Below are 57,671 nucleotides of genomic sequence, written 5' to 3'. Positions count from 1 at the left end.
GTGGAAATGAAACCTATGGCACGATTCTAGCTCGGATGACGGGGGTGGCTTATCGGCAAATGGTGAAGGAGCTAGAAGAAACAGGTGTCATAAGCAAAAATAAAATCGGCGAAACTTCTTTTCGTTTCCATGCAGTCACCGCCGTTCCAGTCAGCAGCGAACGCATGCAGGAACGGGGATTCAATCAAGCCGCCCGTCTGGCCTATGGTGCTGCGACTGCTGGCCGAATTCCTCTACTGCATTTGCTGGAACGTTCCCGCCATACTGAGAAACAAAGCTTCAAAACCCGCTGGGAGCGTCTCCATGATCTGCATGATGTTTTCCGCCCGTCTGCGCTTGCCGCAGACAAACTATTAACAGCGATAAACGAAGTGAAGTTGAATCGCACCAAATCCCCCTATTGGGCGGCGCCTCAGGGTTGGGTGATTGGAGGGGACGTGTGTGCCAACCCGCAGGTCTCCATGAGGAAACCCCATTTTTATGATGATACAAAGCCAGATCCTTTTTTCCAAATCCTTTCGGATCGGTCGCCCGAGCCGGTACGTATATTATTGGTCGATGACGTCTATACAACAGGAAGCACGCTTGAGGCTTGCTCCCGCGTACTTCATGAGCTTTGTGGACGCATAGGTCGCCGCGCCGAAGTTTATTGTTTGACTTGGGCTCGATCCTAGAAAATGTAAACTTCCTAATTCTTCTCATCAAATGTATAGACGAACCCCCCATAAATGAGGTAATCTAGCATCAAACGAAGCGATTCTTGAAAGGACGTCGAAGCATATGGGGATCAATCTAGAGAATTGTCCGCGCTGCGGGAGATTGTTTGCCAATAATTTCAGAGATATTTGTCCTTCTTGTATCAAGGAAATTGAAGAAGAGTACGAAAAATGCCTGAAATATTTGCGTGAAGAGAAAATGGCCACAATCCAGGAAGTTCATGAAGCAACTGGTGTTTCTATTCGTCAAATCACTAAATTCATAAAAGAAGGTCGTATTTCCGTTGCAAATAACCCGAACATGATGTATCCCTGCGAAGTATGTGGGGTATTAATTCGGGATGGAAATATGTGTGATTCTTGCCGCACCCGTCTTGTACGTGGTTTTGCTGCAGCAGCTAGAGAGGACTCTCAGAATGGCCAGGAATTTGGCGATAAGCGCGGTAATGGTGCTTACAATGCAATCGACAAATTCCGTAGTCCTTAATGACTAAAACCCTGTTTCTTTGGCATAATATTCTTTAAGCTCCAATCGTTCGCTATTAAAAAAGCCTAAACCAACGCCGATAAACTTAGTAAAGATTATCGGCTTTTTTATTTGAAGCGAGGTGAATGTAAGTTGAAAATCAATGAAACGGGAAGAATCGGCGGAATTAATCCATATCTACGAAATATTGAAAATCGTGACAACCATTTACCAAAAAAGAAACAAGTAGACCAAGTTTCCATCTCATTGGAGGCTAAGGGGATGCTTGAGGAATATAAAAAGGTTCAGGACCCTCAGCGTATTGAACGGATTGCCAAATTGAAGGAAGAGGTGTCGTCGGGGACATACCATGTGGAAGCCGGGAAAATCGCAGAGAAGCTAGCTCCATACTTTAAGTCGTTTATCGAATCAGGTGAAAAAGAATGAGTGTACAACAAGTTGTCGACGCATTGCGACATTTGGACGAGTTGTACCGCACCTTGATTGAACTTGGGGCTGAGAAGCAAAAAGCGATTATGGCTAATGATGTGGCTGGTTTGACTCAAGTCATGACCAAGGAAACCCGATTGCTGAAACAAGCAGCTGAGTTAGACGAACTGCGTGAGGAGTCCGTATTCCGGTTTTTGAAGGAGAAGGGAATTCGCTCACAATTAAACCTTACGATCACGGAAATGAGTCGCTTGGTATTTGATACCGAGGAGAAGCAGATGCTTTTGGACGCACAGAGGCAATTATCAATAACATTACAAGAATTGAAACGTCTTAACGCTATTAATAAAGAGCTAATTGAGCAGTCGCTTACGTTTATTGATTATAGCTTGAATCTGTTAACAAGCCTGCCTGAGGACGAATTGATGTACACTGATCCAACGAAACAACAGGCTACGAAGAAAAATAGAAGTTATTTCGATACTAGAGCATAAGGGACGACAGGAAGCGAGGTAAATTATGAGATCGACTTTTCATACGCTCGAAGTGGGCAAGCGAGGAATTCTGGCACAGCAAACAGCACTTGCCACAACTGGTCATAATATTACGAATGCCAATGCACCTGGCTACTCTCGTCAAGTTGCGAAAATGGCAGCGGCAAGACCCATTGAGTTCCCAGGATTAACCAAATCAACAAACCCCAACCAACTCGGCATGGGTGTAGAAGTTACCAGTATCAGAAGAATCCGCGACTTTCTGCTCGATATTGAGTATCGGAATCAAAATTCAGATCTATCCACTTGGAATGTTAAACAAGAGGCACTGTCCAATATTGAGGGGATCTTCAACGAACCTTCTGAAAACAGCATCGCCACAAGTATCTCGGAGTTTTGGAACGCTTGGCAACAATTGAGCAAAAACCCCAGTAGTTCGGACTTGTCCTCACGTACAGTCGTTCAGCAGAAAGCAATTGCTTTGACCGAAACTTTCAATCATATTGCATCACAATTAAATACGCTTAGTAGCAATATTACTCAGCGAATTGATGTGAAAGTGGCTGAAGCTAACAATACGATTCAACAAATCTCCGACTTGACGATAATGATCAATCGAGTGGAAGGTTTGGGGGATAACGCAAACGATCTGCGAGATCAGCGGGACTTACTCGTGGATCAATTATCTTCTTTAGGCAATGTCCAGGTTACAGAAACTGATGATAACTATCAGGTTATGTTTGGTGATGTACTAGTTGTGAATGGTACGCAGGCACCAGTAGAGTTTACTTTGGCTAATACAGCGTCTCTCACCAAGGGTGAGATTGCAGGATATATTGAATCTCGTGATGTATTTGTTCAAGGCTACATTAACCAAATGAATGTGATGGCAAACACTTTGGCAACAGGTAAAATTGAAGTCACATTACCTGCCGGATCTATTTTGCCGGATGGCGTTACAATTCCTGGAGCCCAAATGGATCCAGCCAACCCGCGGAAATTGATGCAGGATATTAAATATACCGTTGATGGGTTAAATGGTCTGCATAAGTTGGGGTACACTCTCCAGGAGCCAGCGACCGTGGGGAAAGATTTCTTTGTATCTAGCGATGGCGGAGCTATTACAGCGGCTAATATTCGTGTTAACCCGGAAATTCAAGCTAATCTTGCTAATATAGCGGCATCGATGCGCACAGAGCAGGTAACAGTGAACGGTGTTGTAACGGAGAAAGTGCTTCAAGGGAACGGAGACCTTGCTTTGCTCATCGCTTCACTATCCGAAGGGAAGTTTGATTACAGTACTCAGAACGGTGCGCTTACTAATGAAGGTACCTTTGGGAGCTATCTTCAATCGGTTATAGCTCAATTAGGTACGGATTCGGACGACGCTTACCGTATGGTTCAGAACGGCACGTTGTTGTCCGATCATGCTGATAGTATGCGACAGGCCGTAAGTAGTGTATCGCTTGATGAAGAAATGGCGGACATGATCAAATTCCAGCATGCCTACAGTGCATCCTCTCGTGTGATTACAACCATTGACGAGATGTTGGATAAACTAATTAATGGTACCGGTGTAGTCGGGCGGTAGATAGGAGATGAATGACAAATGCGTATTACTCAATCGATGATGAGCAGATCCATGATGAGCAATCTGCAAAATAACTACCGACGTTTGGACAAGTATCAGGAGCAAATGATGACGAACCGTCGCCTCAACCGTCCTTCCGACGATCCAGTTGGCGTCGCAAGCGCCTTGCAATATCGGGCAGAGATTAGCTCGACTACGAAGTTTGAAGAGAATGTGGAAGATGCGGATTCTTGGATGGCTTTTACGGATAGCGTATTAACGGAAACAACGCAAATTATACAGCGTTTGTCTGAACTCGCGGTGCAAGGTGGAACGGATACCGTCCCGGCTGATGCGAGAAATAATATAGCTCAAGAAGTGGATCAGCTTTACAAGCAACTGGTTTCCCTCGGCAATTCTCAATTCAAGGGGAAATACATCTTTAACGGGGAACGCGTGAATGAACAGCCATATCCAAGCGATCCAGCTAATACAGCATATAGTTTGGATCAAGGAGAGATGCGGTATCAGATCGGTGCGGGAATATATATTCCCGTGAATTTACAGGGGGATAAGGTGTTTGGAGTATCGGGAGATCCGGAAGGGCTCTTTGCAGTTATTGACAACTTCAAACAGGCATTAGCGGATACAAGCCCAACAGGAACAACGGCCATTCAAAACATTATTCCAGCTCTTCAGAAGAATCTCGAGAATGTGATTACCGCCCAAGCTGAAGTCGGTGGTAAGCAAAACCGATTGACATTTACCTTAAACCGTCTCAGCGACTTGAATCTCAATTATACTTCATTGCAGTCAAAAACAGAGGATGCCGATATGGCTTCTGTAATTACAGAGCTTAAAACCGCTGAAAGTATATATCAGGCATCGTTGGATACAATGGCTAGAATTATTCGGCCTAGCTTGGTTGATTTTTTGAATTAGGGGTGAGATTTTGAATATTCCTCAAATACAAATTCACCAGGGTTTCAGCCGTATCGCCATTAAGACGACTAAGGGACAGTGGAGTATTAAGCAACCTAAACCTTCGATGAATCTTCATCAAGAACTCGGGGAATTGACAATTGAACGCACAAAAAGTTCGTTGGATATTGACCAGCGAAAAGCTTGGTCAGCCCTTGGGAGAGCAAAGATTGACGAGTTTTGTGATCGGATCTCACAGAGTGCCTTGGAATCTTCAATGCAGAATATTGCAGAGATTGCCCAGGCTGGTGATCGAATGATGGCTATTCATCTTCCGGGAAATGCATTCGCAGAAATTGCTCGACAGAATGCGTTTAAGGATCGGCCTATTGAATTCAGGGGAGAAGCGAGATATGACAATGTCGACATTACATATACTCCTGGTACATTATCGATTAGTTATTTTCCGAAGAAGGTAACTGCAGAACCGGAGACACATAAGCCGATTATCGATTATTATCCTGGCAAGGTAAATCCTTATCTAATTCAAAAAAACTTTATATTTATCACAGCAACCGGAAGGAACTTAGATGAGGTTGTCTAAGTGTTTTGCAAATAGCTATAATGAACGCTAGAAAGTGCTTCATGTATAGCTTTTTTATTTTCAAGCAGGGGGTATTCCGTTGAAAATTCAATCATCCAGATTTGGTGAGTTTAGTGTGAAGCAAGAGGACATATGGCACTTCAAATCCCCTATTTTAGGGTTCGAAAATTATGAGAAGTTTGTTCTTTTGCCTGGGGTAGCAGAAACATTCGAATATATCCAATCAACAGAAGATGAACATTTGGTTTTTATCACAACAGATCCGTTTCTGTTTTGTCCCGAGTATGATTTTACCATCGATAAGCGATGGTTAGAGTTGCTTCAAATCCAGAAGGAGGAGCAAGTTGTTGTACGCTCAATTGTAACGGCTAGATCAATCTCTGATATCACTATAAATTTACAGGCACCTCTAATTATGAACATAGATACCTTATTTGCTGCTCAAATTGTGCTCGAACGTTCGGCTTATGGGCCTCGTTATTCAATCATGGACCTTCGAAAACAGGAGGGGCAGCATGCTGATATTATCGAGAAATAAAGGGCAGAAGATCATAATCAATCAAGATATTGCCATTTCGGTTATCGATATTTTGGGAGATCAAGTTAAAATTGGTATAGAGGCACCGGATCAGGTGACAATCTATCGGGAGGAAATTTACGAATTGATTCAAAAGCAAAATAAAGAAGCTGCTGTTGAGTCAATTGGAAATCAGACTGAATTACTTAAGCGAATGGTGCCTCCAACGAAGAAATAATTTTTGAAAAAACAAAAAAGCTATAAACAATATTGAGTCTTGTCCGATATATATATCATGGGACGAAAGGCATGGTGTTGACGGCCGTACACCATGTATCGACCAAAAAAGGGTGTAAGCAAGGATGCTAAACACCAGTACATTCCAAGGAGGATTTTTATTATGCGTATTAACCACAATATTTCTTCTTACAATGCACAACGTCAATTGACCATTAACAACAATGCTCAAAGCAAATCTTTGGAGAAATTGTCTTCTGGTTTCAGAATCAATCGTGCTGCTGACGATGCAGCTGGTCTGGCGATTTCCGAGAAAATGCGCAACCAAATCCGTGGTTTGGAACAAGCTAACAAGAACTCTTTGGATGGCATTTCCTTGATCCAAACAGCTGAAGGTGCTTTGAACGAAACTCATGCTATGCTGCAACGTATGGCTGAGCTGTACGTACAAGGCGCAAACGAAGTGCTGACAACAACTGATGCTAAGAAAATCGATGACGAAATTGCACAACTGTCCGCTCAAATTGGTTCTATCGCTTCTCAAACTCAATTCAATACGAAGAAACTTCTTGACGGAACAACAACATCGATCTCTTTCCAAGTTGGCGCAAACAGCGGCGAAGTTATTGGCCTTTCGCTTTCTTCCGCTACTGCGACTGCACTGGGAGTTAACATGGATGCTACAGCGGGCTTGTTGACTCTTACTTCCGGTAATTCGGCGACAGTTCTGAACTCCATTGCCAGCGCAAACCTGGATAAAGTTCAATCCGCTATTAACAAAGTATCCGAGCTTCGTTCTAATCTCGGTGCTGTTCAAAACCGTCTGGAACATACGATCAACAACTTGGGAACAACTGCTGAAAACCTTCAAGCGGCTGAATCGCGTATCCGTGACGTTGATATGGCGAAAGAAATGTCGGAATTCACGAAGAACGGTATCCTGCAACAAGCAGCTCAAGCAATGTTGGCTCAAGCGAATCAGCAACCTCAAGGTGTTCTGCAACTTCTTCGTTAATCTGCAACAGAGCCGGCCGGGAAACCGGCCGGTTTTTTTAGTATAGACCAATAATCGAATTAGGGGGATACAAAGGTGAGAGTTGATCCAAATTCATCATCGACATCCTTAATGCCATGGTTCAAGAGTCTCTCAAATGAGGAGATTGTGGAAAAAATGGCTGATTCGGTTCCTCTTTCAAATGAACAGCATTCTATACCGAAACTTGTCGATAAAGTGAACAAAAAGCTTGAAGAAACCGGTACTTATATTCGAGTTAAGGTTCACGAAAAAACCAACACGATTATGGTTGTAGTGTTGAAAGATGAAACGAACGAGGTCGTCCGGGAAATCCCGAGCGAGAAAATGCTCGATGTTATGTATAACCTTAGTCAAAAGGTTGGTATTTTTGTTGACGAAAAGATGTAAAGGAGGTATGCAGGGATGGCAAGTATAAGCTCCCCAAGTCGTCTGACCGGTTTTAGTGGAATGCTCGACACGGAAAGTATCATACAGAAATTGATGGCCGCAGAAAGAGTACCCCTTGATAATATCCTTAAAAAGAAGCAGTTCACTTTGTGGAAAAGACAAGATTATATGTCGATGAATACAAAACTGCTATCGTTTAAAAATACTATCAATGAACTTCGATTTGAGAGTAACTATGAAAAAACAACATCGACATCATCGAACACCTCAGTGCTGGAGATCACTTCGTCAGGTAAAAATGTTGGAACAAGCAATGTAACGGTTACTGAATTGGCCGAATCAGCAATGATTGTCGGTAAGGTAACGGGTTCTTCCACTACACCTGTAGCCACTAGTGGGACTTTTAATGTAAAGGGCTCCAAAGGGAACGTGGATATCAGTTTTACTGCCGGTAATTCTACAATTGATTCCATTGTAAAGAGTATCAACAACAATTCAAGTGTAACCGGAGTGACTGCCAGCTACGACCCTAATAGCGGTGCTTTATATTTATCAAGTACAGATGTAGGGGGAGCAGCTGAAGTAAATGTCTCCGGTGATATAGCATTGTTTGGTTTTGCTTCAACGAGTGATAAAGGAAGCGATGCTGTATACACTGTTAACGGAGTGTCACTAACTTCTTCATCAAACTCTGTATTTATTAACGGAACTCAGGTTGTTTTAAAAGGTAAAGGACAAGCCTCTATCGGATCAGTTACTGATCGTAGCGGAGTGGTTGATAAGATTAAGAACTTTGTTGAGCAATATAACGCTTTGATCGATGCATTCTCTACTGCAACAACAACGAGGAAAAATAGAGACTATGCTCCGCTTACTGATGAGGAAAAGGAAGCAATGAGCGAAAGTCAAATCGAAAAATGGGAGGCTAAAGCAAAGGAAGGTACATTGTACAATGACTCAATATTAAAAGATACCTTGTCTTCCATGCGTAATAGCTTAAATACACCTCTTAATGCAGCAGCTGGTGAGATTTCTTTGCTTTCGCAAATTGGCATTAAAGTAAAGTCTGCATATACGGAGAATGGGAAGCTTGAGATTGATGAGGCTAAATTAATGGACGCCGTGAATAATCACTTTGATGAGGTCAAACGGTTGTTTGCTTCGGGTTCAACACTTACCGAAGTACAAGGAAAAACTAACCTATCTATTTCAGACAGACTATATAATATTGCTAATGACCAATTGGCAGCAATTAAGAAAAAAATCGGAAGTACCGGTTTGGCTGAAACAGTTGATGATAGTATTATGGGCAAAGAACTCAAAGAACTGAATGCCCAAGAGGCAAAGTGGAAATCAAAACTACTTGATATTGAAGATCGATACTACAAGCAATTCTCTGCCATGGAACTAGCATTGCAAAAATTAAATAGCCAGAGTTCAATATTTGCTTCGATGAGTTAAGTCAAAATTTACTGACGCAATTATTCTACCAATAAAATGATTGATGGAGCGAGGTAACGATGCAAAACGCAATTCAACAGCAGTACTTGAAGGTTCAAGTTGAGACAGCCAGTCCTGGTGAATTGACTTTAATGCTATATCAGGGAATGGTTAAATCATTACTTTTAGCAAAATCCCAATATGCTCAAAAACAGTACGAAGCAATGAATGAATCCCTGCATAAAGTTCGGTCCATTATTAGCGAACTGATGATTACGTTGAATATGGATTATCCCATTGCTAAAGATCTGTATCGACTGTACGAGTTCTATAACGGACATATTGCTAGATTTATGATTAAAAGAGAAGAGCCTATGTTGGATGATGTATTGGAATTTGCACGGGGACTTGCTGAAACTTGGAAAAAGGCAATGCACTCTTTAAAGGTAGGCCAAGAAAATGTCTAGTCAGAGGTTCAACCCGCTTGTTGAACTCATGCAAATTTATGAACAAATACTAGAAAAGCATAGTTTTGAAGAATATGAGAAATATGCTAGTATTCTAGATCAATTGTATAACGAGATTAATGGGATGAAAAGAACAGAGGGAGATTTGGAATTTCTAGATAAGGTTCGAGAACTGCATGAGCAAATCATTCATTTTATTACGTTAGAGAAGGAAAAATTGGGTCAGGAGATTATTATGTTTAATAGAAAAAAGCGAGTGACACAGGATTATGGGAAATATAATGCCAATGATGTCGGCGCTTTTTTTGTAGATTTTAAAAAATAAAAGAGGAGGAGTGAATATGAAATTTGGCTATTCCAGGCTGTTATGCCTTGTCCTAACTACTGTGTTGCTTATATCACAATTACCGCTTGTTTCTTCTGTTGAAGCGGCAAGTGGAAGTGTGACAGTAACAAAAGTAGTTAATCCGACTCAAATAACTGAGGGGGAAGAGGCTGAGATTCAACTAGATGTCATAGGTTCTCCGGATGTAACCGTAATAAAACCGAATGATATCATTTTAATTATCGACCGTTCGGGAAGTATGGCGGCAGATTATGGGCCGAATAACGGCGAAGATAAGATGAAAAATGCCAAGAATGCGGCCAAAGGATTTATTGACCTTGTGGACTTTACGAAGCATCGGGTTGGCATTGTGGATTTCGCAAGTGATGAAAAGTCCTTCGATCTCTCTGATAATCCTACAGAATTGAAAAATTATATAGATAAAATAACCGCTGGTGGAGGCACTGGTACAAGGGACGCAATAGCCTTGGCGCAAGAACTTCTAAGAAATCATAGAGCGGAAGCCCAACCAGTTATTGTGCTCATGACCGACGGACAAGCTACCGAACCTTCACCAGATTCGTATGCTCGCCAAGTAGCTCTGGAACAGGCGAATTCAGCAAAGGGAGAAGGCGTCGTATTCTATACGATAGCACTTTTGCTTCCAAATGAAAACCCAGATACAAGTGCTCCTAACTTGCTGTTGAAAGATATGGCAACAACAGCTCACCACCACCATTTTGTACTGGGGTCTGTAGGCTTAGCCGAAATTTATGCAGCCATCGTAGACGAGATTGGATTGGCTAGTGCCTATAATGTCAAGGTTACGGACACGGTAGCCCCAGAGTTTGAGATTGTTCCTAATTCTTACCAAGATAATATACCACAACCGATTGTTAATGGAAATACACTAACATGGACCTTCAATGAACTCAAGAAAGATGCTTTGAGTTTCAAGTATAAAATACGTCATAAGTTAGGCTCCAATACAGGTTTGATTTCAGTTGGGGCAGAAGACATTCACGTTAAGTATGACGATTATTTAGGTGTACCTCACGAATATGATGTTAGGAATCCTAAAATTGAAGTAAAATATAAGGCTCCAATCATAACCTCAATTGTTAAGGATAGCGGTCCATTCGAAGGTGGAGAATCTGTAGTAATCACTGGGGAGAATTTCCGTCCGAATGTAAAAGTTAAATTCGGGAAAAATTTTGCACCTTCGGTACAATTTAATAGTTCGACAGAATTGATTGTCACAACTCCGGCGGGAGTTCCAGGGACAGTTGAAGTAACTGTGATCAATGATGACGGTCAAACTGCAACAGGAGCATATAACTATTATGCTGTTCCAGTAATATCAAAAGTTACTCCTAATGAAGGCCCGTTAGCGGGTAATAATGAAGTAACCATCCAAGGCAACTATTTCTTGACAGGTGCACAAGTTAAAATGGGTGAAAAAACTGCAGATGTTATTTCAATCACACCGACTAAAATAGTTGTAAAGGCACCTGCTACTTCAATTCCGGAAACAGTTGCCGTTGAGGTAACAAATTCAGATGGCTTAAGCGCTAAATTAGATGCTGCGTATAGCTATATTCTTGGCCCTGAATTAGTATCGGTATCTCCCAATGAAGGATTAACCACGGGGGGAGAGTCGGTAACACTAACTGGGAGCCGGTTTAAAACAGGTACCAAAGTTTATTTCAATAATAAGGTCGTACCATCGACCTATGTTAATGACACAACAATTACCATATTAACTCCGAGTTGGAGTAAGGCAGAGGCCGTTACCGTCAAAATTGTAAATCCAGACGGTCAATTTATTGAACAGGCCGAAGGTTATACATACAAGTGGCCGAAACCTGAAATCACCTCCATCCAGCCTAATGAAGGCTTTACAACAGGAGATACTTTAGTAACATTGAATGGTTCCAATTTCCTTAGTGGAGCCAAAGTTTATTTTAACGATACACTGGTGACACAAACTACTTTTTATAGTGGTTCTGTGATTAAGATCCGGACCCCTAAATGGTCAAATGCAGAATCTGTCAATATAAAAATTGAAAACCCTGATGGACAAACAGCACTAGTAGAAAAAGGGTATAACTATATATTGCCTCCTCCACCTCCCGCACCGATAATCAGCTCTGTGAGCCCTGATCATGGGTTGATTACGGGGGGCACCGAAGTATTGGTGAATGGTTCTAATTTCATCAACGGGGCAAAGGTTAAATTAAAAGATCAAGAGATTGCCACGACATTCGTTTCATCAACACAATTAAAAATAACTACACCAGTTTGGGCATCTGCAGAAATTGTAGATGTAACAGTGACGAATCCTGATGGACAAGCCGTAACAAAAGCACAAGCGTTCTCGTTCGAGACACCGCCTCCTCCACCAGCTCCGGAGATCACAAGCATAACTCCGAATGAAGGGAAGTTAGATGGAGGCCTAGTCATCACAATTACAGGCGCGAATTTTGATACTACGGCTAAAGTTTACTTTAATGACACTTTAATTCAATACACTGTGTACAGCAAAACCCAAATTAAAGCTGTAACCCCAAAATGGGTATTACCTGGCGCAGTAGATGTAAAAGTAATCAACGATGATGGACAAGTTGCTTTGTTAGAAAAGGGGTTCAATTACTTGACACCGCCAGCTCCGGTATTAAGTTCTATTTCTCCCACAACCGGTTTGGTTACGGGGGGAACCCTAGTAACAGTAAATGGATCGAACTTTGTGAACGGTGTGAAACTAACGCTAGGCAATCAAGAGATTCCGGTTATATTCGTTTCTGCAACGCAATTGAAGTTTACAACACCAGAATGGCAGACAGCAGAAACCGTAGATATACGTGTGACGAATCCGGATGGCCAAACAGATGATTTACCACAAGCGTTCACTTTTGAAACACCACCACCGCCGCCGCCGATGGAGTTAACCAATGTCAGCCCGAATGAAGGAGAAATGGCTGGGGGATTGTTAGTTACCTTATCTGGAAAGAATTTTGATTCTGGGGCAAAGGTGTATTTTAACGATACACTGGTACAATCTACCTTCTACAGTTCTTCAACAATTAAGCTTAAGACTCCTAAGTGGTCGATAAGTGGAACTGTAGATGTCAAAGTAGTAAATAGTGATGGGCAAAGTTCAGTTATTAGCAATGGATTCAACTATCTTGCACCACCGCCACCACCTGCACCAATACTTACTTCTGTAACCCCTAATACAGGGTTAATAACAGGTGGAAAAGTCGTTGTAGTCACTGGCAATAACTTCGTTAACGGCGCCAAAATAAACGTTGGCGGTCTAGAGGTCGCAACGACATTTGTTTCTGCAACGCAATTGAAATTTACTACACCTGCATGGCAATCGGCTGAAACTGTAGATATTCGTGTGACAAATCCAGATGGGCAAACGGCAGTATTGCCCCAAGCATTCACATTTGAAACACCACCGCCACCACCTCCCGTCAAATTAACAAGCATTAGTCCAAATGAAGGTGAAATGGCCGGAGGGTTGCTTATCACATTAGTAGGAGAAAATTTTGACACTGCAGCAAAAGTATACTTTAACGATACGCAGGTTCAAGCGACTGTATATAGCTCTGGACAAATTAAGGCAAGAACACCTGTCTGGACGACAAGCGGTCCGGTAGATGTTAAAGTAGTGAACGGAGATGGACAATCTTCTACTTTAAGTGGCGGTTTTAATTACCTTGCACCACCACCACCACCTCCATTGGAACTTACCAGCGTAAGCCCAAGTGAAGGTGAACTCACTGGTGGTTTGCTAATTACACTAACAGGGAAAAATTTCGTTTCAGGTGCGAAAGTATACTTTAACGATGTACTTCTTCAATCGACCACTTACAGTTCGACCCAGATTAAAGCTAACACTCCTTCATGGACTCAACCGGGTACAGTAACAATTAAAGTTGTAAATCCTAATAATGAGTCGGTTGAATTGGTAAACGGGTTCACATATAAAGAACCTCCAACACCTGAGGTCCAAAGTGTTACTCCAAACCAGGGAGAGTTAACTGGGGGATTAGTTATTACTCTGTCGGGGAATAACTTTGATACTGGAGTTAAAGTTTACTTTAATGACAGTTTGGTTCAAGCTACAAGATATAGTTCGACTCAAATTAAGGTTTCCACACCAAAATGGACTGTGGCTGGACCGGTAGATATTAAAGTGGTTAATTCAACTGGGAAATCGGTTACGGTTCCATCTGGATTTACCTATCTAGCACCTCCGCCTTTACCTAGTCCGGTGATAACAAGTCTTTCACCAACTGAAGGTCCGTTAACAGGAGGAACGCTAATTACAATAACAGGTCAGAACTTTGTAACAGGTGCTCAGGTGTATTTCAACGATACCCTTATCCAATCGACGGTGTATTCCAAGTCTCAAATCAAGGCACGTACCCCTCGTTGGACAGTTGCGGAGCCTGTTAATATCAGAGTCGTTAATCCTGATGGACAATCATCCGAAGTAATAATTAATGGTTATACGTATAAGTAATGTATAGCTATAGAGCAACAGGTATCCTTTGAAGGATACCTGTTGCTCTATAGTATTGGGGGAATGATGCTTTGAATGACATATCTGTATGCATAATTACACGGAATGAAGAACACTCAATTGAAAAGGCCATTTGTTCAATAAATCCTTTTGTCCGTGAGATTATTTTGGTTGATCACTATTCAGATGATAAAACGGCACAAATTGCTAGAGAATTGGGGGCGAAAGTATTTCTGCGAAAGTGGGATAATCATTTTGCGGAGGCCAGGAATTTTAGCATTATGCAAGCCACAGCCCCAGTTATTCTCATAATGGATGCTGATGAGGAATTTGTTGGAGACAATCAAGCTTTAGAGGAAGCGGCCAAGAAAGTTATTGTTAGCCAAGAAGTAGCTGCGCGGATCGAAATACAAAGCTTAACAGCGAATGGACAATTGTCGGTATCTTGGATTACTAGAATGTTTCCTAATAACGTTGATTTTATTTTTAAGGGCAGAATACATGAGCAACTTTACTATAGAGGAGGATCTCCAAAAGTAGTTAATAGTTCCATTAGGTTTTATCATAAAGGATATACTCAGGAAGAGATAAATAAAAAGAATAAGTACCAGAGAAATATTAGTTTACTTTTACTGGAACATAAAGAAGATCCTAACAATCCATACTTGTTATTTCAATTGGGACGAACCTATGGGCATATGAATGAATGGATAAAGTCCAAAAAGTGGTTTGAAAGAGCTTTGGATTTAATCAAAGCCCCTTACCCTAACTATCATAGCACTTTGCTTCTCGACTATGCCAATATATTAATGAAATTGAAGGAATGGGACAAATTATCGAATGTTATTAATACCGCTATTGAATTTTATCCGGATTACACCGATTTATATTATATATATGGTTGTGCCGTAATCGAAGCAAGAAATCCTGAATGGTTTCCGCAAATTCCAGATGTCTTCGCCACTTGTATCGAAATTGGGGAAGTCTCTAAAGGCAAATATGAATCGGTTCAAGGGGTAGGATCGTACCGATCTCATTATAATCTGGGACTATACTTCGAATTAAGCGGAGACATCCAATTGGCTGAATATCATTACAGGATTAGTTTTGAACAAGGGTTTGGCCTGGCATTGGAAAGACTCAATCTTTTAAATCAAGTGAAATGAGGACACATCTATGAAAAAATCATCAATTTCGCTTTGCATGATTGTGAAAAATGAGGAAAGATGCTTAGAAAGATGTCTTAACAGCGTTCAGAATATCGTGAGTGAAATCATTATTGTGGATACGGGCTCTACAGATCGGACTATCGAGATTGCGAAGCAATATACCGATAAAGTCTACTCATTCGAATGGACGAATGATTTTTCTGAAGCTCGAAATTATGCTTTGGATCAAGCCACTGGTGAGTATATTTTGCATTTGGATGCGGACGAATATTTATATGAGGGTGTAGAAAATTTACAATGCGAACTGGATAAAGCCTATTACTTCCTCCGTATTCGAAATGAGTTGGGAATGGGACGAACTCAGACTCACCAGTTTGTTCGACTATTTCGGAACCAGCCGTCGATGAGATACGAAGGTAAGCTTCATGAGCAGATAAACCTAGAGAAAAATGCACATTTACCTAGTGGGTACATGAACTGTGTAATATACCACGATGGGTATTTGGACAGCATCGTAAAGGGTAAAAATAAAAGCAAAAGAAATATGGAGATTATCAAAAATGCAATTTTAACAAGCCCTACATCTTTTAACTATTATAATTTAGGCCTCCAGTATTATCATGAAGGACAGTATGCTAATGCTGTGAATGCATTTAAAAAATCGTATTCTATTGCAAAAAATCAAACGTTTACTTCCAGAATGCTGATCCTTCTGATAAATTCTCTTCTTAAATTGGAGCAGTATCCGCAAGCGTTGGAAATTGCTTCGGATAGTATTTTACTTTACCCTGAAAACCCAACTATGTGGTATGAGGTCGGAAGTGTGTATCAACAAATAGGATATGTTGAAGACGCTATGATATGCTTTAATAAATGCCTTGAGCTAGGAGAAGATTCTGGAATTAAAGAGTATGATCATCATGATGGTTCTGGTTCCTACCTTGCTCATAGTAGGCTAAGTGAACTTTATTTATTACAGGGAGAATATGAACAAGCACAAGAACATTTTTTTCTTGCCGTTAAAGAGGCACCTGATTTGCTTTATCTTGTAAAGCTGTTCACGGACTTGTATCCAAATTTATCTGGACAAGATTTACTAGCAGCTATGATAAAAATTTGGCCATTTAATGACGTCAAGCGTATCCAGCAGTTCTTGTCCTTATTATATGAATTAAGACATCCCGTAACTTATGAGTTGATCAAGTGCTATAGAGTTGAAATAGACGATGAGATTCGAGCTTGGATCGATATGATTGATGGCGATTATGATCAGGCGTTAATGAAGTGGAGTCACATTAGTAAACTTCAGCCTTATTCTAAAAGGGACTTATTCCTATTAAGTTTCATCACTAATTCTTTTGATGTCATGGCGAGGTTTAAAAGTGAGCTTGGGCTTAGAGATAAAGAATGGAAGTGGTGGAGAGAACTAATTGAGCAGCATCAAGACAATGGTTTGGAATTATCGCAGGAATCAGAGGAGTTTTGGAGTCACCTATGTTCTGATTTGATTAAGTTACAGAAATATGATTGTTTGGAAACATTAATCGGGACTACCGTCAATCCGAGACTTCGTTATCTGATCGCCAAAGAATTAAATAAAAATGGTTTTGCGGAATTGGCACTTGAGGTAATCATTGAATCTGAAAATAAAAAAGAGAATATCAATATTTATGAATTGGTAAGCGATATATTAATGAAATTAGGACAAGTGGAAGACGCTATCTATTATGCTGAAAAGTTATATCAACTCGATAAGAATTATCAGACTTCTTATAGGCTATTGAGGTTGCTCAAAATGGAAAATAAAATTGCGGGAGCAGCATTAGTACAAGAATTAAAAAGGAATAGCCTAAAATCTCCGTGGATTGAATCAATAATTGTAAATGATTAGCTTGAGTATTCGTTGGCTCCTGTATTTTCGGGAGCCAATTTTCATGTCCATTGTTCTTGCTGTTTACGGATATTATTTCCTGTAATATTAATCAAATCGAATGCCGATATAAGTATTTATAAAGAATTGGTTTTTGTATCCGTACTTTTTTTGAAAACACAGACAGGAGCGTTTGATAAATGTCCTTATCAGAAAACGTCATACGTTTAATTGAAGAGAACAACCTTAGTGAAGCTTATGAGCATTGCTTCTCTGAATTAACCGCAGGCTCTGAAAGCAAAGAAGCGGAAGCATGCTTAGCTCTATTGTCCATGATCGTTGGTAACGAAGAACTTGCAGAATGGTATCTTTCGAAGTCCGGTCAGTATATTGAGGAAGTTATCGGAAATCAAATCTATAGAGTTTTACTGAACATTAATGATATTAACCTCTCTAAGAAGTGGGATAACTATCGAAGAGTCCGTAACCAGCAAGAATTAAAGAGAATGGCTGTTACTGCGCCGTTATGTACCGGTAATGTGTTAGAAATAGGTTGTGCAAATGGTGACTTGTCGGTTTTCATTGCAGCACACGGAGCAACGCTTTATGGAATTGACATTGACCCTGTTGCTGTTGATCTTGCAAGGTATAAAGTGGCAAAACTCGGGATTGACACTTGCAGATTTCAAGTGGGCAATGGTTATCAACTAAATCTACCTGATCAATATTTCGATACGGTAGTTGTTGCGGAAGTATTGGAGCATGTTAACGATCCAAAACGAATTATTAAAGAGGCCTATAGAGTATGTAAACCGGGAGGCAAAGTGATTATAAGCGTTCCCAATAGGTACTCCATTCCGGATCCCGACCATCTCAATATATTTAGTAAACAACTATTAAACGGTCTTGTTGAATACGCGGTAGACTGTTCATTAGAGTGGATTGATGATGTTCCAAGTGAATGGATCTTAGGAGTTTTAACGAAACCGGTCAGTGATAACTTGCCTGGGGTTGAAGATCATATAGATATTTGCTCATTATTCTTGCCGCCGTTGTATAGTTTGCCATCAAGCGATAAGTTGGTTTCCGTCATTATTACAACCTATAATAGACCCGATTATTTATTTGAGTCGATAGAATCTGTCTTTGCCCAGACGCATAAGAATCTTGAAGTTATATTGGTTGATGACGGTTCAGAAATTCCTGTTAAAGAATTGCTCACCCCTTATATGGATAGAATAAAATACATTTATAAGGAAAACGGGGGCAAAGCATCTGCCTTAAATGAAGCTATTAAACATGTTAATGGGGAATTCATTTGGGTATTTGACGATGATGATATCGCACTACCATTAAAATTGGAGCTCCAATTAAAAAGATTCCAGGTTTCCCCCGAACTGGGAATGGTTCATACGCGCTCTATTAACTTTAACGATACAAACGGACAGGTTGTAAGTATACATGACTTATCTCCAGTAAGAGTTGACTTAGATTTTAAATTATTAATGCGTGGGTGTTTTGTACACGGGCCAACAGTTTTGTTTAGAAGAAGTTGTCTTGATCAATTAATCGGTTGGGATACTCAGCTAACTAGAGCTCAAGATTATGACTTTTGGTTAAGATTGGCTAATTTATATAAAATTGACTACTTGCCAGTTCCGACTGTGTTGTATCGGATGCACGCCGCTAGCAGAGGTTCAGCCAATGATCCTGTGGAGTATTCAAAATTGGATTCGGCAACAGCAAAGTATGAACAAATTATCTTTAGAAAGTTATACCAGACGATTCCGATCAATGAAATGTATAGAGAGGTTTTTGAAGCCGATAATATCACCCTGATGCTTGAGGCACTTCTTGAGAGAGCATTCGTTTATGCTGCAAGAGGGCTGCTAGGAGAGGCTAAGCAAGATCTGATGATTGTTCAAGCTAATGCAGCAAGTTTTGGTTACCCTTGCTTTAGTGGTGAGGCGATTCAGAATATCCATAAATTAGCAGGTGCAGCTGTTCAAAATAACTGGGGGGACCATGATTTAGTCTCGAGTATTTACTCTTTGCTTGATATGATTACTCAAAAAGATGTTTAACTCTCTAGAAGCTATTAAGGATGACCGATAGTAATAAATATATGTTTCTACAGACTTGGAGTGATCATAATGAATATTGCGGTCATAGGAACAGGGTATGTAGGTTTAGTAACAGGTGTTTGTTTAGCCGAAGTTGGGCATAAGGTTACCTGCATTGATGTCGATTTGGCAAAGGTTCGAATGCTAAAAAGTGGAATTTCCCCGATTTATGAACCTGGACTTCAAGAGATGATCCAAAAAAATATAGCAGAAAATCGCCTTAGTTTTACTAGTGAATTTCAAGAAGGAATAGATGAAGCGCAAGTTATTTATATCGCTGTCGGTACCCCGTCCAATGATGACGGTACTGCTGATTTAAGTGCTGTTGAAAATGCCTCACTTGCCATTGCAAAGTATATTAAAAACGATGTCGTTATTGTAACAAAAAGCACTGTGCCCATTGGAACAAATGATCGAATAAAGGCTATCATCGAGTATAACAAGTTCTCTGATAACATTACTGTCGATATTGTGTCAAATCCGGAATTTCTTAGAGAGGGATCCGCTATCCATGATACATTCCATGGAGATCGTATTATTATAGGCTCCGATAGCAAACTTGCTGCAGATATTGTCGAAGAAATAAACCGACCTTTCCAGGTGCCTGTTTTTAGAACGTCAATTCGAAGTGCTGAAATGATTAAATATGCTTCCAACGCCTTTCTTGCAACCAAGATAAGTTTTATTAATGAAATATCGAATTTATGCGAAAAATTAGACGCAGATGTTACTGAAGTGGCTTTAGGGATGGGGATGGATAAACGGATAGGGAAGCACTTTTTGAATGCTGGCATTGGTTATGGAGGTTCGTGTTTTCCTAAGGACACCAAAGCTTTGATGCAAATAGCCGGAAATGCTAATTATCAGTTTGAATTATTAAAGTCGGTTATTGAAGTAAATAAAAAACAACAAAGCATTCTGACAGAAAAAGCAAAGAAACGGTTTGGTTCTCTTGAGGGGCTGACCGTTGCTATATTGGGACTTGCATTCAAACCCAACACTGATGATATGAGGGAAGCAGCATCCATTACGGTAGTCAATGAACTACTTTCGACGGGGGCAAAAGTGATAGCATACGATCCAATCGCCACCGAAAAAGCAAAAAAGGTCCTTCCACTAGGGGTATCTTACGTGGATTCAATCGAAGAGGCGATACAGGATGTCGATTGTGCTATGATTTTGACCGAATGGCCTGAAATTTGTGAATATGAATTGGGGAAATTTGTAGAAAAAATGAAGACACCGATTATTTTCGATGGTCGGAACTGTTTTAGCAAAACAGATATTCAAAAGTATCAAATTGAGTATCATTCAATTGGTAGAGCAAGTATTCTGTTGGATGATGCCAAAACTTGTTTCACGGTTAATAAGGATTAGTGAGATTTCTATCTCTATATTGAAATGACTAAAATCCGACAAATATTTACAAATTCCTTACAATAAAACCTTTTCCTTGGTAATTGACACTGGATAAGCTTGGGTGGTATAGTCAGACATGTGGGGCTTGGTTACAAGGATCACACTCTTATTTGATAATGAAGGGAATGTTAGTGCATGCAAGGTAAAGTAAAATGGTTCAACGCAGAAAAAGGCTACGGTTTCATCGAAACTGAAGAAGGCGGCGACGTATTCGTACACTTCTCCGCGATCCAAGCTGAAGGCTTCAAAACGCTGGAAGAAGGCCAATCCGTCGAGTTCGAAATCGTTGAAGGCGCACGTGGTCCACAAGCCGCTAACGTAATCAAACTGTAATCATCCCGGCACAGCCGACCTACATATGAACGGTACGATGGTTAACAATTAAAGATTCGCTAGCAACTCCCCGGGGGAACCCGGGGTTTTCTTATTTTTATTATGCTATAATTTTCTAAAGTGAATGAGTTCGTAATCGAATGAGGTGACCTCCTTTGCACAACCTTCGACCTTGGCTGCGCTGGCTGCCGGCGATCGCGATGATGGCGATTCTTTTTGGGTTTTCTTCGCAGTCTTATGAGGAGCAGTCGCTGGTGCCGGAAATTGAGAAGAGCACCTCGGACCAGTGGATTGAGAATCGATTCGGCGGGATCCGGTTCAGCTATGGTGACTATGAAATCAGTGTGGACAGTGTGGGCGGGGCGAGCTTCATCGAGTTTTTTATTCGCAAAGCGGCGCATTTCGGCAGTTATGCTTTACTGGCAGCGTTCCTGGTTTACGCTTTAGGCGGTCGGGGACGATCCAATCGGCGATGTCTGCTCTTTGCGATTTTGATCGCATTCCTCTATGCCTGTACGGATGAGCTGCATCAGAGCTTTACGCCGGGGCGGACGGCGATGGTGCAGGACGTGCTGCTGGATACGATCGGGGCCGCGTGTGGGGCGGCGTTCACGATTTTGTTGAAATCCTGGTGGGGAAACCGGAAGGATCGCCGGGCTTGAAAGCGCGGGGGATTTGCCGATCTGCCCGTCTTTTTTTACGGATATCGCGGTGGTTTACAGACCTTTAACACTTTTTACTTTGCCTTAACGTCATGGTATAATAAAGGTGCAAAGCAAAGGAGGAGTGCCCTATGAATTTTAGTATTCGAGGACAGCAGATTGAAGTGACTGAGGCCTTGCGTGACTACGTAGACAAGAAGCTCAGCCGGCTAGACAAGTACTTTGATGCACCCCCTACCTCAGACGGTACTGTCACGTTAAGTGTGGTACGAGGCTTGCACGCGGTCGAGGTAACGATTCCTTTGACCGGCGTTGTGCTCCGTGCGGAAGATCGCAGCGATGACATGTACGCATCCATTGATGCGGTTGTGGACAAGCTTGAACGTCAAATCCGCAAGCACAAAACGAAAATCAACCGTAAACTGCGCCAGAAAGGCGTGAAGAACAGCCTCTTTGTAGAGGGCACGACCGCAGGCTCCGTTGCGCTGGATGAAGGCGAGGAAGAGCTGGAAGTGGTTCGTACGAAACGCTTTACCTTGAAGCCGATGGACGTAGAGGAAGCGATTTTGCAAATGAATATGGTAGGACACAACTTCTTCGTTTTCTCGAACATCGACACTAAAGAAGTGAACGTCGTCTACAAGCGCAATGACGGCAAATACGGTTTGATTGAACAGGATTAACCCCTTGCACTCCGTGCAATCATGGCAACTTGCTTCAAACTAGGTGGTAATTCCTGTGATACTTACGCAAAGGAAACGAGCCTTATCCGCCCGCGGATAGGGCTCTTTATTCGTATACAAAGGCGCTTTACCGCAATGCAGACGTGACGGGGCGTGTTGCGGCGTGCCTTACAAACTGTTACAATTTAGGCAAATCATCTGTTTATGCGTGAAAGGGGTAAATCATGCTGGGATTAGTAAAAAAGATATTTGGCGACACGAATGAACGTGATGTCAAACGTCTGATGAAGACGGTAGATTATATTAATTCATTAGAACCGCAATTTGAGGCGCTTTCGGACGAGCAATTGAAAGGGAAAACCGCTGAATTCCGGGAACGGATCGAGAAAGGCGAGACGCTGGATGATTTGTTGCCGGAGGCTTTTGCCACAGTACGGGAAGCTTCGAAACGCACGCTCGGGATGCGTCATTTTGATGTGCAGCTGATCGGCGGTATGGCGCTTCACGAAGGCAAGATTGCGGAGATGAAAACCGGTGAAGGGAAGACGCTGGTCGGAACCCTGCCGGTTTATTTGAATGCGCTCCTGGGGAAAGGTGTGCATGTCGTTACCGTCAACGACTATTTGGCACAACGCGATAGCCAGCAGATGGGGCAGATTTACAACTTCCTCGGCATGACGGTTGGGGTGAACCTCAACGGCATGGAGCATGAGCAGAAACAAGAAGCTTACGCTTGCGACATCACGTACGGCACGAACAACGAGTTTGGATTTGACTACCTGCGCGACAACATGGTGCTCTACAAAGAACAGATGGTTCAGCGGCCGCTGTATTATTGCATTATTGACGAAGTGGACTCCATCTTGATCGATGAAGCGCGGACGCCGCTGATTATTTCCGGCCAAGCTCAGAAATCCACCGAGCTGTATTATGCAGCCGATCGTTTCGTGAAGACGCTGACGCCGGAGGAAGATTATACGGTAGATATTAAAGTAAAGGCTGTTTCGCTGACCGAAAAAGGGGTTGCTAAAGCGGAACGCGTTTTTGGCATTGATAACTTGTACGATCATAAACATGTTACGCTGAACCACCACGTGGTGCAGGCGCTCAAAGCGAACGTCATCATGCGCCGCGACGTCGATTACGTCGTGACCGATGACGAGGTGCTGATCGTCGATGAATTTACCGGTCGGATCATGCAGGGCCGCCGCTACAGCGACGGGCTGCACCAGGCAATCGAAGCCAAAGAAGGCATCGAGGTACAGAACGAAAGCATGACGCTGGCGACGATTACGTTCCAGAACTACTTCCGGATGTACCGCAAGCTGGCCGGGATGACCGGTACGGCGAAGACCGAGGAAGAAGAATTCAAGAAAATTTACGGCCTTGAAGTGCTCCAGGTGCCGACCAACCGGCCGAACCGTCGGATTGACTTGCCGGACGTTGTTTATAAGAGCGTTGACGGCAAGTTTAAAGCCGTTGTCGAAGAAATCGTGGAGCGTCATAAGAAAAAACAACCGGTGCTCGTTGGTACGGTCTCGATCGAGAACTCCGAACGCGTATCCGAGATGCTGAAGCGCAAAGGAATCCCGCACAAGGTGCTGAACGCGAAATACCATGCGGAGGAAGCGGAAATTATTTCCCACGCAGGGGAACCGGGTTCCGTGACGATCGCTACCAACATGGCGGGTCGCGGTACCGACATCTTGCTGGGTGAAGGCGTGGCCGAATTGGGTGGCCTGCATATCATAGGTACCGAACGCCACGAATCGCGCCGGATCGATAACCAGTTGCGCGGTCGTGCCGGTCGTCAAGGCGACCCCGGCTCCACGCAGTTCTACCTGTCGCTGGGCGACGAGCTGATGAAGCGGTTTGGTGCGGATAACGTGCTGAACATGATGGAACGCCTTGGCTTCGAGGAAGACCAACCGATCGAGAGCAAGATGATTACCCGCGCGATTGAGTCAGCGCAAAAACGCGTAGAAGGCAACAACTTCGACGTGCGCAAAGTCGTCCTGCAATATGACGATGTCATGAACCAACAGCGCGAAATTATCTATAAACAACGCCGGGAGCTGCTGGAATCGGAGAACATTAAGCAAATCGTTCTCGATATGATTAAGCCGGTCATCGAACGGGTGGTTGAAGCCCATACCGCTGACGAGATACCGGAGAACTGGGAACTGCAAGAAGTTGCCGATTACGTCAACAGCAAGCTGCTGGACGAAGGCGCGATTACGAAAGACGATCTGTGGGGCAAAGAGCCAAATGAGATGGTCGAGTATATTTTTGAACGCGTCCTGACGAAGTACAACGCTCGCGAAGAAGCAATTGGTCCGGAAATGGTACGGGAGTTCGAGAAGGTTATCGCTCTCCGCGCGGTCGACAGCAAATGGATGGACCACATCGACGCGATGGATCAGCTGCGTCAAGGTATTCATCTTCGTGCATACGGCGGTACTGACCCGCTGCGCGAGTATCAATTTGAAGGCTACGAGATGTTCAACGCGATGATCGCCAACATTCAGGAAGAAGTCGCGACATACATCATGAAGGCGCAGATCGAAACGAACCAGGAGCGTCAAGCGGTTGTGGATGAGAACAAAATCACTACAAGCGGCGAACCGGCTGAGAAACGCCCGGTCAAACGCGGCGAGACGATCGGCCGCAACGACTTGTGCCCATGCGGAAGCGGCAAGAAGTATAAACACTGCCACGGCCAAAACGCATAAACCACGGATACGCGGACCGTTACGGTTCGCACCAAGCATTAGCGGGTGACCTGGGAATCCCCGGGTACGCCCGTTTTTGCCCGTTGGGCCCATGATGAAGACAGAGCCGAATACGATAAAAGAAAGGTGATTCAACGTATGATCGACGCGAACGTGAAACAAGACATGCGCGAAATCGCAAAGAAATTAACTAACCTTAGGGGGTCTCTTTGACTTAGATCTGAAGCAAGAGATGATCGCCAACTATGAGGAGAAAATGGCGGCACCGGATTTCTGGGACGACAATGAGAAAGCTCAGGGGCTTATCGCCGAGATGAATGCGGTCAAATCCTCAGTCGACCAATATACGGCGCTGCAAAACGAATACGATGAGCTGGAAATGATGGCGGAGCTCGCCGAGGAAGAAGGCGATGAATCGCTGGCTGCGGAGGTAGCGGACTCCGTAGAGAAGCTCGTCAAGAAGCTGGAGGAATTCGAGCTCCAGCTGCTGTTGAACCAGCCATACGACAAAATGAACGCGATTCTCGAGCTGCATCCCGGCGCCGGCGGCACCGAGTCCCAGGACTGGGGCCAAATGCTGCTGCGGATGTATACCCGCTGGGCGGAGAAACGCGGCTTCAAGGTCGAGACGCTGGATTACCTGCCGGGCGACGAAGCTGGGATCAAGAGCGTTACACTGTTGATCAAGGGCTACAATGCCTACGGCTACCTGAAGGCGGAGAAGGGCGTGCACCGGCTGGTGCGGATCTCGCCGTTTGACGCTTCTGGACGCCGGCATACGTCCTTCGTCTCCTGTGACGTCGTGCCGGAGATCAGCGATGACGTGGAGATTGAAATCCGTAACGAGGATCTGAAAATCGATACGTACCGCGCCAGCGGCGCCGGCGGTCAGCACATCAACACGACCGACTCGGCCGTGCGGATTACCCACATCCCGACTGGGATCGTGGTAACCTGCCAGAATGAGCGCTCGCAGATCAAGAACCGTGAACGGGCGATGACGATGCTTCGCTCCAAGCTGTACGAACGCAAGATCGAGGAGCAACAACGCGAGTTGGATGAGATCCGCGGCGAGCAGTCCGATATCGCCTGGGGCAGCCAAATCCGCTCGTACGTGTTCCATCCGTACAGCATGGTGAAGGATCACCGGACGAACGTGGAGACAGGGAATGTCGGCGCGGTGATGGACGGGGATTTGGACGCGTTTATCGACGGTTATCTGCGCAGTCAGATTAAAACGAACACGGAGAATTAATCGGCAGGGCGGAGCGCCTTGGTGTGACCATTCCGCCCGAGCCGCTGCTAAAGCTGCTAAATATGACCCACCTTGGCCACGCTTGGTACGGGTGGGTTTTTCGTTGTACCAATTTCATGAAATGCCAGTAAGGAGGGGCAGCAATGCCACCGAAAGTTCGCAAACGCCATCTTCAAGACTATATCCCGGTCGCCGGTCCGGTACGCCATACGATAGATACGCTGATGATTATCGTAGGCTCTCTGATCACGGCCTTGGCGTTTAATTTGTTTCTGGTCCCCAGTCATATCGCCTCAGGCGGTGTCTCGGGATTATCGATCATCATTCAATCGCAATTTGGGATCGAACCCGCCTACACGCAATGGGCCCTGAATATCCCGCTATTCATTGCCGGCTACGTGTTGCTTGGGCGGGACTACTCCATCCGTTCTTTGTTGGGCACGGTGGTGCTGCCGTTCTTCGTCTTCTTGACGCGGGACATTCCAGTGCCGACGACAGATCCGTTGCTGGCTTCGTTATATGGAGGTATCGGGGTCGGGATCGGGCTTGGCATCGTGTTCCGAGGCCGGGGATCGACAGGGGGACTATCCACCTTAGCGCAAATCATTCAGAAATACAGCGGCCTGAGCCTTTCCGTTTGTGTTGTGATGATGGATGGGATAGTGATTGTGTTGGCGTTATTTTTGCTGACCCCGGAAAAAGCGCTCTATGCCCTGATCGGCTTGTACATCACCGGTAAAATTATCGATGCCATCGAGCTGGGCTTCAACTATACGAAGGTTGCTTATATCATCGCCGACCGAACGGAAGAGATCGCGCAAGCGGTCCTTACTCATCTGGATCGAGGGCTGACCAAGCTGGACGGCCAAGGCGGGTACACCGGCGATGCGCGGACCGTGCTGATGGTCGTCGTCGGGCAGAGCGAAGTCACGCGACTCAAGACCTTAGTGCAGACGCTGGATCCCAATGCGTTTGTGATTATCACCAATGCGCATGAGGTGTTGGGGGAAGGGTTTAAAAGAGCCTAGAGAAATGTGACGTAATCCATAAGTGTGGGGCAAGTAGATTGATCTACCTGGCCATACTTATGGATTTTTTATTTATCATAACGACATTTTACATAAACAATACTTATAAGGAAAATATTAGATTTTTCATCCTGATCTAGGAATTTATGTTTGGACAAACAGTATCGTGAGTGGTAGCCTTTAAATCATCAGGCCTGATAGTCATTATTTCTCATAGGAGGCATTATTTTGAAGCGATTGATTGGCATCATCTTACTTGCTGTTGGAATTATAACTGGTTCAATTACATATCCTGCTTCCACCCACGCGGCATCTCAATTTACGGGTGGATTATTGGACGGGATTTCGATAGAGATTGGAGCTTCGGTTGGGCAATCGACGACTACGGTTGCAGAAATGACAGATGGCGATGTGTCGACAAGAGGAATACTTAGTACATCAAATGTAGCATGGCATTCCTTTTCTTCCCCAGTAGAAATTTCTTCTGTCGTGCTGAAGAGTAGTGGGGCAGGAATCATTGAATTTTATGATAATCAAAATAGCTTGCTGCAAAGATATAATGTTTTAAGCAATGATGGGATTCAAACCCTTCCAACTCCAGTACAGAATGTTACTACTGTTGTTTTAAAAGGTGCATCAAGCAATATCAATGTGTACGAGTGGAATGTATTTACGGTCCCTTCCGTGCCACCAACAGCGACGACCATCAATTGGATCCAGGCCGGGGATCAAATTGTAAAATTGGATTGGGATCATACAGGAGCTGCCTCTTATAATGTAAAACGTTCAACATCCGCTGGCGGCCCTTACACCTTACTGGCGAACGTTAAAGGAACAACGTATGTAGATCAAGCCGTCACCAATGGAACGACCTATTATTATGTAGTTAGTGCGGTCAATGAGGCGGGGGAAAGCAGCGATTCGTCTGAAAAAAGTGCTAAACCGAATACAACCAAATATACGGGCGGATTGTTAGATGGGTTATTAATCGAAGCGGGTAATACAGTTGGGACACCAACGAGAACAACACGTGAAATAACGGACAACAATACGGGTACCAGATTTGTCATGACAACCGGAAGTTTTGCATGGTACACATTTTCTTCCCCAGTAGAAATCAACTCTGTGATTGTGAATAGCAGTAACGTTTTGGCTGTTGAGTTCTACGATGCCAATAATAACTTGCTGCAGAAATATGATCTTATCAAAAATGACGGAATTCAAACGCTCCCGACCCCAGTACAAGATGTGACAACGGTTGTATTAAAAAACGGGTCAATTAGCAGTATCAGTGTATACGAATGGAATGTATTTTCAAACCCTTCAGCACCACCACTAGATACAACCATTAACTGGATCCAGGGCGGTGATCAGTTTGTAAAGTTGGAATGGGATAACACAGGAGCTGCCTCATATAACGTAAAACGTTCGACATCAGCAGGCGGTCCTTACAGCTTACTGGCGAACGTGAAAGGCACAGCATATGTAGATCGAGCCGTAACGAATGGAACGACCTACTATTATGTAGTCAGCGCAGTGAATGAGGCTGGGGAAAGCGGAAATTCAGCGGAAAAAAGCATTACACCAAATGCAACCAAATATACGGGTGGATTGTTGGATGGGCTATTAATCCAAGCTGGTAACACGGTAGGAAACCCAACGCGTACCGCACGTGAATTGACAGACAACAATACACGTACAAAATTTGTCTTGGTTACTGGTGGCGTAGCATGGTACACATTTTCTTCACCGGTGGAAATCAATTCCGTGATCGCCAGTGGCACTAACCTGGCTGTTGAGTTCTATGATGCAAGCAATAACTTGTTACAACAATACAACATCGTGAATAAAGATCAGGTTGAAATCCTTCCTACCCCTGTCCAAAACGTTATGACAGTTGTGCTAAAAAATGTGGGTACAAGTGTTAGTGATGTCTACGAATGGAACGTCTTTGGCAAAGGCGGAGAACCTGCAGATGCACCGATGAATTTGACAGCATCCGCGGGGAATAAAAAAGTTGTTTTGAATTGGACAAGCCCGAGCAGTAATGTGACGAGTTACATCGTGAAACGCTCCCTGGTGCCTGGCGGGCCGTATACGGCGATTGCTACAGTACCGGGGAACACAACAACTTACACGGACACCAATGTTGTAAACGGTACGACTTATTATTATGTCGTCTCTGCGATTGGATCGACAGGTGAAAGCGCCAATTCTAACGAGGCATCTGCCACACCAAAAGCCGATGTAGTTACTCCTCCTGGTCAGACCGGAGAGAGAGCGCTGCTTCGGATTACGCTAAACAATGGGATTGAGAAAGAATACGACTTATCTATGGCAGAAGTATACGACTTCATTAATTGGTATGAAGGACGGGCGAACGGAGTAGGAACGGTGATGTATGCCTTTGATAAACATGATAATAACAAGGGGCCGTTCAAAAGTCGCAAAGACTACGTATTCTTCGATAAAATTATTACTTTTGAAGTGAATGGATACGATGTCGGTACGAGTGGGCCGGAGGAGGATGGGGGATACCCTGTTCCGTATCCGGAAGAATATTAATAACGTTAAAAGCACGGGTTGAAGTCAACACTTCAGCCCGTGCTTTTTTCCATGGATCAACAAGTTCCTCAAACCAAGCCATCATAGATAGACTGCTCATTTTTTTGCGGGAACCGTTCGCCGCGCTCCCAAACCAGCTCAAACGATTCGAATTGGTGACGGGGCGGTACTTGCGGCCCCAATACGCCAAATACCCGCTCCACGCTCCAAATTTGCGATTCATGGGCGGCGAGGGCTTGGCGTTTGGCTTCCCAACGGTTGCCGGCTGCTACGCGCAGCACGCTGGAATGATCGGAAGTGTACGATCCCAGTTGGTTGTAATACAACTTCTGCACGGTTGGCGCTTGGCCCCCAAAGACGACATCGTTTACGGCGTGATGGATGACGATATGATCCGGGTGTCCGGACAGGCCGTCTTCCGGGAACGTGACGACCACCTGTGCCTGATGGCGCCGCAAGAAGTCGGCGATCTTCTCCCGCAGCATTACAGGATTCGCCTCCTTCAGCTTGCCGTCCGGCAGCCCCAGTTGCTCAACGACGGAGATGCCGAGGATCTCAGCGGCTTTGGCCAGCTCCTGATCCCTGCGGGCCGCTAACTGTTCGCGGGTCATCTCCCCTAAGCGGCCGGTTTTGCCCGCGTCTCCCCGGGTAGCCGTAAGCAGCACCGCCTTGCCTCCTTCATCCGCGATTTGTCGGATTAAATAAGAACATCCAAATGTTTCATCATCGGGATGAGCGTATACGAATGCGATTGTTTTTTCGTTCGACATGGTGCTTCTCCTCCTTCTATACGGTTCATGAGCACCTTTTAAATATACCTGATTCAGCCCCTACATAAAAGTTTGGCGGCCAAAAGAGGGGCCTGACATGCGAGGGGAAATTTTTTGTGAGAGTTGTTGTATTTATATAAGTTCAGCCGTATAATAATACATATTTACAACGGAATGATGCATATTGTTGATTTCATAGGGTTGATCCAATGGGAGAGGAAGCGAGGTTAGCATTGTGAACGGGGAGAAAATAAAAGTAGCCATTGTCGGTTCCACGGGATATGGGGGCGTGGAGCTGATTCGTTTTTTATGGGGACATCCGCATGTCGAGATTGCTTCGGTGATTTCCGTTACTAGCGCAGGAGAGCCTATAACGAACGGGTTCCCGCATTTATCCGAGATCATCGTTCAGCCGCTGGACGGCTTGAATCCAGAGGAGCTTGCCACGAAGGTGGATGTGGTATTTACTGCGACGCCATCCGGGGTCAGCACGAAGCTAGTGCCGCAGCTGCTGGAGGTTGGACTGAAGGTTATTGATTTGTCCGGTGATTTTCGGCTTAAAGACGGCCGGGAATACGAGGCTTGGTATAAACATGAGGCTCCGGAAGCCGCGTTGCTTGAGCAGGCGGTATACGGCTTGGCGGAGATTTACGGCGATGAAGTAAAAGGCAAGGAGTTCGTCTCCAACCCGGGCTGCTATCCGACCGCTACGCTGCTTGGCCTAATCCCAGCGTTAAGTGCAGGTTGGATTGATCCGGGCAGCATCATCATCGATGCGAAATCGGGGGTATCCGGCGCAGGCCGCGGGATGAACCTGACGAACCATTACGCGGAAATCAATGAAAATATGAAAGTATATAAGGTCAACAAACATCAGCATATCCCTGAGATCGAACAAACCTTGGGGCAAATCACCGGCGAACCGGTTACGGTAACGTTCACAACGCACCTAACCCCGATGACGCGGGGGATTATGTGCACGATGTATGCCACATTGAAGGGGGCTTACACGGAGGAAGATTTGATTCAGCTGTACCGTCAATATTACGAAGGACGTCCGTTCGTCCGCATTCGGGATAAAGGCAAGTGGCCAGCGACCAAGGAAGTATTTGGCTCGAACTTTTGCGACATCGGCTTTGCGGCGGATGCGCGTACAGGTCGGCTGACGATCGTGTCCGTCATTGATAATTTGGTTAAAGGCGCGGCGGGGCAAGCGATTCAGAATTTGAACCTGATGATGGGTTGGGAAGAAACGACCGGCTTGAAGTTCACACCCGTTTATCCGTAGGTAGATATGAACTTATTTGGGCTTATGAAAGGAGTCAGTCATGGGAGTGGTTAGTTTATTTCGTGAAGCGCCGGAGGGGAGCATCACCACGCCAAAAGGCTTTCAGGCCGGCGGTCTGCATTGCGGTCTGAAGAAGACAACCCGCAACGACCTCGGCGCGATCCTCTGCGAAGTGCCGGCGGTCGCCGCGGCAGTTTATACGACGAACGTATTCCAGGCGGCGCCGCTGAAAGTGACGCGTGAGAGCGTCGCGTCCAGCGGGCAGCGCCTGCGGGCCGTCGTCGTCAACAGCGGCAACGCCAACGCGTGCACCGGCGCGCAAGGCGAAGCTGACGCCTACGCGATGCGCGCAGCGGCGGCGAAGGCGTTTGGGCTCGGCGAACACGAAGTCGCCGTAGCCTCCACCGGCGTCATCGGCGAATTGTTGCCGATGGACCGCGTCCATGCCGGCATCGAAGGATTGCCGGCGGCGCTGGCAGCGAACGGCGAGGGGGCCGAGCAGTTCTGCCAGGCGATTTTGACCACGGACCTCGTGAAGAAAGAGGTGTGCGTGAAGCTGGACGTGGACGGCCGCGAGGTAACGATCGCGGGGGCTGCCAAGGGTTCGGGCATGATTCACCCGAACATGGCCACGATGCTGGCGTTCGTCACGACGGACGCCGCTATTGAACCACAGGCGCTGCAAAGCCTGCTCGGGCAAACGACCGACGTGACGTTTAACATGATCACCGTCGACGGCGACACGAGCACGAACGACATGCTGTTAGCGATGGCGAGCGGGTTGGCCGGCAATCGGGAGCTGTCCCCCGGACACGCCGATTGGGACGCCTTCGCTGCGGCGTTCCGCCACGTGTGCGAGACGTTGGCCAAGGCGATTGCCCGCGACGGGGAAGGCGCAACCCGTCTCGTTGAGGTGACGGTCCAAGGCGCCGTAAGCGATAACTCGGCTCAGGCGATCGCAAAGACAATCGTCGGCTCGAGCCTTGTGAAGTCGGCGGTGTTTGGGGCCGATGCCAACTGGGGCCGCATCATTGCTGCGGTCGGCCGTGCAGGAGAGCCGGTCAATCCGGAGACGGTGGACATCAAGCTTGGCGACATCGTCGTGTTGGAGGGCTCACGTCCGGTTCCTTTCGATGAGGATGTGGCGCTTGCTTACCTGAAAGGCGACACGATCAACATCTCCGTTGACCTGCATAACGGCCAAGGCGAAGCCACCGCCTGGGGCTGCGATTTGACCTATGACTACGTCCGGATTAACGCGGCTTATCGCACTTAATTTGAATTCATATCCTAAATCATTTATCAGATGAGATGAACTCCGGAAAGGAGCAGGCAGACTAATGTTTGTGATGAAATGTGGCGGCAGCACGCTCGCGGAGCTGCCGAATTCTTTTTTTGCTGACTTGGTGAAGTTGCAAAAAGAAGGGGCCAACCCGGTGATCGTACACGGCGGCGGGCCAGCCATTTCGGAAAACCTTGGCAAGCTCGGAATTGAGAGCAAGTTCGTGGACGGGCTGCGTTACACGACGAATGAAGTCCTGGACGTCGTAGAAATGGTGCTGGCCGGCAGTATTAATAAGTTGATCGTGCGCCGCATCGCTCAGAACGGCGGGAAAGCGCTGGGCTTATCCGGTGTGGACGGCAGTTTGCTGCAGGCGAAGCCGGTTGCGAACAGCAAGGAAGTCGGATTCGTTGGGGATGTGACGGGTGTTAACGCGGATTTGATCCGCGGCGTACTGGACCTCGGTTACATTCCAGTCATTGCTCCCGTAGGTATTGGTGCAGACGGAGCGCAACGTTATAACATCAACGCGGACACGGCTGCAGGAGCGGTTGCATCGGCACTTGGGGTTTCGCGCATGATTGTTGTTACCGATGTGCCTGGGATTTTGAAAATGACGGGTACCGAAAGAAAAGTGCTCGATTCCATTACCGTACAGCAAATCGAGGATATGATCTCCACCGGGGAAATTTACGGCGGAATGATCCCGAAGGTGCGCGCCGCCGTGGCTTGCATCAGCGGCAGTGTCAAGGAAGCAGTGATTGTAGGCGGCAACGAGCCGGGTGTGCTTGGCAAAGTGCTGGCCGGGGGACGCATCGGTACCCGAATCGTGCGGATGGCGTAGCGAAGCGGCTGTCGGAAGGTTATATTAGTAATTAAGTAGATGGGAGTGGAAAAAACGATGGCGCAAAGTGATCTGAAAGAAGCAACAACGGCTCCGGGCACCGGAGCAAACGCCGTAGCAGCTGCGGCGGAAGGGAGCAGCCCCAGCGCGTTGTTCCCAAGTTATGCCCGGTACCCGATTCATTTGGTTAAAGGGAAAGGCAGCTGGCTGTGGGACGACAAAGGCAACCGCTACCTTGATTTCATGAGCGGTCTTGCGGTCGCCAACCTGGGGCATGCCCCGGAGAAGGTGGCGGCCAAGGTGAAGGCTCAGCTGGATGAGCTTTGGCATGTGAGCAACCTGTTCCATATTCCGCAGCAGGAAGCTGCAGCGCGGAAGCTGACCGAGATTAGCTGCGCGGACGTCGTTTTCTTCTGCAACAGCGGCGCCGAGGCGAATGAAGCGGCGATCAAGCTGGCGCGGCGCTACCATCAAAAGGTGAAGGGAACCAACCGCTTCGAGATTATTACGTTCAATCAATCCTTCCATGGGCGGACGTTGGCTACGCTGACCGCGACCGGTCAACAGAAGGTGAAGGACGGCTTCCTGCCGCTTCCAGAAGGCTTCAAGTCTGTACCTTTGCATGACCTGCCTGCCCTGAAAGCAGCGATTGGCCTACAAACGGCGGCAGTGATGCTGGAAATGGTGCAAGCCGAAGGCGGCGTGCACCCGGTGGATCCGGTGTTCGTGCAAGAGCTGTCCGAGCTGTGCAAGGAAGAGGGGCTGCTGCTCATCATCGACGAGGTCCAAACCGGCATGGGACGTACGGGCAAATGGTTTGCGCATCAGCATTACGGCATCGAGCCAGATATTTTTACATCGGCCAAAGGGATTGCCAGCGGCTTGCCCGCCGGGGCGATGCTGGCGAAAGCGTATTTGCGCGAAGCGTTCCCTCCGGGCAGCCATGCGTCTACATTTGGCGGCAATCCGATCGTGACGACAGCGATCATTGCCACACTGGAGACGATGCAGGAGGAGCGCATTCCGGAGCATGTGGCAGAGATGGGTGAATATTTGACGGGGCTCCTGAAGGAGACGTTTAAAGATGAGCCGTTTGTCCAAGAAGTGCGCGGCAAAGGCTTGCTGATCGGAATCCAATGCGCCGGACCGGTAGGCGACATCGTACTGCTGGGACAACAACATGGACTGCTGTTCGTCACCGCTGGCCCGGAGGTCATTCGTTTACTGCCGAACCTCAAGGTGTCGAAGGAAGAGATTGATCAGGCCGTAGCGATTTTGGCAGACGTCATCGCCGCTTATACTTCCAAGGAGGGGAACTAATCAATGACTTTGCTGGAACCATCCAAACGCAGCAGTATGAATTTGAACGGCCGCGATTTTATCGAGCTGACGGATTATTCGACTGACGAGATCCACTATTTGATCGATTTGGCGATTGAGCTCAAGCGCAAGCAGAAGAACGGCGAGGTGTACCAGCCGCTGCGGGGGAAAACCGTCGGATTGATTTTTGAAAAATCGTCAACGCGGACGCGGGTGTCCTTTGAAGTGGGGACGTATCAGTTGGGGGGCCATGCGCTTTTTCTCAGCAAAAATGATATCCAACTCGGACGCGGCGAAACAATCGCTGATACGGCGGGAGTCATGTCGCGCTACCTGGACGGGATCATGATCCGGACCTTCGGTCATGATAAGGTGGTCGATCTGGCCCGCTATGCTACCGTGCCGGTCATTAACGGACTGAGCGACTTGGCTCATCCGTGCCAGGTGCTGGCCGACTATCAGACGCTTTACGAGCATAAGGGCAAGCTGCAAGGCCTTAAACTGGCCTACGTGGGCGATGGCAACAACATGGCGCACTCGCTGATGATCGGCGGGGCGAAGCTGGGCGTTCACGTGTCCGTGGCCAGCCCGGAAGGGTATGAACCGGACCCGCAAATCGTTGCGGATGCGCAAGAAATCGCCAAAGCGACGGGCGCGGTTATTGAAGTGGTGCGCGATCCGAAGGCAGCGGTACAAGAAGCGGACGCCATTTACACCGACGTGTGGGCAAGCATGGGCTTTGAAGAAGAGCAGAAGATCCGCGAAGAGGCCTTCCGCAATTACCAGGTCGACGAGCAGCTGGCGCGGTATGCGAAGCCGGATTACGTCTTTATGCATTGCCTGCCGGCTCACCGGGGCGAGGAAGTCAGCGAAGGCGTGATCGACGGACCGCATTCGATTATTTTTGATCAGGCAGAGAACCGGTTGCATGCGCAGAAAGCGCTGATGGCCGCATTGATAGGATAAATTTTTCTTCGGGAGGACTAGGAATCATGGCAAAGGAAAAAATCGTACTGGCATACTCCGGGGGCCTGGATACGTCGGTCATTCTCAAGTGGTTAAAAGAAACATACGATGCCGAAATTATCGCGTTTACGGCTGATATCGGCCAGAAGGAAGAATTGGACGGGCTGGAAGCGAAGGCTTTGGCTACAGGCGCTTCGAAAGTATACATCGACGATCTGCGCGACGAGTTCGCCAAAGACTTCATCTATCCGATGTTCCAGGCGGGCGCTTTGTATGAAGGGCAATACCTGCTGGGTACCAGCATCGCCCGTCCGCTGATCGCCAAGCGCATGGTGGAAATCGCCCGCGCGGAAGGCGCAACGGCGATCGCCCACGGCGCTACCGGCAAAGGCAACGACCAAGTGCGCTTCGAGCTGGCGGCCGCGGCGTTGGCTCCGGAAATTCGCGTGATCGCCCCTTGGCGGTTGAGCGAGTTCCGCGATCGCTTCCCGGGACGCGCTGAAATGATCGCCTATGCAGAAGCGAATGGCATTCCAGTAACAGCCTCGGCAGCGAAGCCTTACTCGATGGACCGCAACCTGCTGCATATCAGCTATGAAAGCGGCGTGTTGGAAGATCCGTGGTTTGACGCATCCGCCCCGGAAAACAAAGACATGTACCTGCTCAGCGTGTCGCCGGAGGATGCCCCGAATCAACCGGAGTATCTGGAGCTGGAGTTCGAGCAAGGGAACTGCGTGGCCCTCAATGGCGAACGGTTGAGCCCGCTTGGGGTCATGGAGAAGCTGAATGAGCTGGGCGGCAAACATGGCATCGGCCGCGTCGACATGGTGGAGAACCGGTTTGTCGGCATGAAGAGCCGCGGGGTATATGAGACGCCGGGCGGAACGATTCTGTTCACGGCTCATCGCAAAATGGAATCGCTGACGATGGACCGCGAGGTCATGAACCTGCGCGACAGCCTGATCACCCGTTACAGCACGCTCGTCTACAACGGCTTCTGGTTTGCGCCGGAACGCTTGGCGCTGCAAGCGCTGGTGACGGAGAGCCAGAAGAATGTAACAGGTACGGTGCGCGTGAAGCTGTACAAAGGCAACATCATCGCCGCCGGCGTGAAGAGTCCAGTCAGCTTGTACAACCCGGATATCGCTACGATGGAGGCCGATCCTACGCAAGCGTACGACCAAGGCGACGCCACCGGCTTCATCCATCTGAACGCGCTGCGTCTGAAAGTTGGCGCGGGTGTGGCGCAAAACAGCGGCAAGTAAAGGGTGTACCCAAAATCTATTCGAAAAATCGAATACAATTCGCCGATTTTTAGCGATTAGACCCCAATGTGTATGAAATTTCGTATATAATTGAGCTTTTTGCGGGGATGAGGCGGGAATGTGTATGATTTTTCGAATAGAATCTACAATTTCGATGGTTCGCGAGGAAATGTAGTCGAAATTTCGAATACATTTCCTTCTGTTTCTGTTCTGAATTGATTGGAAATAGCAATCAAGTTTCGAGTTAAGGAGTGGGTCAGGTGAGCAAGCTGTGGGGTGGCCGCTTTACGAAGCAGACCAACCGTTTAGTTGAGGAGTATACCGCCTCCATCGGGTTTGATAAAGCGTTGGCGGAGGAGGATGTGCAAGGAAGTCTCGCGCATGTTACCATGCTGGGCAAATGCGGGATCTTGCCGGAAGAGGATGTCGAGAAGATCAAGGAAGGCCTGCATCAGGTTCTGCTGAAGATCCGCCGCGGCGAGATGGAATATTCCGTATCGGACGAAGACATCCATATGAACATAGAGAAGCAGTTGATCGACGAGGTGGGGCCGGTTGGCGGGAAGCTGCACACTGGGCGCAGCCGCAACGACCAGGTAGCGACGGACATGCACCTTTACCTGCGCAAGCGAGTGGTCGAGTTCGTGGGCCTGCTGCAGGAACTGCAGGAGGCGCTGCTGGGACAAGCCAAGGCGAACCTCGACACGATTGTGCCGGGCTATACCCATCTGCAGCGGGCGCAGCCGATCCTGTTTGCCCATCATTTGCTGGCATACGTGTCCATGTTCCAACGCGACATCGAGCGTCTGCAGGACAGCTATAAGCGGATAAATGTGCTGCCGCTGGGTGCAGGGGCGCTGGCTGGCACGACGTTCCCGATCGACCGTCATTTTGTAGCCGAGCAGCTGCATTTTGACGGGGTATATGAAAATAGTCTGGATGCCGTGAGCGACCGCGACTTTATCGTCGAGTTCCTTGCCAACGCCTCCATTCTGATGATGCATCTCTCGCGTCTCAGCGAGGAGCTCGTGCTGTGGAGCAGCACCGAATTCCGCTTCATCGAGCTGGATGATGCGTTCTGTACAGGCAGCAGCATTATGCCGCAGAAGAAAAATCCGGACGTTCCGGAACTGGTCCGCGGCAAAACCGGCCGAGTCTACGGCAACCTGATGGGCCTGTTAACCGTACTGAAGTCGCTGCCGCTGGCATACAACAAGGACATGCAGGAGGACAAGGAAGGCATGTTCGACACTGTTGCCACGCTGCAAGGAGCGCTGCAGCTATTCGCACCGATGATCGCCACGATGAAAGTGAACAAGGAGCGGATGCGCGAGGCGGTCAACCAGGACTTCTCCAACGCCACCGACATTGCCGACTTCCTGGCAAACAAAGGTCTGCCGTTCCGTCAGGCGCATGAGGTCATCGGCAAAACCGTCCTTTACTGCATTCAAAACGGCAAATACCTGCTGGATCTGACATTAGACGAGTTCAAGCAGTTTTCGCCATTGTTTGACGATACCATTTATGACGTGCTCCAGCCGGAGACGGTCGTGAATGCCCGTAACGTATACGGCGGGACAGCGACCGCTCAAGTGACGGCCGCCATTGAACGTGCAGAGAGCAAGCTGGAAGCGGGCCGCCAATGGACGCAAGAGTATCTGGAAAAAAGTAAATAAGCGATTAGCCAATTCGCAGGCAGAGCTCGGAGACAGCCTTCGTCGATAGACGAACGGCTGTTTTTTTTATTTACCTTGCTTCGACGCCCTCGAGAGGGCGCCTTCTGTACATTTTGAATTTTATGGAAATTACATAAAAATTTCAGAAAACTATAAAGAATTCGTCGTTTTTTGTCGAAAGATAGTAATAACTTATCTTGCCAAGCCTTTTATTTTGGTGCATTGACTCAGACTGAAGCAACATTGGCGCGGTTTTGTAGTTGATCAACCCTTGGCAGACAACAAGAAGCACAGGATGCCCATTACAAAATAAAAGGAGAAGAACGACGATGAAAAAAAGATGGATGCAGATTCGACAATTGTTGGAGGTCCGTACACTACGCAACCGGATGCTCATCATTTTTGCCGTACTGCTGGCGGTCCCTAATCTGGCGACCTCTTACTCCAGCTATACCCGCGCCAGCGAACAGTTACATGAACAAATGGATGACAACACCCGATCGAGCGTAAATCTGTTGAATGATACGATTAACCATATCGTGGAGGCAGAGGTTCGCAACGTGGAGCAGCTGGTGCAGCAAATCGATTCCGCCCAGGTGGATGCCAAATCTCCGGAGCTGCGGAAACTCATTGACCTCTTCGTAGAAAAACATCCAGAGCTAGAGAATCTGGTAGTTGGCAATCAGAACGGAGCGTGGATGAAAGCCCCCGATCCTGGCAAACAGGACTATGACCCGCGCAAACGGGATTGGTATATCACCTCCATGGAAAACCCGGAGGAAACCGTAATCATTGATCCGTTCGTATCGGCGACGACCGGCAATTTTAATCTTTATATCAGCCGCGCGTTAAAAGACCATCAAGGAGCGATCACGGTCGCCCTGGACCTGGCAAAACTGAATGCGGACGTCAGCAGCATTCACTTGGGGGAACGCGGGTATATTTATATCTTGGACCGTTCGAACAAGTTCGTCTCGCATCCGACCAAAACGGTTGGTGAAGAGGCTTCAGGTGAACATCTGGCGAAAATCCATGAGGCGGAGTCGGGCTATTTGACGTATACCGATCCAGAAACCGGGAAGGAAGAAAGCGCGTTTTTTACGACCAACCCACTGACCGGGTTTAAAATCGTTGGGGTTCTGGATGTGCAGGAATTCCGCGACGCCTCGAAGCCGATCATGTGGACCTCCCTTATGGTTCTAGGTGTCTCCATGATCATTGCGGGCGTCCTGCTCATCCTAACGATCTTGAGCATCACGCGTCCGATCGAGCAGCTCAATCGCTCGGCTAAACGGGTGAGTGAAGGTTACCTGAACGAGGATGTCATCACGAAGCGCAAGGATGAGATTGGGGAGTTGGCTGCGAACTACAACGGCATGTTGGCTTCCCTGCGGGGAATGGTACGAGAGATGTCAGGAACGGCGGGCCAGTTGACCGCTTCCAGCGAAGAATTAAATGCGAGTACCGAGCAGAACGCCAAGGCGGTTGAACATGTTGCCCAGCTGGTGTCGGATGCCTCGGATCATGCGGAGAAACAAGCCGCTGCTTCGTTAGAAAGTGCCAAAACGATGGATGAAATGTCTCAAGGCATCCGAAAAATCGCGGACGCGTCCGGCCTGATCGTCGAGTCTTCATTGCAAACGGTGGAGGAGGTTCGAGAAGGCAGTGGGAAGGTGAATCTGGTCGGTTTGCAAATGGATGAGATTCGCCGGTCGACGCTGGAATCGGCGGATATCCTGCAACAGATGAATGAGCTCAGCGGACAGGTTGCCGGAATGAGCAGTGCGATTACGGAGATTGCCAACCAAACCAATCTGTTGGCGCTTAACGCAGCGATCGAAGCGGCTCGGGCTGGCGAGGAAGGACGCGGCTTCGCGGTGGTAGCGGGCGAAGTGCGTAAACTGGCGGAACAGTCTGGAGCGACAGCGGAAATGATTCAACGGACTATCGGACAGATGACCGAACTTACGAGCAAGGCCTACGAAGTCATGAATCATAAGGTGAATACGAATGTCGAGCGGGGAAGAGCCGTAACCGAGGAAGCGCAAACGGCCTTCCAAGCGATCGAGCGGTCTACGCAGCGGATATCGGCGCAAATTCATGAAGTGTCGGCCATCACGCAGCAAATGTCGGCGAGTGCCGATCAAATCGCTCACGCAGTTGAACAAATCGCAGCAACCTCGGCCAGCAGCATGGAGGGCCTGCAAGAGGTGACGGCGGCAACCCAGGAACAGCTGGCGTCCATGGAGGAGATCTCCTCCGCCTCAGAAGGCTTGGCTCGGATGGCCGCAGATATGCATGCGCAGATCGATCGGTTTAAGCTATAAGAGGTCAAAATAGAATCTATGCCGTTCATGCCCCTAGTCACAGTTCGTGGCGAGGGGCTTTTTTTCGTTTGAGATTTCCACCCTGAGCCGGGCGCATAAATCCGCCCCGAGACGGATGGAGAAGATCCGAGGGTCGATTAAGATGAATAGCAGCAACGACTTGGATCGATCTCCATTCACGCCTGCTTTACAACGTAACAATGTTATGTTACGCTGTTTGTGCAATGAAAGGAGCATGACAATGAGTGAGGATTTGATTTCCAAAAAGGAATTGCTGGATCTGACAGGCATTTCGTATGGACAGTTGTATCGCTGGAAGCGCAAGAACCTGATCCCGGAACAGTGGTTTATCCGTAAATCGTCTTTTACCGGGCAAGAAACGTATTTTCCAAGGGAAAAAATCCTGCAGCGCATTGACCGCATTCTGGGCATGAAGGACGATTTATCGCTGGATGCGCTGGCGGATGTCTTCTCAGGGAGTCCGAAGGATATCCGTTTAAGCGCGGATGAACTACTGGAACGAAACATTGTTACATCTACATCGTTGAACTTATATATGGAGACTACAGAGAAGAAAGAGGCGCAGCCGAACTTTGGCTTCGATCAGATGTTAATCGTCTACGTGCTCGATAAGCTGCTGCAAAGCGGGGATATTTCCCTCGAGGAAGGGCGTTTATTGGTTCAGGCGCTTGAGGACCATTTACCAGGCTTGGCTGGGAAGGAATGCGGCGTACATCTCATCCGTAAAATGGGGGTGGCTGCCTTTATCCTGGTGCCGGAGGATGGGGAGATTTTTGTTGACCGCAGTGTCCGGACGATCGTTCGGTTATCGCTGGCGCGCTGCACAGAGGAATTAAAACTATTGGTGAGCGGGAGTGAAGGATGATGGCGGAACGAAGCGTTAAGGATTTGAAAATTAACGGTGTAGGTCAGGCATCCGGCGGCGTGTACCGTGAAATCCAGACGGAGGGCATTGCCACATTAAACGGGGACATTATCTGCGAAGTCTTGGAAGCCAACGGGACGCTGAAAATCAAAGGAACGATCCAAGCTGGCCAAATGAGCTTCAACGGCACTGGTTCCTCGGAGGGGTTGCTGCAGGGCGGCAAAATCGAGCTGGACGGAATGTTGAAGGTCCGCCAAGATGTGCGATTCACCTCGCTGCATGTCCAAGGAATGCTCCAATCCAAAGGCTCTGTGATTGGTGAGACGGCGAAGGTGGACGGCGCTTTGAAGCTGGACGGCAATGCTGAATTTGAAACCGCGGAGGTGGACGGCCAGCTTCAGGTTGGCGGGATGCTGAATGCGGGAAATCTGAAGCTGGATTTGGAGGGTCCTTGCCATGCGAAGGAAATCGGCGGGGAAGTGATTGTGGTTCGCCAGCGCAAAGGCAAACGTCTGTTGGATTACATCTCTCCCATGTGGGCTTCGCGGTTGACGGTCGATGTAATCGAGGGAGATGACATTCGGCTGGAGGGGACGAAGGCGGAAGTGGTGCGCGGTAACTCGGTTGTGATTGGACCGGGCTGCGAAATTGGCCGCGTGGAGTATAAGGAACACTATGAGGTTTCACCGCAGGCTTCGGTTGGGCGCGCGGAACAGAAATAACGACTCATCACTCAGGAGGGATTGAGGATGGCTGAACAAGTTATGCAAGACCGCAGCGCCGATTTGAAGATCGTTGGCAACGGGACATCAAACGGCGGGGTTTTTAATAAAGTGAAAATTGTCGGCGAAGGCGAAATCAATGGAGATGTGAATTGCCGCAGCTTGAATTGTACCGGAACGCTGGAGGTGGACGGAGGCTTGCGTGCCGAGACCGTCAAGGCGACTGGCACGATTGAGGTTACCGGGCCGATGCGCGGAGAAGAGCTGCATCTTACCGGCACCCTTAACGTCCGAGGCGGGCTTCAAGCAGGCCGAGCCAAGCTGAATGGGGAGCTTCGCATTGATGGCGGCATCGCAGGAGAGGAGATTGGGCTGTTTGGAAGCTGCGAGTTGAATGGTGACTGTCAGGCCGAACGGTTGCGCCTCAAGGGGGCGATTCAAACCCAAGGCACGATCAATGCCGAGCGGGTGGAGATTGGGATGTTCGGCCGCAGCGAAGCGGGGGAAATTGTCGGCGGGCACATCCGCATCGCTCCGCACCCGACCTGGAAGTGGGTATCGCTGTTTAAGCAATGGGGCACACCGGCGTTGCAGGCAAGGGTGATTGAAGGGGATGTCATTCGCCTGGAAAATACCGTAGCCGATGTCGTGCGCGGCGGGGATGTCCATATTGGTCCGGGCTGTCGGATCCGACTCGTGGAATATACAAAGCACTATCATCAAGACCCGCACAGCGAGGTGGGGGAGCACTTGAACGTTTGGAGGAATGAATAAGATGAACACGCAAAAAAGCAGCCGTCTCGGCTTCGTGGTTGCCGGTCTGCTGCTCGGCATCTTAATGTCCGCCATGGACAATACGATCGTGTCTACGGCAATGGCCACGATCGTGTCCGAGCTCGGTGGACTGGATAAATACGTATGGGTGACCTCCGCATACATGGTCGCGGAAATGGCGGCGATGCCGATCTTCGGTAAGCTGTCCGATATGTATGGGCGGAAACGTTTCTTTGTTTTTGGCATAGCATTGTTCTTGTTAGGGTCTATTCTCTGTGGTACGGCTGACACCATTGTACAGCTCAGCATCTACCGTGCGATCCAAGGGATCGGGGGCGGGGCATTGATGCCCATCGCTTTTGCCATCGTGTTTGATGTGTTCCCGGTGGAGAAACGCGGTGCCATGGGCGGTTTGTTTGGCGTCGTCTTCGGGATCTCCAGCCTGGCCGGCCCGTTGCTTGGGGCATTTATTACCGACCATCTGAACTGGCGCTGGAATTTCTACATCAATATCCCGCTGGGGATCGTCGCTTTGTTCCTGATCTTGGCTTTTTACCGGGAATCGGCCGTTCACTCCAAACAACGCATCGATTGGTGGGGGGCAGTAACCTTGATTGGTGCAGTGGTTGCCCTGATGTTTGCCTTGGAACTGGGCGGGCAGTTGTACGCCTGGGATTCCGGACAGATCCTTGGCCTGTTTGCGGCGTTTGCCGTGCTGTTTACGATTTTTCTGCTGGTAGAACGTAAGGCGGAGGAGCCGATCATCTCCTTCGCGATGTTCCGGAAGCGGCTGTTTGCCAGCAGCAATCTCGCCGGGTTGTTCTACGGTGCGGCCTTTATCGCAGCTTCGGTGTACATTCCCTTGTTCGTACAAGGGGTCACGGGCGGTACAGCCACCAATTCCGGCTTGATCCTGCTGCCGATGACGCTGAGCTCCGTAGTTGCTTCTCAAGTCGGGGGCTTTCTCGTGCAGCGCACCAGTTTCCGTAACGTGATGATCTTATCGGCTGTTATTTTTATCGTGGGGATTGCATTGCTGGCGACAATTACGCCGGACACGACCAAGACGTTGCTGTCGATTTATATGGCCACCGCAGGTTTTGGCGTCGGGTTCTCCTTCTCTGTACTGGGGATGTCGGCCATTCAGGACTTTGGACCTTCGCAGCGGGGAGCCGCCAGCTCGACGATGTCGTTCATTCGCTCGCTGGGGATGACGGTGGGGATTACGATTTTTGGGATCGTGCAACGCAACTTGTTCGCCAATCGGTTAAGTGAATCGTTATCCGGCATGGGCGGCGGAGCCGAAGGGCTTCCATCCCTGGATGATCCTCGGACGCTCCTGGCTTCGGAAGCACGTAAAGCCATTCCGGCACCGGTCCTGGAGCAGATTGTAACGGATCTGTCGAAGTCGATTACCACGATGTTTTGGTGGACGCTGGTGCCAGCTGTTCTGGCTTTGATCACGGTATGTTTTATGGGCCATGCCAAAATGAGCGGGTTTGGGCCTAATGCGGCGAGTCGTACTGAAAAGAAGCCGGTGGTTTCGGAGTGAGATATATCCAGATTCAAGGGAATCAAAGAAACAATTGACATCCCTACAGTTCATATGGATAATCTATAGTTTATCCTGAGCAATAATGAGGTGTTTACGTGAAAAGTAATGAGTCACAGGCTTTGCCTTCCGGGAGCTTGTTCCGGAACAGGTTCTACCAGACGATCCTGATCTCTAACCTGTTCTTGCAGATTGGGATCTGGGTCCGTAACTTTGCGATTCTGATGTTTGTCACTGACCAGACCAATAACGATCCGCTGGCGATTTCGCTCATTTCCGTCGTGGAGTTTGCGCCGATCTTCGTGTTCTCATTCATCGGAGGGGCATTTGCGGATCGCTGGAAGCCGAAGCGGACGATGATCTGGTGCGACTTCCTGTCCGCGGTGTCGGTCTTCGCCGTACTGCTGACGTTGCTGTACGGTTCGTGGGAAGCGGTTTATTTTGCCACCTTTATCTCGGCCATTTTGTCGCAGTTCTCGCAGCCGTCAGTTATGAAGCTGTTTAAGCAGCATGTCCATCCGGATAAAGTGCAGCAAGGGATGGCGTTGTTCCAGTCGTTGGTCGCTATTTTCATGGTGATTGGGCCGTCGCTGGGGATTTACTCCTATCATCAATTTGGGATTTACATCTCGATTGGCGTGATGGGCGTGGCTTTCCTGCTCTCCGCTTTGGTGCTGTTCCGGCTGCCGGCGGATGCGGAGCCAGAGGAGAAACAGGAGAAAACCTCCAATATTCGCAAGGAACTGGCGGACGGCTTCCGCTATGTATGGCGTAGTCCGGTACTGAAGGTATTGGGCGCCACGTTTGCCATTGCTGGCTTCTCGGTTGGGATTATTCAGACGCTGGGGTTGTTTGTCGTCACCGAACGTTTGGGTCAACCTAAGGAATTTCTGCAATTTTTGCTGGCGGTGAACGGGGTAGCGATGTTGATTGGCGGCGGTGTAATTATGGGCTTAGCCAAAAAAATCCCGCCTCAAATGCTGTTAGCCTTCGGGATGGCGGTCAGCGCTGTCTGTATCGTGGGCATGGGGCTGTCGACCAGCGTTCCGTTGACGTTGGCATTGCAGTTCCTGAACGGATTGACATTCCCTTGCATCCAGATCGGAATCAACACGATGATCCTGCAATGGACGGAGCAATCCTATGTCGGCCGCGTCAATGGCGTACTTAGCCCGATGTTTATGGGCATGATGGTCATCATGATGTCGGTGTCCGGCGTGTTGAAGACGTTCTTCCCGCTTGTTGGCATTTACGCGGTATCCGGCACCATCATGCTGCTGGGCGCGATGATCCTAGTCCCGATCTTCAAGCACAAGCCGGCGGTGCAGCCACAGCCGCAGCCGCATCTGGAAGGTCAGCCAACGAGCTGAGGTTGGCAATAAATGAAAAAGCTGTCCCTTTGGGGCCTAATTGAGGGCCTCGGGGACAGCTTTTTTGAGTTGTGGCTTGGGGCTTGCATCTCCTTTAGCGTGCATCAACATCTCCCTTGCGCCCTGCGGCATAGCCAAAGAGGGCGGTTATGATCGAAACACCGGTGATCACAGCAAGCGGGGTGTCCCAATTGCCGCTAAGATCGTGGAGATAGCCAAACAGCGTTGGCCCAAAAGCAGCCAAGATATAACCAATCGATTGAGCCATGCCAGATAGAGCACTGGCCTGCTCCGTTGTGCGCGAGCGCAGCGAGAAGAACACGATCGCCAGACCAAAGGTGGAGCCGGAACCAACCCCAAGCAGAAGGATAAAGAGTGGAGCTAACGAGACCGATCCGGCCCAGATGCCGCCAAAACCTATCACGCATAACGCAGCGGAGGCGGCGGTCAGCCACTTCTGGTTGTCCGATCGCGCGGCGAACAGCGGCATTAAGAAGGAGCCGGCCATACTGACTAACTGCATCAGCGATAACATCCAACCGGCTTGTTCGGCATTCATCCCGCGCTCCTGCAGGATGTCCGGCAGCCACGAAATGCTGACGTAAAACAGGATCGACTGGAAGCCCATAAACATCGTCACCAGCCAGGCAACCCGTGAACGCCAAATACGAAGGCGCGAGCCGGAAGCTTGGCTCAGATCGGACTGCGGGCGTGCCGTAGTGTTGGTTACTTCACCCTCCGGGGTGGCGGAGCGGCCCGCAACGGTTGCTTTGTTCAGGTTCTGGCCAGCTTCGGTGCGTTTTGGCAACAGCGGCAGCCAGACCAAGCTGGCGATCGCCGTCAACACCACCCAAATGGTTAATGCGCCACGCCACCCCAGTGGACCTTGGGACAGCGGTACACTGATCCCGGAGGAAATCGCCGCCCAGAAAGTCAAGCACGTGGTGAACAGGCTGGTCATCAAACCGACTTGCTGCGGGAAGTCGCGTTTGATCAACCCAGGCAGCAGCACGTTACAGACCGCGATCGCGATGCCGATCAACGCGGTGCCGGCAAACAGCGCAGCAACGGACGGCAGAGAGCGGACGAGGATGCCGCCGGTCATCAGGACCATGCTGTAGAACAGCGTCCGCTCGATCCCAAGCTTTGCGGACAAGCCGGGTGCAGCCAGCGCAAACACCGCGAAGGCGATCAGCGGCAGTGTCGTCAGCATGCCCGACATCGCGTGCGACAAGCCCGTGGCCGCCTCGATTTCGCCAATGAGGGCGCCTACACCGGTGATGGGCGACCGCAAGGCAGCGGCGGTCAGAAGCACGGCGGTGACCAGTAGCCATACTGAGGTGCGGCGCGTTTGATCGAAGTCTGGGTTAGAGGCGGACACGATCGTTTTATTCATCTATAAGGAAGCCTCCTTCTTACATCGACGAAATCAGCAACAAGAGCGGTGCTCTTGAAGTTGATACCCTAGTTTGGAGACGCTGCGAATTATTTTATGCAGTAAATTTATGAGGAACGTTTGTGGCAGGTCTCAGATGCAGTCCAGTATACTTCAAGTTTACATCGTGCGGCAAATTTTGGGTGATTGGTCACCTGTTCCAGTTGGAGAAGTATATGGAAGAATATGGCGAGCATGTGGTATAATAATGAGTAAATCACAAAACAAATATAGAGCCGTGAAGCACACGCCTTTTGTTGTTGGACGATGTAGTTGTCTCGTCCGTCGACGGAAGGCGTTTTATTTTTCCATTGGAGGAGGTTGGTTGGATGGGATTTCAGGAGACGTATGCGCAGTGGATCAGCGATCATTTGGGACGCCGGCAAGGGGAGAGAGAACGAAGATTGAGGGAGGGGCATGGGTATGCGGAAAAGGCATTTGTCGAAAAAGTATGGTGGCCCGCTTTCGGGCATTTTCGGCAGCTTCATCCTGAATATGAGGTGACCGATTTTAAAGACGGATACCGCTATCTTGACTTTGCTTACCTACGTTCCGGAATTAAGCTTGCCATTGAAATCGACGGATATGGCCCGCATCTGCGCGGGATCAGCCGGGATCGCTTCTCCGACCAATGTCGGCGGCAAAACGACTTGATTCTGGATGGTTGGAAGGTGCTGCGATTTACATACGATGACGTCAGCGAGAACCCGCGTTACTGTCAGCAAACATTGCAGCAGTTTATGGGAAGGTGGCTGGGGGAGGCGGATTCTTTGTTGCAGGCCAACTACCATGAGAGGGAGCTGCTTCGTCAGTTCCTTCGCGCGGGGAGACCTTTAACACCGGGGGACATCTGTCACATGATGGGAGTGGAAAGCAAAACAGCTCGCAAATGGCTAAGACAACTGTCTGAGAAACAGTGGATCCAACCTGCCAGCGGCAGCGTACGCGTTCGTTCCTATCGACTTTCGCTCGACGCCGAGCGTCTTCTTTTGTAACTCGAATGGAGAATAGCGCCCTTTTGTGGTCTTATTTGACTCGCCCAGACAATTTCCGGGGAAATAACGGTAAATAATGTCCTTATCATTAAGGAAACGTCGCATTAAGCATGAGTTTAGGCTTCATATCGTAAAATAACGCCACAATTTTCCCTTATCTCGGTGAAGTGGCGTGAAATTGACGAAATAAGGTCCATTTTTACCGTTATCGCCCGGGTTAGAAGGGAGAGGGGAGCGGCAAGGCCTCCTCCCCGCGATGCTCATCGAAAATTCGGACCGGTGACGCCGTCCTCTAAGATCTGTTTGGGTAGGTTATCCGAAGACGTTCCGCCGTTAGAATTCCCCGATCCACTTGTGCCGCCTTGCCCCCCGGATCCTGTACCACCGCTTTGACTACCGCGGTTACCACTTCCGTTGCTCCCACGGTTGCCGCCACCGCTCCCCGTATCTCCGCTATTGCTGCCCCCAGTCGAACCAGCTTTGACTTCACGCACCGCGATGACGTTGGGTTGTGCCGGATAGGTATCTTTGGAGAGTAACGTGCGCTCAACGGTCTTGCCGTCCACTTTCTTGATGCGGTATGTCTCCACGACATATCCTTGCTTTCCACGCACGAGCACTTGCTGGCTGCCCGCAGGCAAGGAGCGGTTGATCACATACTTGTTGGGCGGGGAAATGACTTCGGTTGTACGGGACTCCAGCGTGTAACTCACGTTCTCCGGCATATCGCCAAAAAGCTTAACAGTTAGTTGACCGTTTTTCACCTCGGCGCGGATGAGGAGATGGTGGCCGGAGGTGTTTTGGAAGCGGAAGTTGATGTAGCCTTTGGCGAACGTGGCGTCTTGACCTTTGGGCAAGTATTTGACCGGAAGGGAATGGTTGCGTCGCTCCACGATGGTCAGCCCGGCACGAACCGCTGCATTGTAGAGCGTACTCGAGACCTGGCAAATGCCGCCTCCTACCCCAGGGGTCAGCCGCCCTCCAAAAATGACCGGCGCCTCCCGGAAGCCGTACGTCTTCTCCGCATATTCAATGACTTCACCATAGTCGAAAATTTCGTCCGGAGCCAGTACCATCCCGTCGATGCTGCGAGCCGCCGCGTCCACGTTATGCACCCGTCCGGCCCCGCTAGTCATCAGGCTCGTGGAGAACTGGACGATTTTGCGGCGGATGCCTTCTTTTTTCAGCCGTTCCACCGTGATTTCAGGCTCTACTGTCTTGAGCGGCACGGTAAATTGAAAGGTGGGAAGCTGCTTCGACAACGGGTTTGGGGTTGGTTCATGCCATGAATTTTTCTCCAAACGGCGTACTTCTTCTCCAAGCTGCTTCGGCACCATCTCCAACAAACGATCCCAGTCGATGCGCTGCACGGCCGTTCCCGGCAAATAGCGAATTTGGTCTTGAGGAGTAATCGTCCGCACAGCGTTCACCGGGGAGCCGAATCGATTCTTTTCCCATTCAGGGGAAAACACCGTCTGCAGCTTCTGCGGATCGAAGGTGATGGTGAGCGTCCACTGCCGATGAAAACTTCTTCTCGCCACTCCTCGTTCCCATAAGGAGCCCTCTTCCAGCCGTTGCACCTCTTCGCGAAAAGCTTCTGCATCAAACGTAACCCCGGCTTCCGCCCAGGTGAGGGTTTTCGTGCTGCCGTCGACCGTAAACACAGCTTGCTTACGGTTTAATGCGGCGATCTCCTGGTCAAGGAGCCGCAGCGCTTCATCGCGCTGGCGCCGACCCAGATCCAATCCGGCCACAACGGTGCCCGCAGGCAGGGTGTCCTGTGAGACATAGAGTGTGAGCGCTCCCCAACTTGCGGCGCCGAGAAGCCCAACGCAGAGGAATATAGCTGCCAAATGTTTCTTTTTCATAGCCGTCTCCTTTAGGCCGCAGCCCTTGAGATTCATAGAAAAGAACCTTGTACAACTATATGTATGATCAAACAGCTGGAAACTTTCGGGTACTCAAGTGGTAACATCTTTGTTACAATAAATATCGGACTTCAAGGAATTTCCTCAACTTTTAAAGGATTTGGCTGGAACATGTCGAATGTAAGATAGGGCCACCTATAGAAACGGAATCATAGATTTAGGACGTGATCAAGTGATAGAAATGCAGGATGTCTGGAAGACATATCCGAACGGTACCCACGCCCTTAAAGGCGTTTCGGTCAAGATCGACCGTAATGAATTCGTGTATTTGGTTGGTCCCTCCGGCGCAGGGAAATCGACTTTTATGAAGCTGATTTACCGGGAAGAAGTGCCCACCAAGGGGCAGATTTCTGTGAACGGCTTTAACATTGGCAAGCTAAAACCTCGCAAAATTCCCTATGTGCGCCGAAATATCGGGGTGATTTTCCAGGACTTTCGTCTGCTCCCGAAGCTAACGGCTTACGAGAACGTGGCGTTTGCTTTGGAGGTGATCGAAGCCCCGAAGAAGATTATTAAGAAACGCGTAATGGAAGTGCTCGACCTGGTCGGGCTGAAAAATAAAGCAAACCGCGATCCATCCCAACTATCCGGCGGTGAGCAACAGCGGGTGGCGATCGCTCGAGCGATCGTCAATAATCCTTCCGTCATTATTGCGGACGAGCCTACGGGGAATCTCGATCCTGAGACCTCCTGGGGGATTATGCAGCTGCTGGACGAAATCAACTTCCGAGGCACTACAATCGTTATGGCTACCCACAACAAAGAGATTGTCAATACGATGCGCAAACGCGTCATCGCGATTGAACACGGCAATATCGTGCGAGACCAGCTGAGAGGGGAATATGGTTATGACTATTAGCACCTTCTTGCGGCATTTGCGGGAAGGCGCAAAGAGCGTGTTCCGCAACGGTTGGATGTCGGTGGCGTCCATCACCTCGATCATCGTATCGTTGCTGATCTTAGGCGTGTTCACCTTGCTAGTGCTGAACGTCAATGCGTTTGCCGATGAGGCGGACAGCCAGGTACAGATCAAAGCATACCTCAACTCAGATGTGACCGAAGCCGTACGCGACCAGATCTATAACGATATCGGCTCCATGGAAGAAGTCAGCAAAGTGAAACTGATTCCTAAAGCCGAAGGCCTCAAGGATTTCCGGGAGAAGCTCGGCGAGGAAGGCAAGGATCTGCTGGAAGGGTACGACGAGACGACGAACCCGATTCCTGATACGTTTGAGGTTCAGGTCATTGAACCTACTACGGTGCCTTACGTAGCCAGCAAGATTAATGCCCTGAACGATAAATACGAAGAGAAGCCGATCTATAAGGTTAACTACGGACAAGGTACGGTGGAAAAGTTATTTAAAATCACCCGGGCGATCCGCAATATCGGATTTGCCTTTGTAGCGGGTCTTGCCCTGATGGCGATGTTCCTCATCTCCAATACGATCCGGGTTACGATCTTAGCCCGTCGCCGGGAGATTGGCATCATGAAGCTGGTGGGCGCGACGAATACCTTTATACGCTGGCCGTTCTTCGTAGAAGGCGCACTCATAGGTTTGATCGGTTCTTTGATCACCGTTGGCGTGCTGTTCTTTAGTTATAACGAGCTGGTGACCTCGGTCAAATCCGACGTGACGCTGGCTATTCAACTGGTGCCGCTGCAAGATATCGGTCTGGAACTAGGCGGATTGCTGGTTGGCTTAGGACTTTTGATTGGCATTTGGGGAAGTACGATGTCGATTCGGAAGTTCTTGAAGGTGTAGCACATTGCAATCAAAAGCCGAGGTCTTCTTATATCTAGAAGAGTCGAACTTTTAACTACCTTATACAAGAAGGATGGGGAAACGAAGTTGAAGAAATGGATAACCACACTCACCGTTGTCGCATTAGCCGCTTTGATTTTCCAACCTACTGAAGGCTTCGCCAAGACCAAAACCATCAGCCAGATTGACAAAGAGCTGAAGCAGCTTCAGGAGCAGGCTAAGCAAGCCAAAGCGCAGCAGGAGAAAGCCGAGAGTCAGAAGCAGGAAGCGCAGCATTACGTCAATAAAAACACCAACTATCTGAAGCAATTAATGAGTCAGATTGAGGTTGTCAGCAATGAGTTAACGAAAATCTCCCTCGAAATTGAGGAAACGGAAGAGGATCTGCGTGAAACCGCGCAAAAATTGGACGAGACCCAGGCGCGAATTGAAGAGCGATCCCACTTGCTCGACACTCGCGTTCGGTTGATGTATACGGATGGCGTCGTTTCCTATTTAGATGTGCTGCTGTCCTCTACCAGCTTCACCGATTTTCTTGAGCGCGCGGACTCCCTCCAAGCGATTGCCAATCAAGACCATATCCTGTTGGACGAGCATAAACGGGATAAGGAACTGATTGAGCAACAGAAGCAACAACTGGAGCAGGATTATGCCAAAGTGAAGCAGCTTTATGCGGATGCCGAGTCGCGGAAGAGCGATCTGGAAGCAAAGGAGATCGAGAAGCAGCAGTTGATTGCGAAATACAACGCGGAGATCGAGGAATCCGAAGATATCAGCGCGGAGCAAGAAGCGCTCCTGGTTGAGCTGGCGAAGAAACGGTCGGCGTTGGAACAAGAGAAGAACAAGCTGAAGGCTGCACAAGTATACAAATATAAGAAGACTTCGTCCGGTTCCGGCGGATTTAAGGGGAACGGAGGTTCCTTTGGATTGCCGGTGGATGGTGCACGCATCTCTTCCGGCTACGGTACGCGTATCCATCCAATTACGGGTGTGAAGAAGACCCATACAGGTGTGGATTTCGCAGCACCGCAAGGTACGGACATTCATGCTGCCCAGGACGGCGTCGTCATCGTTGCAGAATGGTGGAGCGGCTACGGCAACACGGTCATCATCGACCACGGTGACAACGTATGGACGCTTTACGGCCATATTCGCAACGGCGGGATTAAGGTTGAGAAAGGCCAGCACGTGAAGAAAGGCGAAAAAATTGCCGAAGTCGGAAGCACGGGCAATTCCACCGGTCCTCACTGTCACTTCGAAGTCCGGATCAACGGTAACCCGGTAGACCCAATGCCTTATTTGTAATAAAATAACTATAGTGTTCGAGCGAAAACGGATACCGCCTCTTTGGGGCAGGGTCCGTTTTCACCGTTAGATTGGGTTATTAGCACCGAGAAGGTTGGATGAAGCTAGAGACTGAGTAGCGGAGCGTAGGCAGAACCTACGTGAGCAACGGAAGGCTCGGCTGAATTCAAGATTCGACGTGGACTAGGCTGCTTGAAAGTGCATCGTGATAAGAAGCCAATTTTAAATCCACCTTAAATTGTAAATATTTCTCATGGGTGGAACATATACTATGTGACGTTCAATTCGGACGTGCCGGGCACGCCGCCCGGTGATGTTCATTTTTTCGGAGGCGGTGATCAAGGATGTTTAAAGGTCGTACGGTAGCCCTGCTCGTTGTCGCAGCCATGCTGGTCAGCAGCTTGTTGACGTTAACGCTGACGGGGGAATGGAGCTTTGCCGGAACGGGACCGCTGCGCAGCGGAAGTTATGCCGACACGGCCGGCACCGGCTCGAAGCAAAATATCAAAAAAATCGAGACGGCGCTGCAGCTCGTCCAAAAAAACTACGTCGAGGACGTGGATACGAACAAGTTAATTGATGGTGCGATCGACGGGATGATGAATGCGCTGGGGGATCCTTTCTCCTCGTACATGGCCCCGGATACGGCGCAGCAATTCTCGGAGCAGATTGAGGGTTCTTTTACCGGAATTGGGGCAGAGGTGTCCATGGAGAACGGCAATGTCGTGGTCGTTTCCCCAATCAAGGGCTCTCCTGCTGAAAAAGCCGGCATTCAACCGAAGGATATCCTGTTGTCGGTGAATGGGGAGTCATTCGAGGGGCTGAGCCTAAATGAGGCAGTGGCCAAAATTCGCGGCCCGAAAGGCACCGTTGCGAAGGTGAAGGTCAAACGCGCTGGCGTCGCCAATACGCTGGAATTCGAGATTGTCCGCGATGACATTGCACTGGAAACGGTCTATGCTGAGATGAAGGATGGCAAAATCGGGGTTATTACGGTGACCGAGTTTTCGCTGAATACGGCGGATCGTTTCAAGAAGGAGCTGGAAAACCTCGAGAAACAAGGCATGAAAGGCCTGATCATCGATGTGCGCAACAACCCGGGCGGGGTGCTGGACGTCGTCGAGGCGATGTCCGAACAGTTCGTGCCGGCAGGGAAAGCCATCGTCCAAATCGAGGATAAATATAAACGCCGGCAGCAATCGGTTTCCAAAGGAAGCGGGAAGTCCTACCCGGTCGTTGTGTTGACCAACAAGGGCAGCGCCAGCGCCTCGGAAATTCTGGCCGGTGCTCTCCAGGAATCTGCAGGAGCGAAGCTGGTTGGTGAGACAACTTACGGTAAAGGAACGGTGCAATCCAGCTACAGTCAGGAAATGGGCGACGGCAGCATGCTGAAGATCACCATTGCCAAATGGCTGACGCCAAACGGCGAATGGATCCATAAGAAGGGGATTAAGCCGGATGTTGAGGTGTCCCAGCCGGATTATTTTATGGTAGCACCCATCAATAAGGAAAAAACGTACAAATACGATATGCTCGGTGAGGATATCAAAAGCGCTCAAACGATGCTGGACGGACTCGGATACAATCCGGGTCGGAAAGACGGATATTTCGATAAAAGCACCGAGAAGGCGCTGAAAAAGTTCCAGACGGACCAGAAGCTTACGGCAAACGGCGTGCTGGACGAGAAAACCGCCGGGGCTTTGGAAGCCAGCATCATCCAACAAATCCGCGATCCGAAAAACGACTTGCAGTTAAATCGCGCACTCGAGATTATGCGGAAGGAAATTGCGAAGTGAATGTCGAATCCCTAAGAGGGCTGAAATGCGGCCCTCTTTTTTTCTGATTTTCGTTGGAGTACATAGGTGAACTGATCATTACTCCTAGGGATAGATGACAAGCTTGAACTTGTACACCAAAAAAGGAGCGTGAATACCTCTTGGATCTCATTCTCGAAGGATTGTGGAGTCTGGCGGAAGCGGGGGCGCAGCTGTTGTTGCAGCCGTTCTACTATATCTCGATTATCGTCATCCTGCTGCTCTATCGCAGACAGGTTGTGCTGGAACGCCGTCTGTTTCATGTTCGCCTGCACCGCTGGGGCTTGCAGACTTGGCAAACCGCTCTTGGCGGGCTGCTGGCGGGGCTGGCGGTTTCCGTCGTCTTCGTCTTCCTTGGAATGAATTTGACGATGGAGGGAATGCTCTGCCTTTGGGTGGTTACGCTGGTGCTGATGCTGTTCCGCATCCGCTATTTATGTCTCGCTTACGCTGTGGGTGTGCTGGGTGTCCTCCAGTTTGTATTCCATCTGATCCCGGATCCTGCAGAGGCCCCGGTTCTGAGCGATGTTGTTCGTGTCGTCCGGGAGCTGGATATTCCGGCATTGCTTTGTCTGGTCGGCTTGCTGCATTTGGCCGAAGGATTGTTGGTTCGTTGGCAGGGGGCTTCGTTTGCGGGGCCGTTGTTTTTTGAAGGAAAAAGAGGCAAGCTGATCGGCGGGTATCAAATGCAAAGCTTGTGGCCGGTGCCGCTGTTCTTGCTCGTCCCGGCGCAGACGTTAGGCGGGGTTCTGCCGTGGACGCCGTTGTTTGGCGGAGATGCCTGGCAAGACGGCTTTAGCTTGATCGGGCTGCCGATCGTGCTTGGATTCTCGGAGATGACGCTGGGGATGCTGCCTCAGGATAAAGCGCGCGTTTCGTCCAGCCGCCTACTGGGGTATGGTGCGGTGATCACCGTGCTGGCGTTGCTCGCGGCGTGGTGGAGCCCGCTGATGCTGGTAGCCGCCATCGCGGCGTTTGGGTTGCACGAAGCGTTGATTTGGCTGAGCCGTTACGAGGAGCAGCAACGCAGCCCGATGTTTGTCCATCCACAAGGGGGACTGAAGGTGCTGGCGGTGCTGCCGGGCAGTCCGGCGGAAGAGTTGGGCATCCGGGCCGGCGAATCGATCGTGAAGGTCAACGGGGTGCCGGTGCCTACGAAGGAAGATCTGCATGCGGCGCTGCGGATCAACCCGGCTTTCTGCAAGCTGGAGGTACGGAATCTCGCGGGCGAGAGTAAATTCCTCCAGCGCGCCATCTACGCCGGCGATCACCACCAGCTCGGCGCGATTCTCGCGCCGGACGAGCTGGCGCCGGCGGCGGTAAGGCTGCAGCCGCTCTCGCTGCTGCAGCTGCTGCGCCCGCGCGCGAGCGCCCGTGCGGCGCGGG

48 protein-coding genes (1 of these 48 running past the window's edge) are annotated in these 57,671 nt (G+C 48.7%); 45 read left to right on the top strand and 3 right to left on the bottom strand.

What is annotated here, in order from left to right; all coding sequences use genetic code 11:
* The 26 genes from PBA01S_RS11530 to PBA01S_RS11405 all read left to right on the top strand — a co-directional run.
* Positions 1-674, top strand: partial view of a ComF family protein gene (locus PBA01S_RS11530; protein ID WP_051135020.1) — the 3' portion only. Its footprint begins 64 nt before the window's first position; 674 of the gene's 738 nt are visible here — the last part of the coding sequence; its start codon lies off the left edge, out of view; the stop codon is at positions 672-674.
* Positions 675-786: 112 nt separating this feature from the next.
* Positions 787-1,203, top strand: a complete 417-nt coding sequence (locus PBA01S_RS11525; protein WP_028538147.1) for a TIGR03826 family flagellar region protein — start codon at positions 787-789, stop codon at positions 1,201-1,203.
* A gap of 132 nt (positions 1,204-1,335) precedes the next feature.
* Positions 1,336-1,629, top strand: a complete 294-nt coding sequence (locus tag PBA01S_RS11520; RefSeq protein ID WP_028538146.1) for a flagellar biosynthesis anti-sigma factor FlgM — start codon at positions 1,336-1,338, stop codon at positions 1,627-1,629.
* A complete protein-coding gene (locus PBA01S_RS11515) occupies positions 1,626-2,126 on the top strand; it encodes a flagellar protein FlgN (protein WP_028538145.1) in 501 nt (166 codons plus the stop codon). The genes PBA01S_RS11520 and PBA01S_RS11515 overlap by 4 nt, the downstream gene beginning before the upstream one ends.
* A 25-nt stretch (positions 2,127-2,151) precedes the next feature.
* Positions 2,152-3,717, top strand: a complete 1,566-nt coding sequence (gene flgK / locus PBA01S_RS11510; protein WP_028538144.1) for a flagellar hook-associated protein FlgK — start codon at positions 2,152-2,154, stop codon at positions 3,715-3,717.
* An 18-nt stretch (positions 3,718-3,735) separates the two neighbouring features.
* Complete coding sequence (flgL, locus tag PBA01S_RS11505) at positions 3,736-4,638, top strand: flagellar hook-associated protein FlgL (RefSeq protein ID WP_028538143.1); 903 nt, start codon at positions 3,736-3,738, stop codon at positions 4,636-4,638.
* Between the two features lie 10 nt (positions 4,639-4,648).
* Positions 4,649-5,221 carry a DUF6470 family protein gene (locus PBA01S_RS11500; RefSeq protein ID WP_028538142.1) on the top strand — a complete coding sequence of 191 codons (573 nt, stop codon included), beginning with the start codon at positions 4,649-4,651 and terminating at the stop codon, positions 5,219-5,221.
* Positions 5,222-5,300: 79 nt separating this feature from the next.
* Positions 5,301-5,759: a flagellar assembly protein FliW gene (gene fliW, locus PBA01S_RS11495; protein ID WP_028538141.1), complete on the top strand. Its 459-nt coding sequence runs from the start codon at positions 5,301-5,303 to the stop codon at positions 5,757-5,759.
* Complete coding sequence (csrA, locus tag PBA01S_RS11490; RefSeq protein ID WP_028538140.1) at positions 5,737-5,976, top strand: carbon storage regulator CsrA; 240 nt, start codon at positions 5,737-5,739, stop codon at positions 5,974-5,976. The genes fliW and csrA overlap by 23 nt, the downstream gene beginning before the upstream one ends.
* Positions 5,977-6,138: 162 nt before the next feature.
* Positions 6,139-6,990, top strand: coding sequence for a flagellin N-terminal helical domain-containing protein (locus PBA01S_RS11485; RefSeq protein ID WP_028538139.1), 852 nt, complete (start codon positions 6,139-6,141; stop codon positions 6,988-6,990).
* A 75-nt stretch (positions 6,991-7,065) separates the two neighbouring features.
* Entirely contained in the window at positions 7,066-7,398 is a 333-nt protein-coding gene (locus PBA01S_RS11480) for a flagellar protein FlaG (RefSeq protein WP_127576022.1), read from the top strand.
* Between the two features lie 15 nt (positions 7,399-7,413).
* Entirely contained in the window at positions 7,414-8,859 is a 1,446-nt protein-coding gene (gene fliD, locus PBA01S_RS11475; protein WP_028538138.1) for a flagellar filament capping protein FliD, read from the top strand.
* 59 nt (positions 8,860-8,918) lie between these two features.
* Entirely contained in the window at positions 8,919-9,305 is a 387-nt protein-coding gene (gene fliS / locus PBA01S_RS11470) for a flagellar export chaperone FliS (RefSeq protein ID WP_028538137.1), read from the top strand.
* Entirely contained in the window at positions 9,298-9,630 is a 333-nt protein-coding gene (locus tag PBA01S_RS11465; RefSeq protein ID WP_028538136.1) for a hypothetical protein, read from the top strand. Before fliS ends, PBA01S_RS11465 begins: the two co-directional genes overlap by 8 nt.
* Positions 9,631-9,646: 16 nt before the next feature.
* The gene (locus tag PBA01S_RS11460) at positions 9,647-14,164 is read left to right on the top strand and encodes an IPT/TIG domain-containing protein (RefSeq protein WP_051416852.1); all 4,518 of its coding nucleotides are present in this window, start codon (positions 9,647-9,649) and stop codon (positions 14,162-14,164) included.
* A 71-nt stretch (positions 14,165-14,235) separates the two neighbouring features.
* Positions 14,236-15,330: a glycosyltransferase family 2 protein gene (locus PBA01S_RS11455; protein ID WP_028538135.1), complete on the top strand. Its 1,095-nt coding sequence runs from the start codon at positions 14,236-14,238 to the stop codon at positions 15,328-15,330.
* A 10-nt stretch (positions 15,331-15,340) separates the two neighbouring features.
* Positions 15,341-17,224, top strand: coding sequence for a glycosyltransferase (locus PBA01S_RS11450; protein ID WP_028538134.1), 1,884 nt, complete (start codon positions 15,341-15,343; stop codon positions 17,222-17,224).
* A gap of 179 nt (positions 17,225-17,403) precedes the next feature.
* On the top strand, positions 17,404-19,287 hold the full coding sequence (locus PBA01S_RS11445) for a glycosyltransferase (protein WP_051416851.1): 1,884 nt from the start codon (positions 17,404-17,406) through the stop codon (positions 19,285-19,287).
* A gap of 69 nt (positions 19,288-19,356) precedes the next feature.
* Positions 19,357-20,703 carry a UDP-glucose dehydrogenase family protein gene (locus PBA01S_RS11440; RefSeq protein WP_028538133.1) on the top strand — a complete coding sequence of 449 codons (1,347 nt, stop codon included), beginning with the start codon at positions 19,357-19,359 and terminating at the stop codon, positions 20,701-20,703.
* Positions 20,704-20,880: 177 nt separating this feature from the next.
* Entirely contained in the window at positions 20,881-21,078 is a 198-nt protein-coding gene (locus tag PBA01S_RS11435; RefSeq protein WP_009225364.1) for a cold-shock protein, read from the top strand.
* Between the two features lie 155 nt (positions 21,079-21,233).
* Positions 21,234-21,740, top strand: coding sequence for a VanZ family protein (locus PBA01S_RS11430; protein WP_016314124.1), 507 nt, complete (start codon positions 21,234-21,236; stop codon positions 21,738-21,740).
* Positions 21,741-21,871: 131 nt separating this feature from the next.
* Positions 21,872-22,423: a ribosome hibernation-promoting factor, HPF/YfiA family gene (hpf, locus tag PBA01S_RS11425; RefSeq protein ID WP_016314123.1), complete on the top strand. Its 552-nt coding sequence runs from the start codon at positions 21,872-21,874 to the stop codon at positions 22,421-22,423.
* A gap of 224 nt (positions 22,424-22,647) precedes the next feature.
* Positions 22,648-25,155: a preprotein translocase subunit SecA gene (gene secA / locus PBA01S_RS11420; RefSeq protein WP_028538132.1), complete on the top strand. Its 2,508-nt coding sequence runs from the start codon at positions 22,648-22,650 to the stop codon at positions 25,153-25,155.
* A 138-nt stretch (positions 25,156-25,293) separates the two neighbouring features.
* A protein-coding gene (prfB, locus tag PBA01S_RS11415; protein WP_127576021.1) for a peptide chain release factor 2 occupies positions 25,294-26,410 on the top strand; the annotation gives its coding sequence in 2 pieces (ribosomal slippage) (positions 25,294-25,365 and positions 25,367-26,410; 1,116 coding nt in all).
* Between the two features lie 143 nt (positions 26,411-26,553).
* Positions 26,554-27,438, top strand: coding sequence for a YitT family protein (locus PBA01S_RS11410; protein WP_028538130.1), 885 nt, complete (start codon positions 26,554-26,556; stop codon positions 27,436-27,438).
* Between the two features lie 228 nt (positions 27,439-27,666).
* Positions 27,667-30,003: a fibronectin type III domain-containing protein gene (locus PBA01S_RS11405; protein WP_307719246.1), complete on the top strand. Its 2,337-nt coding sequence runs from the start codon at positions 27,667-27,669 to the stop codon at positions 30,001-30,003.
* 68 nt (positions 30,004-30,071) lie between these two features.
* Here PBA01S_RS11405 and PBA01S_RS11400 read toward each other — a convergent pair whose 3' ends face one another.
* Entirely contained in the window at positions 30,072-30,773 is a 702-nt protein-coding gene (locus PBA01S_RS11400; RefSeq protein WP_028538129.1) for a PIG-L deacetylase family protein, read from the bottom strand.
* Positions 30,774-31,008: 235 nt separating this feature from the next.
* On the opposite strand from PBA01S_RS11400, the gene argC reads away from it, so the two are divergent.
* From argC to PBA01S_RS11335, 13 genes are all read left to right on the top strand, one after another.
* Positions 31,009-32,061 carry an N-acetyl-gamma-glutamyl-phosphate reductase gene (gene argC, locus PBA01S_RS11395; RefSeq protein WP_084628821.1) on the top strand — a complete coding sequence of 351 codons (1,053 nt, stop codon included), beginning with the start codon at positions 31,009-31,011 and terminating at the stop codon, positions 32,059-32,061.
* Positions 32,062-32,101: 40 nt separating this feature from the next.
* Positions 32,102-33,337 carry a bifunctional glutamate N-acetyltransferase/amino-acid acetyltransferase ArgJ gene (gene argJ, locus PBA01S_RS11390; protein WP_028538127.1) on the top strand — a complete coding sequence of 412 codons (1,236 nt, stop codon included), beginning with the start codon at positions 32,102-32,104 and terminating at the stop codon, positions 33,335-33,337.
* Between the two features lie 64 nt (positions 33,338-33,401).
* Positions 33,402-34,187, top strand: a complete 786-nt coding sequence (gene argB / locus PBA01S_RS11385) for an acetylglutamate kinase (protein WP_028538126.1) — start codon at positions 33,402-33,404, stop codon at positions 34,185-34,187.
* Between the two features lie 57 nt (positions 34,188-34,244).
* Positions 34,245-35,507, top strand: coding sequence for an acetylornithine transaminase (gene argD / locus PBA01S_RS11380; protein WP_028538125.1), 1,263 nt, complete (start codon positions 34,245-34,247; stop codon positions 35,505-35,507).
* A 3-nt stretch (positions 35,508-35,510) separates the two neighbouring features.
* Positions 35,511-36,473 carry an ornithine carbamoyltransferase gene (gene argF / locus PBA01S_RS11375; RefSeq protein WP_028538124.1) on the top strand — a complete coding sequence of 321 codons (963 nt, stop codon included), beginning with the start codon at positions 35,511-35,513 and terminating at the stop codon, positions 36,471-36,473.
* A gap of 26 nt (positions 36,474-36,499) precedes the next feature.
* Entirely contained in the window at positions 36,500-37,738 is a 1,239-nt protein-coding gene (locus PBA01S_RS11370; protein WP_028538123.1) for an argininosuccinate synthase, read from the top strand.
* A 260-nt stretch (positions 37,739-37,998) separates the two neighbouring features.
* The gene (gene argH / locus PBA01S_RS11365) at positions 37,999-39,414 is read left to right on the top strand and encodes an argininosuccinate lyase (protein WP_028538122.1); all 1,416 of its coding nucleotides are present in this window, start codon (positions 37,999-38,001) and stop codon (positions 39,412-39,414) included.
* A 329-nt stretch (positions 39,415-39,743) separates the two neighbouring features.
* Complete coding sequence (locus PBA01S_RS11360) at positions 39,744-41,741, top strand: methyl-accepting chemotaxis protein (protein ID WP_085170107.1); 1,998 nt, start codon at positions 39,744-39,746, stop codon at positions 41,739-41,741.
* A gap of 241 nt (positions 41,742-41,982) precedes the next feature.
* A complete protein-coding gene (locus PBA01S_RS11355) occupies positions 41,983-42,627 on the top strand; it encodes a YhbD family protein (protein WP_127576019.1) in 645 nt (214 codons plus the stop codon).
* Positions 42,627-43,349 (top strand): cell shape determination protein CcmA, encoded by a 723-nt coding sequence (locus PBA01S_RS11350; protein ID WP_127576018.1) that lies wholly within the window; start codon positions 42,627-42,629, stop codon positions 43,347-43,349. The genes PBA01S_RS11355 and PBA01S_RS11350 overlap by 1 nt, the downstream gene beginning before the upstream one ends.
* A gap of 27 nt (positions 43,350-43,376) precedes the next feature.
* Positions 43,377-44,123, top strand: coding sequence for a hypothetical protein (locus tag PBA01S_RS11345; protein WP_127576017.1), 747 nt, complete (start codon positions 43,377-43,379; stop codon positions 44,121-44,123).
* A gap of 1 nt (position 44,124) precedes the next feature.
* Positions 44,125-45,675 carry an MDR family MFS transporter gene (locus tag PBA01S_RS11340; RefSeq protein ID WP_127576016.1) on the top strand — a complete coding sequence of 517 codons (1,551 nt, stop codon included), beginning with the start codon at positions 44,125-44,127 and terminating at the stop codon, positions 45,673-45,675.
* 98 nt (positions 45,676-45,773) lie between these two features.
* Positions 45,774-47,045 carry an MFS transporter gene (locus PBA01S_RS11335; RefSeq protein WP_028538117.1) on the top strand — a complete coding sequence of 424 codons (1,272 nt, stop codon included), beginning with the start codon at positions 45,774-45,776 and terminating at the stop codon, positions 47,043-47,045.
* Between the two features lie 94 nt (positions 47,046-47,139).
* Here the strand turns inward: PBA01S_RS11335 and PBA01S_RS11330 are convergent, their stop codons facing one another.
* Positions 47,140-48,441 (bottom strand): CynX/NimT family MFS transporter, encoded by a 1,302-nt coding sequence (locus PBA01S_RS11330; protein WP_127576015.1) that lies wholly within the window; start codon positions 48,439-48,441, stop codon positions 47,140-47,142.
* Positions 48,442-48,809: 368 nt separating this feature from the next.
* Here PBA01S_RS11330 and PBA01S_RS11325 point away from each other — a divergent pair, with 368 nt between their 5' ends.
* The gene (locus PBA01S_RS11325) at positions 48,810-49,475 is read left to right on the top strand and encodes a PDDEXK family nuclease (protein WP_028538115.1); all 666 of its coding nucleotides are present in this window, start codon (positions 48,810-48,812) and stop codon (positions 49,473-49,475) included.
* 260 nt (positions 49,476-49,735) lie between these two features.
* Here the strand turns inward: PBA01S_RS11325 and PBA01S_RS11320 are convergent, their stop codons facing one another.
* A complete protein-coding gene (locus PBA01S_RS11320) occupies positions 49,736-51,343 on the bottom strand; it encodes a VanW family protein (protein ID WP_255315344.1) in 1,608 nt (535 codons plus the stop codon).
* A gap of 232 nt (positions 51,344-51,575) precedes the next feature.
* On the opposite strand from PBA01S_RS11320, the gene ftsE reads away from it, so the two are divergent.
* From ftsE to PBA01S_RS11295, 5 genes are all read left to right on the top strand, one after another.
* Positions 51,576-52,262 (top strand): cell division ATP-binding protein FtsE, encoded by a 687-nt coding sequence (ftsE, locus tag PBA01S_RS11315; RefSeq protein WP_009225387.1) that lies wholly within the window; start codon positions 51,576-51,578, stop codon positions 52,260-52,262.
* Complete coding sequence (gene ftsX / locus PBA01S_RS11310) at positions 52,252-53,166, top strand: permease-like cell division protein FtsX (RefSeq protein WP_036625958.1); 915 nt, start codon at positions 52,252-52,254, stop codon at positions 53,164-53,166. Before ftsE ends, ftsX begins: the two co-directional genes overlap by 11 nt.
* A gap of 87 nt (positions 53,167-53,253) precedes the next feature.
* Complete coding sequence (locus PBA01S_RS11305) at positions 53,254-54,471, top strand: murein hydrolase activator EnvC family protein (protein WP_028538113.1); 1,218 nt, start codon at positions 53,254-53,256, stop codon at positions 54,469-54,471.
* Positions 54,472-54,815: 344 nt separating this feature from the next.
* On the top strand, positions 54,816-56,267 hold the full coding sequence (locus PBA01S_RS11300) for a S41 family peptidase (protein WP_085278207.1): 1,452 nt from the start codon (positions 54,816-54,818) through the stop codon (positions 56,265-56,267).
* A 140-nt stretch (positions 56,268-56,407) separates the two neighbouring features.
* Positions 56,408-57,671 (top strand): PDZ domain-containing protein (locus PBA01S_RS11295; protein WP_164744147.1); only part of this gene is annotated, 1,264 nt, incomplete at its 3' end.

Origin of the sequence: Paenibacillus barengoltzii NBRC 101215 (assembly GCF_004000745.1) — a bacterium.
GTDB lineage: Bacteria > Bacillota > Bacilli > Paenibacillales > Paenibacillaceae > Fontibacillus > Fontibacillus barengoltzii.
This window is presented reverse-complemented; position numbering and strand designations above follow the sequence as displayed.

Bases quoted from the DNA above. Each gene is read 5' to 3' on its own strand.
- PBA01S_RS11515 (WP_028538145.1), top strand. From the start codon at position 1,626: ATGAGTGTACAACAAGTTGTCGACGCATTGCGACATTTGGACGAGTTG.
- flgK (WP_028538144.1), top strand. From the start codon at position 2,152: ATGAGATCGACTTTTCATACGCTCGAAGTGGGCAAGCGAGGAATTCTG.
- flgL (WP_028538143.1), top strand. From the start codon at position 3,736: ATGCGTATTACTCAATCGATGATGAGCAGATCCATGATGAGCAATCTG.
- csrA (WP_028538140.1), top strand. From the start codon at position 5,737: ATGCTGATATTATCGAGAAATAAAGGGCAGAAGATCATAATCAATCAA.
- PBA01S_RS11485 (WP_028538139.1), top strand. From the start codon at position 6,139: ATGCGTATTAACCACAATATTTCTTCTTACAATGCACAACGTCAATTG.
- fliD (WP_028538138.1), top strand. From the start codon at position 7,414: ATGGCAAGTATAAGCTCCCCAAGTCGTCTGACCGGTTTTAGTGGAATG.
- fliS (WP_028538137.1), top strand. From the start codon at position 8,919: ATGCAAAACGCAATTCAACAGCAGTACTTGAAGGTTCAAGTTGAGACA.
- PBA01S_RS11465 (WP_028538136.1), top strand. From the start codon at position 9,298: ATGTCTAGTCAGAGGTTCAACCCGCTTGTTGAACTCATGCAAATTTAT.
- PBA01S_RS11460 (WP_051416852.1), top strand. From the start codon at position 9,647: ATGAAATTTGGCTATTCCAGGCTGTTATGCCTTGTCCTAACTACTGTG.
- PBA01S_RS11450 (WP_028538134.1), top strand. From the start codon at position 15,341: ATGAAAAAATCATCAATTTCGCTTTGCATGATTGTGAAAAATGAGGAA.
- PBA01S_RS11445 (WP_051416851.1), top strand. From the start codon at position 17,404: ATGTCCTTATCAGAAAACGTCATACGTTTAATTGAAGAGAACAACCTT.
- PBA01S_RS11440 (WP_028538133.1), top strand. From the start codon at position 19,357: ATGAATATTGCGGTCATAGGAACAGGGTATGTAGGTTTAGTAACAGGT.
- PBA01S_RS11435 (WP_009225364.1), top strand. From the start codon at position 20,881: ATGCAAGGTAAAGTAAAATGGTTCAACGCAGAAAAAGGCTACGGTTTC.
- hpf (WP_016314123.1), top strand. From the start codon at position 21,872: ATGAATTTTAGTATTCGAGGACAGCAGATTGAAGTGACTGAGGCCTTG.
- secA (WP_028538132.1), top strand. From the start codon at position 22,648: ATGCTGGGATTAGTAAAAAAGATATTTGGCGACACGAATGAACGTGAT.
- PBA01S_RS11410 (WP_028538130.1), top strand. From the start codon at position 26,554: ATGCCACCGAAAGTTCGCAAACGCCATCTTCAAGACTATATCCCGGTC.
- PBA01S_RS11400 (WP_028538129.1), bottom strand. From the start codon at position 30,773: ATGTCGAACGAAAAAACAATCGCATTCGTATACGCTCATCCCGATGAT.
- argJ (WP_028538127.1), top strand. From the start codon at position 32,102: ATGGGAGTGGTTAGTTTATTTCGTGAAGCGCCGGAGGGGAGCATCACC.
- argB (WP_028538126.1), top strand. From the start codon at position 33,402: ATGTTTGTGATGAAATGTGGCGGCAGCACGCTCGCGGAGCTGCCGAAT.
- argD (WP_028538125.1), top strand. From the start codon at position 34,245: ATGGCGCAAAGTGATCTGAAAGAAGCAACAACGGCTCCGGGCACCGGA.
- argF (WP_028538124.1), top strand. From the start codon at position 35,511: ATGACTTTGCTGGAACCATCCAAACGCAGCAGTATGAATTTGAACGGC.
- PBA01S_RS11370 (WP_028538123.1), top strand. From the start codon at position 36,500: ATGGCAAAGGAAAAAATCGTACTGGCATACTCCGGGGGCCTGGATACG.
- PBA01S_RS11360 (WP_085170107.1), top strand. From the start codon at position 39,744: ATGAAAAAAAGATGGATGCAGATTCGACAATTGTTGGAGGTCCGTACA.
- PBA01S_RS11355 (WP_127576019.1), top strand. From the start codon at position 41,983: ATGAGTGAGGATTTGATTTCCAAAAAGGAATTGCTGGATCTGACAGGC.
- PBA01S_RS11350 (WP_127576018.1), top strand. From the start codon at position 42,627: ATGGCGGAACGAAGCGTTAAGGATTTGAAAATTAACGGTGTAGGTCAG.
- PBA01S_RS11345 (WP_127576017.1), top strand. From the start codon at position 43,377: ATGGCTGAACAAGTTATGCAAGACCGCAGCGCCGATTTGAAGATCGTT.
- PBA01S_RS11340 (WP_127576016.1), top strand. From the start codon at position 44,125: ATGAACACGCAAAAAAGCAGCCGTCTCGGCTTCGTGGTTGCCGGTCTG.
- PBA01S_RS11330 (WP_127576015.1), bottom strand. From the start codon at position 48,441: ATGAATAAAACGATCGTGTCCGCCTCTAACCCAGACTTCGATCAAACG.
- PBA01S_RS11325 (WP_028538115.1), top strand. From the start codon at position 48,810: ATGGGATTTCAGGAGACGTATGCGCAGTGGATCAGCGATCATTTGGGA.
- PBA01S_RS11320 (WP_255315344.1), bottom strand. From the start codon at position 51,343: ATGAAAAAGAAACATTTGGCAGCTATATTCCTCTGCGTTGGGCTTCTC.
- ftsX (WP_036625958.1), top strand. From the start codon at position 52,252: ATGACTATTAGCACCTTCTTGCGGCATTTGCGGGAAGGCGCAAAGAGC.
- PBA01S_RS11300 (WP_085278207.1), top strand. From the start codon at position 54,816: ATGTTTAAAGGTCGTACGGTAGCCCTGCTCGTTGTCGCAGCCATGCTG.